A 57,671-nucleotide genomic window follows, 5' to 3' on the forward strand; every position below is an offset into this window, starting at 1 on the left:
GACAGGCCGAAAACATAATCGAGGCCATTGTCCTCACACCAGTCCATCACCTCGTGGCGGCCGTAGTGACCGTCGCCCCGAATGGTGATCCTGGTCGTCGGCCAATGGGCGCGGATGCGGTGGACGATCCGGCGCAAATGACCGCGCACTTCCTTGCCGGTCGGCGTCTTTCCTGGACGTAGAATGATGGCGACAGGGCGTCCGGTCGCGGTGTCGTAAATATGGATCGGCAGGAAGCAGCGCTCGTCGTAATGAGTATTGAACAGCGACAGTTGCTGATGCCCATGCACGATGTTGCAAGTGTCGTCGATATCGAGCGTGACGGCTTTCGGAGGCGTGGCGTAGCTGGCGCAATAAAGATCGATCAGCACGCCGCCGAGCTTCACGATTTCGCGCAAAGCCGGCGCATTCTCCCAACGCGACATGGTCGGGTGCGAGCACAAATCGTTCCCCGTATCGGGCAAGCGCCCGCAAGCGATCTTGAAGACCGGATCCTTGCGCAGATGATCGAGATCGTCCGCATCCTCGTAACCGCAAGCAATAGCGAGAATGCGCGCAAGAAAAATGCTGGCGAGCGAATGGGTGATCAACAAAGGATTACGCGGATCGGCAATGACGGCGGCGAGCTTGTCGGCCAGACCCGGACGATGCTCGGCTTGCCCCAAAAGCATCACCCCAGCATCCGAGGTGATGCGTCCACCGTCGAAGGCTGCAGTGATCTTCTTGCGGCCAACGGCTGGAAACGAGAACGGGAGGGGGATACCTTCGGTCATGGCGAGTGTGGCTGCGATGGCGTGAGGGATCAGCGTAAGAAACTAATGTATACGCTAATTCAAAATCCTACGCTACGCTCGCCAACCCAAAATGACCTCATCGCTGAATAAGATGGGTTAACGCTGAGTTCGTCAGGCAGTATGGTGTAACCATTCATTCATAACTGAACATCGCATGAGATTTGCTCGTGACTGTGTAAAGCAGACAGACTTGCCGTTGAAGATAATGGCCGAGCGCGCAGGGTACTCTCACGTGAATCACTTCAATGCGGCGTTCCGGCGATTTTTCGACCACCCGCCCGGAACTCTTCGACGAAACAAGAAGAAATGAAAGGGCAATGATCAATGACACCCGTTTGTAGGATAGCGAGGGTCCGGATGAATGTGTAATTTGCGACTGCGAGAGTAGATTGTAAGGCCGTATGTCCGCTTCTGCGACTGAGGTAGCTCGCTCTACGCTGTGCGAGCGAGGGTTGCTCGGTGTTCCGAGCCGAGCCTCAGCGCAGGAGAGCGAGCCATGGAGCGGTCTACAGAAATTTTTGTTGGGATCGACGTTTCGAAGGCGCGCAATGCGATTGCCGTCGCCACGGAGGGACGCAGCGGCGAGGTGCGTTATGTCGGTGAAGTTGACTCCTCCGTCGACAGTATGCGTCGCTTGATCAAGCGCATTACCGCCAAACACCCGCAGGCACATTTTTGTTATGAAGCCGGACCGACCGGCTACGGCCTGCACCGGCTCATCATTTCCATGGGGTTCGCTTGCTCCGTCGTGGCGCCCTCGCTCATTCCGCGCAAGCCAGGCGATCGGGTCAAGACCAACCGGCGCGACGCCGTTGCGCTCGCCAAGTTGCTTCGAGCCGGGGAATTGACTGCTGTGTGGGCGCCGGACGAAAGCCATGAAGCGATGCGCGATCTGGTGCGCGCTCGATCCGCCGCGGTTGAAACACTGCGTGTGCATCGTCAGCAGGTGAGCGCATTCATGCTCCGTCACGGTCGGATTTTTCCGCGCAAAACGACTTGGGGCGCTCGTCATCTTCGTTGGCTGCAAGAACAAAAGTTTGATCATCCAGCCCATCAGATCGCGCTGCAGGAGATGGTCGAAGCCGTGAGAATCTCCAAGGAGCGCGCGGAGCGGCTCGAGGCGGCGATCAAAGAGTTCATACCCCAATGGTCGCTGGCGCCTGTGGTCCGGGCGCTCCTGACATTACGCGGGATTGATCTGCTTGTGGCAGTCACCTGCGCCACGGAGCTCGGTGATTTAAGCCGTTTCGATAATCCGCGTCAGCTTATGGGCTATCTCGGCTTGACCCCGAGTGAACGCTCGACGGGTGACACGGTTCGTCGCGGCGGCATCACCAAGGCCGACAACGGACGTGTCCGGCATCTGCTGATTGAAAGCGCCTGGACCTACCGTCATCCGCCAAGGGTCGGAAAAGAGAAGCTCTACAAAATTGAAGCCGCGCCGCCGCGCGTAAGGGAGATCGCGTGGAAAGCGCAGAGTCGCCTTACAGCTCGCTATCGCGCACTCAGCGCACGCGGCAAAAAGACAACCGTCGTCTGCGTTGCAATTGCGCGGGAACTCGTTGGCTTCATGTGGTGCATCGCAAAGGAGGCGCAAGTCGCCTAAGCGACGGTTGATTGTCCGCTCGCGCATGGGCGGGGACTGGATCACGGCAGGGGAATACCCGTCAGACGCTTTGTGGCCGGCGACAGCCGACGCCCGATGTAAGATAGGGAAAGCCCCAGACGCATTTTCGGGAATGCGGTAACCAACCCGCGCATAAGAGCTTGATCACCGACGTCTTTCAGATCCAGTCCCTACCCCTGCGCGATAACCTTCCCTTGACGCTGCTGCCCGTGGCGCGAAGTCGCTCGTCAAAATTGTTGACTGCGGACATAAGAGCGCTGCTTTCAGGCCACGTCTCTGAGGTCGGTGTGCGGGGCGTAGGCCCAGGGCATGAACTCGTCGAGCTTGCTCATGAGATGGCCGTTGACGATCTTCGTGAGGACGTCGGCCATGTGGGCCTGCGGATCGACGCCATTGAGTTTGCTGGTCTCGACGAGCGAGGCGGCGATCGCCCAATTTTCGGCCCCGCCGTCGGAGCCGGCGAAGAGCGCATTCTTGCGATTGAGCGCGATGGGGCGAATGGCGCGCTCGACGATGTTGGAGTCGATCTCGATGCGCCCGTCGTCGATGAAGCGCGTCAGGCCGTCCCAGCGCGAGAGGGCGTAGCGGATCGCCTCGGCGAGCCTGGTCTTCTGGCTGATCAGCGCGAGCTTTTCACGCAGCCATGGCTCGAGGGCGTCGAGAATGGGGCGGGATTTTTCCTGCCGCGCGTCACGACGCTCGTCGGGGCTGCGTCCGCGGATGTCGCTCTCGATGGCATAGAGGGCGCCAATGCGCTTGAGCGCTTGCGTAGCGATCGGCGCCGCGCCAACGGCGGCGAGTTCATGGAAGCGCCGGCGGACATGCGACCAGCAGAAGGCGAGCGACACGCTGTTCTTCGGCGCCAGCGCGCGATAGCCGGCATAGCCGTCCACCTGCACGACGCTCGGAAACATCCTCGCCGATCTTGTGCAGCAGTCCCTTGCAGCAGAGACAAGTCTTCTCGTCGATGTCGACGATGGTTTCGATGCACGGCAGATGCGCCGGCAGCGCGCGACGGTTCGTGCGGCGCTTTCTGGCCGCCTTCTCGCGTTCGGCGGCGGATGTTGCTTCCGTCGCCGCCGCCGCGCCGGCCTCCGTCTGCTCGACCTCTTCGTGCGCCAGCAGCATCTGGCCTTCGGGAAGCGTTCTGCGCGCCGTCCGAAGCGATGGCGCTGCATCTCCTTGATGATCCGAACGAGGCGCTCGTTGCGCGCCCGCTCGGCGAGAAGCATCGCCTTCAGTTCGCTCGGATCGTCGGGAAGCGTCTCGATCGCCTGCGCCATAACCGCAGAAGATCATATTCTCCGCCGCCTTTCGATACGCTTCGACGCCCCGATTCACTGTGTCGCATCATCCCGGCAAGGCCGGCGCCGGCGTCTCTTTCGCGCAGTGGACGCGTCGCCAGTCGAGCCCCTCCAGCAGCGCCGAAAATTGCGCCGCCGACAGACGCATGACTCCGTCTTCGATCTTGGGCCAGCGGAACTCCCCGTCCTCCAGCCGCTTGGCGAAGAGGCGCACGCCCGCGCCGTCCCAGAAGACCAGCTTGATGCGGTCGGCGCGCCTGGCGCGAAAGACGTAGATCGCGCCGTCGAAGGGATCGCATTGCATCGTCTCGCGCACCAGCGCCGCGAGACCCTCCGCGCCTTTGCGGAAGTCGACCGGCTTCGTCGCCACCATCACGCGCACCGCGCCCGTCGGGCCGATCACTTCGCCCCCGGCGAGGTTCGCAGCGCGCGAAGGATCGCCGTCGCCATGCCGATGTCCGCGTCGCGCCAGATCCACACATGCGTCTCGCCGATCTCGATCTCCACGACCGGAGCGGCGGCCTCCGTTTTCGGCGCAGGCGCCGGCGCGCGCACGGCGGCGCCGCTGTTCTCCGTAATCGCCGGAACAAATGGCGGGACGCCCTCCGCCTCAGCCCTGCGGCGCGCCTCCCTTCGCCAGGTGAAGAGTTGCTGTGGCGTCGCGCCATGTCGATGCGCGACCTGCGAGACGACCGCGTCGGGAGCCAGCGACTCTTCGACCGCCAGCGCCTTCTCGTCCTCAGACCACCGGCGCCGCCCGCCAGCTCCAGTGATTACCTCGATGCGCCGTAACCCGGAGCCGTTCGGCTCAAGCGAAGGATCAAGTCTGGACACAAGCCTTATCTCCAAATCAGGAGATCAGACTCGTCGCTTTAATCTCGCGTTTGAAGGTGGGGCCGTAACAGCGCTCTTATGTCCGCAGTCAACAATTTTGACGAGCGACTTCGCGCCACGGGCAGCAGCGTCAAGGGAAGGTTATCGCGCAGGGGTAGGGACTGGATCTGAAAGACGTCGGTGATCAAGCTCTTATGCGCGGGTTGGTTACCGCATTCCCGAAAATGCGTCTGGGGCTTTCCCTATCTTACATCGGGCGTCGGCTGTCGCCGGCCACAAAGCGTCTGACGGGTATTCCCCTGCCGTGATCCAGTCCCCGCCCATGCGCGAGCGGACAATCAACCGTCGCTTAGGCGACTTGCGCCTCCTTTGCGATGCACCACATGAAGCCAACGAGTTCCCGCGCAATTGCAACGCAGACGACGGTTGTCTTTTTGCCGCGTGCGCTGAGTGCGCGATAGCGAGCTGTAAGGCGACTCTGCGCTTTCCACGCGATCTCCCTTACGCGCGGCGGCGCGGCTTCAATTTTGTAGAGCTTCTCTTTTCCGACCCTTGGCGGATGACGGTAGGTCCAGGCGCTTTCAATCAGCAGATGCCGGACACGTCCGTTGTCGGCCTTGGTGATGCCGCCGCGACGAACCGTGTCACCCGTCGAGCGTTCACTCGGGGTCAAGCCGAGATAGCCCATAAGCTGACGCGGATTATCGAAACGGCTTAAATCACCGAGCTCCGTGGCGCAGGTGACTGCCACAAGCAGATCAATCCCGCGTAATGTCAGGAGCGCCCGGACCACAGGCGCCAGCGACCATTGGGGTATGAACTCTTTGATCGCCGCCTCGAGCCGCTCCGCGCGCTCCTTGGAGATTCTCACGGCTTCGACCATCTCCTGCAGCGCGATCTGATGGGCTGGATGATCAAACTTTTGTTCTTGCAGCCAACGAAGATGACGAGCGCCCCAAGTCGTTTTGCGCGGAAAAATCCGACCGTGACGGAGCATGAATGCGCTCACCTGCTGACGATGCACACGCAGTGTTTCAACCGCGGCGGATCGAGCGCGCACCAGATCGCGCATCGCTTCATGGCTTTCGTCCGGCGCCCACACAGCAGTCAATTCCCCGGCTCGAAGCAACTTGGCGAGCGCAACGGCGTCGCGCCGGTTGGTCTTGACCCGATCGCCTGGCTTGCGCGGAATGAGCGAGGGCGCCACGACGGAGCAAGCGAACCCCATGGAAATGATGAGCCGGTGCAGGCCGTAGCCGGTCGGTCCGGCTTCATAACAAAAATGTGCCTGCGGGTGTTTGGCGGTAATGCGCTTGATCAAGCGACGCATACTGTCGACGGAGGAGTCAACTTCACCGACATAACGCACCTCGCCGCTGCGTCCCTCCGTGGCGACGGCAATCGCATTGCGCGCCTTCGAAACGTCGATCCCAACAAAAATTTCTGTAGACCGCTCCATGGCTCGCTCTCCTGCGCTGAGGCTCGGCTCGGAACACCGAGCAACCCTCGCTCGCACAGCGTAGAGCGAGCTACCTCAGTCGCAGAAGCGGACATACGGCCTTACGGCGCCGGCATCGGTCGCGCGCCGTTTCCGCAGGCCCGCCGGGGGTGGGAATTTCCCTATCCCGCCGATGAGATCCGTCAGCGGTCGCAGTGAAGATGAGGTTCATAGACCCATCCCCGTTTGCCCCCCTCGAGCGGAGCAACATCAACCCATAGGCTCGAGTCAACGTATGTCTTATCCGGAATTTCAGCCGGGGGTGCGCTGATCACGCGGCGATCGTCCACCCGAGGCGCTCCGTGTGACAAGGAAAACAAAGGGAAATCAGAGCCATCTGCGCTTCGTTGAGCAAAAACAAATCGCCCGTCAACGCCTCCCTGTCCGGAGGCCTCGAATCACATCTCAAGCAAAATTGATGGGTCCCGAGCCTGACGCGAAATGGCGGCTGAATATCAGAATATATAATAAAAACATTACGCTATAAAGCTAAAAATTACTTGCTCGGCGTCTGCTTCAATTCTGAAAAACGCGCAAGCAGTGGGCAGATGTCGCTAACGAAAGGGCTGTGTTTCGACGTTTTCTGGCTTGTCCTGCGACCTGCATGCTTGGGGGCGGTTCAGCGGCCTCAAACGGAACCCCGTTCACCATGACACGGGGAGAAGTTGCCGGCCTTCGCCATCAGACTCAGGCCGAGGCTATTGCGGCATCCAAAGGCGGCGTATGCTTTGCGGGTCGTTGACATTGGACACGAGAATCGTATTATCGTTCCGGCACAACGAAGTTTCGGTTGAGCCCCCACAAGGAATCTTGCTGAAGATACATGGTAACTGATCGGGACATCGACGCAATAGAAAGATAATTTTGAAGCTATTGCGCGTAGGATATCTAACCGTTTACCTTCGAGTTACCTGTTGGCCGAGCCACTAAACTCTTACGGAAAGTTGAATAAGGGCGTTATGCAACCTCCTGTAAACGCTTTGACCGAACGGTATGCCATCTATGACCAAATCGACCGTATACCGGGTTGGCTTAATAAGACGACAGCTCACAGAACGATGGTATTCTCCGCTGGTAGGCCGAACAAGGTATCACGGGAAACCTTCTCGAGATAGGTGTTTTCTGTGGCAAATACTTTGCGGTTTTGGTCAATTCCGCGATAGCAACCAATTCTACCGCGCTGGGTATTGATACGTTCCAGTATTCGGCGGAGCAGCGCGTGGTGGATGAGCTTGGTAGGGTATTCGGCCCTGACGGCAAAAAGTCCTTCGCGATTTGGCGGTGGCAATCATCCAGCGTGACGCCGCACGAGATTGCGGCGGCCATCCAGCAGCCCCGCTTCATTAGCATCGATGGGGCGCATGACTTCGAAAATGTGTATCGTGACCTTCTTCTTTGCGAGCAGGTTCTGGGATCTGAAGGCCTCATCGCCGTGGATGATTTCCTCAATCCGCTGACTATTGGCGTTAGTCAGGCTGTAAACGCATTTTTGAGCACGCCGCGCGCTGTCGTCCCTGTGGCCTATATTTCCAACAAATTGTTTCTCGCGCACCGATCAAACGAGGACCGGTACCGGTCCGCCATCGAGAGCATGATCATGGAAGGTGATGAGCCGCAAAGCGTGAACTTCCGCACGAACATTCAGAAGGGCAGGCATAACGTCGAGCAGGACTTCCATGGCCATAAGATCGTCCTTTCATAGCGATTGAGGTCATGAAACCGATTCTGTACCTTCACGTTGGTGTACATAAAACCGGCACCACGGCGATACAAAAGTTCCTCTTCGACTACGCTGATCGACTGAACGAGGCTGGCATCTTCCGTCCGGTCACGGGCGCGCTCGATAACGCCGTGAGCTGGGGTCATCATGAACTCGCCTGGACGCTTCGGGATGGAGACAAAAGCGGCCTCTGGCGCAAGGCGCGCATGGAAATCGCTGGCAAAAAAGCAGTCGTTAGCTCCGAAGAATTTTGTCTTATTCGCGGCGCCCATTCCTATGCCCCTGTGAGGGATGCTTTTGACGGATGGTCGATTCGACCCATCTGTTATGTGCAACGTCAGGATCAACTGCTCGAGTCAATATATAACCACCATGTCAAGTCTCTCGGCGAAACCGAAGACATACAAAGCTTTGCCAAGAGGCTTGGAAGGCGATTGGACTACAAGCAATTCATCGACACCCTTGAAGGGGTCTTTGGGCAAGGTTCCGTAACGGTGCGCGTTTATGGCAAGCGCGAGTTCGATGATCTCTTTGACGACTTTCTCCTCCAGCTTGGCGTGATTGGCGCAGGTTGGAACCGGCCTGCCACCGCAGTGAATCCGGGTCTCTCTTCCGACGGCGTGCGTCTCATGCTCAAGGCAAACCGGGCTCTAAAAGACGCGCCAGACGCGTTGAAGCGATCTCGCGCCCAAATCATGCGCGAGCAGAGCGCACCGGCATTTGCTGCTTACGACATCCTCAGCGCGGACGAGCGGGAGCAGTTGATGAAGCGCTTCCAAGCGGATAACGACGAAATCGCATCCCGATTCTTGGGACGAAGCCGCCTCTTTGACTGAGGTGGGGCGGGGCCTTGACACTTCGCAGGCTGATTATGGCAAAGCCATCTTCAGCAAGTGCGGATGACGGTGACCGCCTATAACTTTGGTGGATTGCGAGGCGCTGTGCGACACACGTCCCGTTGGATAGGCTCACTATTCCCCCTCCCTATGGGGTCTCTTGCCCTCAAAGGGCCGCAATAGGCCAGGATTTTAACCGAAACGGGGCTTTTTCGTTGATCAAACAGAGTGTTCGGGCGCGATGTGCTTCACTTCAGAACCCTCGGACAGCGACGGGGTTCGCGGGCGTGAAGCACAGTTGAGGAGCTCACAAGGTTCCTCGAGCATAATACTTCGGGGCGACAGCAGCATTTTTTACGCCGACGCCAAGCGATTTTTGTTGCCAATCAATTGAAAATGCAGAGGCTTGTTGATATCGCCAAGTTGTGGCAATAAAGAATCCGTGTTTGGGAGGACTGGCAATGTGCCGACTAAATTGGCGCGCAACCAAAAGACCGCTTCATTGAAGACGCTCCTATGCATTCAGGCCCTTTCATGAGTCGCCGGTTTGTGTTGGATGCGCCCAAAAGGATCCCTTCCCTGGAAGCGATCTACAAGCGCCCGGGATCACTGGTGCGCGAAGCACGATTTGAGCCGTTTCTGGTGAAACTTGGACTTTGTCCATCCGAGCCGTCCGTCGTTTTGGTTGCAACCGACGGTCAATGCGTCGATATCAGCGACGAGTTCCTCGACGCTGGTGAAGGAGGGCCCGTCGAGCGATTTCCGGGCCGGAATCGAGAATCAGATTTCGATCTGATCGAGCCGGGAGGCAGGGTAGGTCTTTAATGGAGATACAGGTTCTTGTGGCGCTTCAGCCACATGTCGCGCCAGGGCTTGTGTGTGGATAGATTGTCGAGGATCACATGGATTACTCGCTCCGGATACGCGGCGACGAGATTGTTCATGAAGTTGAGGAAATCGATGCGCCTGCATCTTTTGTAATGGCGGCAGACAACTTCGCCGCTCGAACGATCGAGGGAGGCGAACAGCATAGCGGTCACATGGCGCTTGTAATCATAAGGTTGTGCGGTCATGACGTGACTATTGGGCTGCTTCGAATAACCCTGCTAAGCGTCGAGCGTCTGGATCGACGTGCTTTCGTTGACCGCCAGCGCGATGGCGTTCCTGGGGGGCGCCATGTAGAGCCCGATGATTTCGGCCGCCTTGCTAATGCACTCGGGGTCGTTGCTTTCGCACCACGATTTGCGGCCGGACACGTAGATATCGTCGGCGCGCAAGTAGCGCCAAACATTTTGCGCGCGCACATCGCCGAGCGCTCTGGCGATGAGTGGTCCCGTCCAGTTGGCGTAGCCCTCCGGCGGGTTCGCGTCGCGCAGCGACCGAATGCGGCGGTCCGTCTCGACCCCGTATTCGGACTCGGCGCCGCGCTTGCCAACCTCCGAAAAGCCAGCGAGGCGGTTCCTCGCATAGCGCACGGGCCACTTCGACGCCGTTCCGGTCGTGCAACCGAGCGCGCGCCCAATCACCCGCGTCGCCGCGCCATCGACAGCTCTCAGCACGATTTGCGCCTTCACTCGCGAGCGGCGTTCCGTCCTGATCGAGCGCGCCAAGCCCTCCAGTTCGGCGCGTTCATCACAAGGCAACGTAACCCGCGTCGCTCCATAAAGGTTGTCGATGCAGCCTTGAATTACTTCTCACCGAAGTGCGACAGTGGCTACTAGTGCGGGGTCCCGCTATGGCGGCGCGTGACGCCGATCAAATTCCACTAGAGGAATTTGCGGAAAACTAGCTGAGCAACTCGGATGCGTCTTACCTTGGAGGAGATCGCCAGTGATATTCACTGAATTAAATAGACTTTATGCCAAGGTCGTCTATGGGGACAAGCAGCCCGAGTATATCGTTCCTGGCTATCTGTTCGAAATTTTATTGAATGCGGCCGTGTCTAGCATAAGAGTCGACGAAGACTGGTATCTAGCGCGATACGAGGATGTCGGACGCGCAATTGAGGCTGGCTTTGTAAACAGCGCAGCCGAACACTATCGTCTCTATGGCTACAAGGAGAACCGGCAACCCCGGCCGATCAAGGTCGATGAGGATTTTTATCGACAGCAATACCCGGATATCGTCGCTGCGATCGAGGACAACATATTTGAATCGGGACAGCAGCACTTTGAGCGGTCAGGCTTCGCAGAAGGACGACTCCCCTACCCGAATTTCTCTTTGTTCCGAGGTGACCGATGAGCAAAGCTTACTGGCGTAAACTTCTTGGTTTCGTCAATTCTTCAGGAGCCGAAGTGTTGGTCGTCGACGAGAAGTTCTATCTCGCGGCATACCCTGATGTCGTTGCGTCAGGGATATCTGCACACGATCACTTTCACAATTATGGTTGGAAGGAAGGCCGAAATCCCGCCTCCTGCTTCCACACGTTATATTATGCAAAAAAGAATATGCCGGGTGGCCAACTTTCTATGAATCCTCTGTTGCATTACGCGCAACTTGGAAAAAAGACTGCCACTGCTCCAAAAACGCCGGCTGAATGGCTGGAAATACAAAAAAAAGAAATTGCCTATCTTTTCGATGAAACATTTTACAAGCGACAATATGGGCCTATGCTCAGCTGGCTTGAGCCTATTGATCACTACTTAGAATCCGGCTGGAAGCAGGGTTTCAATCCTCGAGAGGATTTCGACACGCAACAATATGTTGCGCTCAACTCCTTTCTTACCAACTCAGATATCAATCCATTTTATCACTTCATCGTAACCGCAGAAAATTCGCGCACGCAAGCAGCGTCGTCGACACAAATGGGCGGCGACCAGGAATCAGTCGCAAGAGAAGCCGAAAGGATGGAGCTGATAACGGCGATTGCTCCACATTTCGATGCGCGATTTTATTGCGATGAAAATCCAGACATCGCAAGGGCTAAGGTTAATCCGGTCAGTCACTACGTTGACTATGGCTGGAAGGAAGGGCGTAACCCAACTGCGTATTTTTGGACTAATTATTACCTGTCCAGCCATCCCGAAGTTAAGTTGGCGGGCGTGAATCCATTTCATCACTATCTGCGCCATGGACGGCAGAATGGCTTGAAGCCCAATCCTATGGGTGTGGAACGATGGTCGCGTCCTGTCGCCCCCACGGACGAACAATGGGCAAAGCTGGCGCCCATGACAGACCAAGAACACCTCAATGTAAGCGTAATCGTGCCTGTCTATAAAGGCTACGATGATTCTTTGGCCGCGATTTATTCTGCTCTTTGTAATCCGCAGAAATGTAAATTTGATCTTATTGTCGTTAACGACAAGAGCCCCGAGTCAAACCTGACGGAAAAGCTGCGGGCTTTGGCGCAGAAAGGCTTGTTCGTGTATGTCGAAAACCCCGAAAACCTTGGTTTCGTAAAGACCGTCAACAAGGCATTGCAAATGCGGCCACACAATGACGTGGTCCTGCTCAACGCAGATACGCTCGTCTATGGCGATTGGCTCGACCGCCTGCTTCAACATGCCAAGAATGATTCGAGAGTTGCGACTGTGACGCCGTTCTCCAACAACGCGTCAATTTGCAGTTATCCCGATACGAATCGTGCTAATTTTCTTGCACTCGAGTGCACATTAGAACAACTTGATGAGTATGCGAGCGTTTCTAATAAGGGACGAAGCACGCGCGTGCCGACGGGCGTCGGATTCTGTTTCTATATGCGTAGATCCGTTATCGATGAAATCGGCGATTTCGATCTCGTTTTCGGCCGAGGCTATGGCGAGGAGAACGACTTCTGTATGCGCGCCTTAAAAGCCGGTTACAAGAATCTATTCGCGCATGACGTTTTCGTCTATCACAGTGGTCAGGTCTCCTTCAATGAGTTTCGTGTAGAGGAGTATGAGCCCGGTCAACTTGCTCTCGCAAGGAAGCATCCGGACTATCAGTCTCAGGTCAGCGCGTTCATCCACGCCGATTCTGCGCTCGACGCTCGTATGCGACTCGATCTTTATCGATTAGCGCGTCATATCGGCCCTCGTTCCGCGGTCCTTATCACGATCGAAAGTAGCGGCGGCATTCCGACCCATGTAGAACGCCTCGCTGAGCGGCTCGAAGAGTCCGGAATGACGACGGCGTTGCTTTACGTCAAAAATGATACCGCCACTATACGTCTGTTCGATCAAGGCAAGAATATCTACTTACCTTCGCTCAGCCCGGTTAACATAAAGGCCAATGTGAACCTCATCGCAGAGTTTCTCGATTGGCTGAATCCTGAAATTGTCCACGTGCATTCGTTTGCGATCGTTAATTGGACTTCAGCGAATCTTTTGATGAAGATGCTTTGCGACAGGTCGGGCCCGTTCTTCGTTACACTGCATGATTATGACTCGATCTGCCATCGTCACCATATGGTGGATCGAGAAGCTCGCTATTGCGATGTCATGACATTAGCCGATTGCCGGATTTGTGTACGAAATGACAATGCCGCCGTAGACGTCGTCGATCCCGCGGAACGAAAGGAGGCATATCGATCGTTTTTGAAACACGCGCACCAGGTGTTCGTGCCTTCGGAGGATACTCAAAAGCGGCTATCCCACCATTTCCCCGGCCTATCGTTCGTCGTTCGTGAGCATGAGGAATCGTTTACCGATGTCGCCTTTCTTTCGCCTCACGCCGGACGCTCAACAATTCGTGTCGTAACGATCGGCGCTATCGGAGCCCACAAAGGACGCGATGTGCTTTACTCCCTGGCGCTCGATGCAAAACTGCGCTCTTTGCCAATCGAATACTATATAGTGGGCTACTCTTCGAGCGAAGAAAAAATGCGCGAAGTAAATGTTGTGGAAACAGGGCGCTACAGTACGGTCGCCCAGTGCATATCGATGATCGAGAAGCTTGAGCCTGATTTTGCGCTGTTCCCGTCGATCTGGCCAGAGACCTATTGTTATTCGCTTTCCATCGCCTTCGCTCTCGGACTTCCACCTTTGGTGTTTGACATCGGCGCACAGGCAGATCGTGTCAAATACGAGGACTTCGGAGTGGTTTTCGATTATGCGCTCATTCGCAACCCTGTGGCTCTAAACGACGCAATTCTTAAGCTGAACGTGTCCAATGAGTGGGCTAAGCGGCACGCCTGCACATTTCGAAGCTACAGCAATTTCCTAGAGTCTTACTATGGCCTCAATCCGGGAAGCTCCAGAGAGAACCTGCTGTCAAATTCGGAGGTTGTCCGGCAATAATTTGCTACTTGGGGGCGACTCCCTCCAGCGATAGGGCGCGCCTTTTTGCGGGTGACACTTGGAGAAAGAATCGAGACCAGCGCTAACGATTTTTGGAAGGACGAATTTGGGCGGTAAACCAATGGTCGTGTACGTCTGGACGCTGCGATCAAGATCGTCCCTGGTGTTGCATGGTCGACATGCGTCCGGTAGGCGAATAATGCCGCCTTGAGGCGTATCGTGGGCAAATTCTCCATGGTTCACCCCCGATGAAGAATGAACTGATCCGCCTCGAAGTATGTCTTTGGGCATGAGCTGGAGAGCGAGTATGGGGGCGAGGCGTCCTGCCGCAGCGGACTTTTATTCTTCCAGGCAGTGCGCCGAGGCCCATTGTTGACATAAAAAATATTATTGCTTGAAATCGTGTAATTCTATGTGATACTGAGGAAGGTGGAGACGGTCGAGCTTCAATAGCTCTTCGTGCAAGGCCATAGCCTTGAGAAGGAAACGCGCGGTCATGAATACGGGCGGAGGCTCATTCCGAAGCTCAGGTTTGGCCGACAGTAATTATGTAGCAGCCTGTGTGGCGCGGGCGATGGAGAAGACAGGGCGGAAGTCGGCTTGACGCGATTGGCGTAAGTTGAAGCGAAGGACGAGCTCGTCCAGATAGCTTTGAAGACACTGATCCCGCATCCCACGATAGAAGATGAGCGCCTAGATCTTCGGATTAGAGACGACGCGATGGATCCACGGCAAAACAACATGGGCGGCCATCACGCCTGCTACATGGGTCCCGCGATCGACGCCGGTCGCCTCCGGATAAGCGGCTCATCAGTCAGTCTCGATGGTCGCGCCTTGCGCCAAATTTACGTCGACGAAACCATGCAACGACGCTGCGAAGTAGTTCGCGACCTTCCCGAGACGGGTGCGCCCCGGACCTTCAGATTCGATCTCAACCGCGGCGCCGAGAAGCATTTTGTCCTGACGAGGGCGACCGCGTCCGCCCAAGAACAGCTCGTTCGTTCCCCGCAAGGGGGGAGTCGCCTCATCGACATCGACCATCCCCGCAGGCGAACGGGGATCCCGAGCGCTCATGGCGTGGCGCAGCTGGGCGGCAACGACTTTATACCAGCCCAACGCGAGTCGCCCTTGCAATTGGGGCAAGGAAATTCCGTCGGAATCGGTGCGCATGAAGTAGGACGCCCAAAACCAAACGATCAGCGGCAGTTTCGCGCCGTGCAGGATCGTCCCCGGGGTGATGGAAATCGGTTTGCCGCAGGAGGCGAATTCCTAAGGGAAGGACTTGCCGCCGTTCGCCAAAGCGGCGCTGAAAATCGATGAGCGAGGTTTTGAAATTGGCTGTGCCGCTTACTCGGGCGTCAAATTATGTCCCGGATATGTTCGTGCCTACAGCCGGGGTGTCTGTTGCTCAATATCTGGTAGTTCGGCGCCTGAGGGATTGTCGTCATGGGCGACTCGGCGCATGTTCGATGTTGCCATAAATGACGACGCAATACTCAGTGAGAAGCGTGATAGCTTACATCGCCTATAGGCAGATGATTGAGGTTGACGCCCTCATCAAGGATGGCTTTGATCCTGTTTTCTATCGATTTCTTTATCCAGATCTCGAGCATCTCGATGATGAAAAGTTATTAGCTCACTATAATGAAATTGGATGGCGAGAGTATCGCGACCCGTGCGCATGGTTTTCGACCGCTTTTTATTTGAAGCGCTATCAAGACGTTCAGGGCGCCGGATTAAATCCATTCTACCACTATCTCACGCACGGAAGGGGCGAAGGAAGGCTGCCCAGCAATATGCGCGCTAAACGGCCTGCCTCTTCCAAGCGATTGCAGGTCTCCGTGATCGTTCCCAATTTCAAGAACGCCAGTTTGCTTGAGCAGCACATCAATTCAATTGCTATACAAGAATGGTCTCCTGTCGAAATAATAATTTTATACGATGCATCCAGCGACGGCCGCCATGAGGTCATCGAGCGAGCAACGAAAGATCTCGCAATTCCTGTGAAGTTGATCGTGGACGACGCGCCTTCAGGAAATATTTTCCATCAGTGGGAGAAAGGCGCAACACTCGCGAATGGGGACTTATTGTGGTTTTTCGGCACAAACGTTGAATGCGACAAAAAGTTCCTCGAGACTCTTGCGCCGTATTTTAGCGATTCAAGCGTCATGATCGCTTTTGGCGCGTTTGATCAGCCGTCATCCGAGGGGCTTTTTAGCTCAGAGTCGGACAACTACTGGGGAAGGGTCGAGCATGGACTAGGAAAAGAGCCGCGCATCGACGCTGCGTCCGCATGGTTCAAAGGTCCGTTCGGCATGCAGAACCTTATCGATAGCGTGGGTGGATGCCTCATTCGAAAGCAGACGTTAGAGAGAGAGGTGTGGGCTGATGCCCAAACATATAGTGTGTGCGGCGAATGGTATTTGTACATGCATTTTGCGCGCGGTGGGCGAATCGCTTTCGACCCGAGAACTGTTACTCGCTTTCATTCGCAGGTCGACAATTCCTCCCGTGGTGAAACTCATAGCGCTGTGTTTTTCGAGGAGCATTTTCGTATCGCGCTCGAGCTCCAACGACAATTTGGCCTCAGCCAACCGGCTGTCTTCGCGTTTTACAGGCGCGTCGCGGGTCTTTTCTATGCTGAATTCAAGAAAGAAGCAGAACGAAATTTTTCGAAGGTCTTTCATTTGAACACGATTCTGAAACAGCGTCGGGAGCGACGTCATGTTTTGATGATCATTATTGGGTTCTTCACCGGGGGTGGGGAGATTTTCCCTATCAATTTGGCGAACGCGTTCGTCGAACGTGGCTATACAGTATCGGTCATGACGTTGACCGAGGCGGGTGAAAACGAAGAGATTCGAGGGCGTCTCGACTCACGAATTCCTGTTTTCGAGCGGAAGCTGATCGAAGATATTGGCTTCGATCGCTTTCTCGAAAGCCACCAAATCGATTTGGTTCACACTCATTACGTCTCCGCCGACGTGGATTTTCACAGGGCTATCCAGAAGCAACAATTGCCTTATGTTGTGACCCACCACGGATCCTATGAGATTTCCGATATCGATCCCGAAACCTTAAAGTCGATCATGAACGCGGTACGACATTGGGTTTATATTAGCGAGAAAAACCTCTCGACGCTCGACGCTCTTGGTCTCGATCGAGCTTTGACGACCAAATTGCCAAACGCAGTGCCTGTTCGCGTTGCGACTTTCCCTTACACGAGAGAATCTCTCGGAATCGAAAATAATGCTTTTGTTTTCGGCGTAGCTTCGCGCGCCATCCAGTCAAAGGGATGGAATATCGCCGTGGAAGCTCTCGAGAAAGTACGAGCCGAAAGTGACGTCCCTGTATACGTTGTGTTGTGTGGAGAGGGGCCGCATTACCAGCATTTTCACGACGCCTACCACAAGAGGCCGGGCGTCATCTTTCTTGGGTACCAACGCGAAGTCATGGCGTTCTATGACATGTGTGATTGCGCGCTGCTGCCCACGAGATTTGCCGGAGAGTCATATCCACTTACAATTGTCGAGGCGATTATGAAATACAAACCCGTAATCTCAACTGATATTGGAGAACTCCGGCTTATGGTTGAGGCCAATAACATAACGGCGGGCATTCTCGTTCCAAATTTGGAAGATGACGACGCTTTTGTCGCAAAGCTTGCCGAAGCAATGCGTGCGATGCTCGACGCCGATAATTATGTGCGATTTGCCCGAGGAGCGCAGGAAATGTCAGCGAAATACGACTTTGCCCAATTGGTTCGTGATTATGAGGCGACGTACCGGATCGCCGGATTAGCAGCCCGATGACGAGGTTGTTTTTGGTTGATTGGGTTAGAGCCTGTTTGGAAATCGAGGTTTGCGGGGATTCCCTTTTCGCTGCGCCTATGATTAACACTTTGGATGTGGTGACCTTGCCCCCTTGAACGCCCTCGTTTTGAACTGGAATTCAAAGCGAGGAGTAAGAGATGAAGAAGAGTCGTTTTTCCGAAGAGCAGATCATCGGGGTTCTGAAGGAGCATCAGGCTGGGATCGCCGTCTCAGAGATTTGTCGCAAACACGGGATCAGCGACGCTACCTTTTACACGTGGCGTTCGAAATACGGCGGCTTGGAGGTTTCGGACGCCAAGCGGTTGAAATCTCTTGAAGAGGAGAACCGCAAGCTCAAGAAGCTGCTCGCCGAGTCGATGCGCGACGTTGCAACGCTCCGTGAAGCGCTCGGAAAAAACTTCTAACGCCCGGCGCACGGAGAAAAGTCGTGAACTGGGCAATCGAAGCAAAGGGCTATTCGCAGCGTCGCGCCTGCGATCTTATCGGCATTGCGCCGAAAACGTATCGCTATGCGTCATCTCGTCCCGATGACGGGACGCTACGCGAGCGATTGAAGACGCTCGCCAATGAGCGCCGGCGGTTCGGCTATCGTCGGCTGCATATTCTGCTCAAGCTCGCCGGCGTCGTCGTCAATCACAAAAAGCTGTTTCGGCTCTATCGGGAAGAGCGACTGACAGTGAGGCGGCGCAGCGGGCGAAAGCGAGCGATCGGCACACGGGCGCCTATGACGGTTCCTCGGCAGCGTGACCTGCCCCTGAGAAACTCGACCAGATGCGATTAGAGTCCGGCCATATCGGGACGGACGAGATGAAGAAGAAGCGGTTCACGGAAGAGCAGATCATCGGGATTTTGCGGGAGCACGAGGCGGGCGCGAAGGCGGCGGATCTGGCTCGCAAATATGCTGTGTCGGAGACGACGCTTTACAACTGGAAGGCCAAATATGGCGGCATGGACGTCTCCGAGGCCAAGCGGTTGAAAGCGCTCGAAGAAGAGAATGCGCGGCTGAAGAAGCTTCTGGCCGATCAGATGCTGGAAGCCGCGGCGCTGAAGGAGCTTTTGTCAAAAAAATGGTAGGGCCCGCCGCCAAGCGCGCAGCCGTTGTGCATCTGCGAGCCGCCATGGCTCTGTCGGAGCGTCGGGCCTGCCAGATTGTCGCCGTCGATCGCGCGACCGTCCGCTACATCTCGAAGCGGCCGACCGACAAGCCGTTACGGGAGCGGCTGCGGGAACTCGCCAACGAGCGCCGGCGCTTCGGCTATCGGCGGCTGTTCGTGCTGCTGCGGCAGGAGGGCGAGACGTCGGGCAAGAACCGCATCTACCGGCTCTATCGCGAGGAAGGGCTGACGGTGAGAAAGCGGCGCGCCCGCCGAAGGGCTGTCGGCGCGCGGGCGCCCATTCCTGTCGAGGCGCGGCCGAATGCGCGTTGGTCTTTGGACTTCGTGCATGACCAGTTCGCCTGCGGACGCCGGTTCCGCATCCTGAACATCGTCGACGACGTGACGCGTGAATGCCTCGCGGCGATCCCCGACACATCCATCTCGGGCCAACGCGTGGCGCGGGAACTGTCGGCGCTGATCGCATGGCGCGGCAGGCCCGGCATGATCGTTTCGGACAACGGCACGGAGTTCACCTCGAACGCCGTGCTGTCGTGGTCGAGCGAGAACAGGATCGAGTGGCGCTATATCGCGCCGGGCAAGCCGATGCAGAACGGCTTCTGCGAGAGCTTCAACGGGCGCATGCGCGACGAACTGCTGAACGAGACGCTGTTCTTCGGGCTCGACCATGCCCGGGAGAAGATCAGCGCCTGGGCCCAGGACTACAATCACCGCCGCCCGCATTCGGCCCTCGGCTATGCGACGCCCGCCGCCTTCGCGGCCAATCTCACCGCAACAGGCGATCGGCTGCGCAACCCGGACCAACTCCGCCGATCGCCTGTTGCTCCATTCGCGCCCTCGGGCGTATCAACCGGAAGGACTCAACCCGCCGCTGGATGAAAGTTCAGGGGCAGGTCAAGCGCAATCAACGATGTAGTCTCGACTTTGTGTCGGACACGCTCAGCGACGGCCGTCGCTTTCGCGTGCTCGTCGTGGTCAACGATTTCACCCGGGAATGTCTGGCGCTTGCCGTGGACACGTCGATCGGCGGTCGTCGCGTTGCGCGAGAGCTCGACGCGCTGATCGCCCAGCGCGGCAAGACGCTGATGATTGTCAGCGACAACGGAACGGAACGTAAGCGATGTCCTGACCTCACCTTCAAAACGGGAAGCGACAGCTGCGAGTCTGATCCTCTGCAGGAGGTAAGGCTTGTGTCCAGACTTAATCATACGCTTGACCCTAAGGGCGAGACTGTCCAGCGCATTGAAGTCATCACGGGCGGCAGAGAACGCCGACGCCGATGGTCGGATGACGAGAAGGCGGAAGCCGTGGAGGAATCGCTGCAGCCTGGCGTAGTTGTCTCGCAGGTTGCGCGGCGGCGGGGATTGACCCCGCAGCAATTGTTCACCTGGCGGCGCGAAGCACGCCAAAAGGCAGTGGTTTCCGATGGGGTTCCCTTCGCGCCGGCCGTTGTTGAGCCGCGGGGGACAGCGCCAACGGCGTTACCGTCTGAGAGCAACGCAGCTACGTTCCGGCCGCATGTGATCGAACTCGACATTGATGGCGCGAGCGTCTGGATCTGGCGCGACGCCGATATCGAGATGGTCACGGCGATCGTTGTCGCATTGAAGGCCCGGTCATGATCGGCCCGACTGGCGCGGTGCGCGTGATGGTGGCGACGAAGCCCGTGGATTTTCGCAAGGGGGCCGAAGGCCTCGCCGCCCTGGTGCGCGAAACGATGAAAGCGGACCCTTTCGACGGCGCGATCTACGTTTTCCGCGCCAAGCGCGCAGATCGGATCAAGTTGGTCTATTGGGACGGCGCAGGCGTCTGCCTCTTCGCCAAGCGGCTCGAGGATGGCGAGTTTCGCTGGCCGAAGATCGAAGACGGAACGATGCGACTCTCCGCGACGCAATTTTCGGCGCTGCTCGAAGGGCTCGATTGGAAGCGCGTGCATACGAAAGAGACGCCGGCGCCGGCGTTGCCGGGATGAGCCGCGACACAGTGAATCAGGGCGTCGAAGATCGTCGAAAGTCGGCGCGAAATATGGTCTTCTGCCCCCGATGGCGCAGGCGATCGAGAAACTTCCCGACGACCCGAACGAGCTGAAGGCGATGCTGCTCGCCGAGCGGGCGCGCAACGAGCGCCTCGTTCAGATCATCAAGGAGATGCAGCGCCATCGCTTTGGGCGTCGCGCTGAGACGCTCCCCGAGGACCAGATGCTGCTCGCGCTCGAAGAGGTCGAGCAGACGGAAGCCGTCGCAGCCGCGGAAGCAGAAGCCAGCTCTGCCCCTGAACGTGAGAAGGCGGCCAGAAAGTGCCGCACCAACCGGGGCGCGTTGCCCGCACATCTGCCGCGCGTCGAGACGATCGTTGATATCGAGGACAAGGCCTGCCCCTGCTGCAAGGGCGTCCTGCACCAGATCGGCGAAGATGTTTCCGAGCGGCTCGATGTCGTTCCGGCGCAGTTCGGGGTGCTTTTGACGCGTCGGCCAAAATACGCCTGCCGGGCCTGTGAGGGCGCGGTGGTGCAGGCGCCCGCTCCGGCACGACTGATCGAGGGTGGCCTGCCCACCGAGGCGACAGTCGCCCATGTGCTGGTCTCGAAATACGCCGATCATCTTCCCCTCTACCGCCAGGCGCAGATCTACGCCCGACAGGGGATTGCGCTCGACCATTCGACGCTCGCCGACTGGGTCGGACGCGCCGCTTGGCATTTGCGGCCCCTGCACGAGCGCCTCCTCGAACAGATTAGGGCTTCCACGAAAATCTTCGCCGACGAGACGAGGGCGCCGGTGCTCGACCCCGGACGCGGGCGCACCAAGACCGGCCAGCTCTGGGCTTACGCAAGAGACGATCGGCGATGGGGCGGCGCCGATCCGCCACTCGCCGTCTATGTCTATGCGCAAAACCGCAAGTCAGAGCAGCCGCTCGTCCATCTTGCCGGCTTCACGGGCATCGTGCAGGTCGACGGTTACGCCGGCTATCAGGCGCTGGCGCAGAAGAACAGCGTGTCGCTCGCCTTCTGCTGGGCGCATGTCCGCCGGCGCTTTTACGAACTCGCCGCAGCGGGGCCCGCGCCGATCGCTGCGCAAGCGTTCGAGCGCATCGGCGCGCTCTATTCCATTGAAAGCCAAATCCGCTGTCGGAGTCCTGGCGAGCGTCGTGATGCGCGACAGGAGAAATCCCGTCCCATCCTCGACGCGCTTGAACCCTGGCTGCGCGAGAAACTCGCGCTGATCAGTCAGAAGACCAGGCTCGCCGAGGCGATCCGCTATGCGTTATCGCGCTGGGACGGCCTGACGCGCTTCCTCGACGACGGGCGCTTCGAGATCGACTCCAACATCGTCGAACGCGCGATCCGCCCCATCGCGCTCAATCGCAAGAACGCGCTCTTCGCGGGCTCAGACGGCGGCGCCGAGAACTGGGCGATCGTCGCCTCGCTCATCGAAACGTGCAACCTCAATGGCGTCGATCCGCTCGCCTACATGACCGACGTGCTCATCAAGATTGTCAACTGTCAATGGCGGGGACAAAGTGTGCATGAAGGCGGGGTAAAAGTGTACCGGTCTGGTTTCGAGAAAAGGGCCGCACGGCCCTTGTAGTTTAGTTGACGCGGGCGTTGAGGCGCGCGGAGCGTAGCGCAGCGCGGTTCAACGCGCGCGACGGCGATCAGTTCGTCGTGTCGGCGCCTCCTTTGTCGATTGCGGGCGCGTCGGGGAGATCGCGGTTTCGCCGTTGCGCTTTCTTTGCGGTCGAGAGCCGATAGCTCTCGCCGTTCATTTCCAGAATGTGGACATGATGGGTGAGCCGGTCGAGCAATGCGCCGGTGAGACGCTCGGAGCCAAACACCGACGTCCATTCATCAAAGGGCAGATTGCTGGTCACCAGCGTCGCACCGCGTTCATAGCGCTGGCTGAAGACCTCGAAGAGCAGCTCTGAGCCGACCGTCGTGAACGGCGCATAGCCCAGCTCGTCGACGATCAGCAGTTTGACGGTGTTGAGATGCTTTTGCAGCGCGCGCAGGCGGCGCTCGTCGCGCGCCTCCATCAGTTCGTGCACAAGAGCCGCGGCGGTCGTGAACGCGACGCTGAACCCCTTCTGGCAGGCGGCGAGCCCCAGGGCGAGCGCGACGTGGGTCTTCCCCGTTCCGCTTGGCCCAAGGGCGATGCAGTTCTGTCGCTTCTCGATCCATTCGCACCGCGCCAGCTCCAGCACGAGCGGCTTGTTGAGTGAAGGCTGGGCGGTAAAGTCAAATGTGTCGAGGCTTTTGACCTGCGTAAAGCGCGCCAGCCGGATGCGGCGCTCGACATTGCGCCGCTCGCGATCAATGCGCTCCAGTTCGCACAGGCGTAGCAGATAGCGCGGGTAATCGGCGCGGTCCTGCGCCGACTCCAGCGCCACCTTCTCATATTCGCGCGCGAAGGTGGGAAGCTTCAGCGCCTTGAGATGATTACCCAGCAGCACCTGCGGCGCGACGATCGTCTGCGAACCCGTCTCATGCGAGGTGGTCATGCCGGACCTCCCGCGGTCGTCTCCATGACGCCCGCGATGACGCTCGCGCCGGCGACGAGCCCGAGATAGGCGCGCGGATCCGTCGCGCCGACCGTAGCCGCCGGCAGGTAGGGGTAGAATGTCAGATCGAGCCGCGCGGGCCGGTTCTCCAGCCTGGCCAGCAGCAGCATCTTCACTGCGTCAAAGCTGATCGCGCCAAGACGCAGCGCCTCCGCGACCGCCTGTTCGACCTGATGCTGATGAAAGTCCTCCATCAGCCGCAGCACCTGGATGAACTCGCGGCGCCCGCTATTCCCCATGCGCGCCTCCATCAGCCGCCGCAGACGATGCACGCAGTCGGCAAGCCGCCAGTCGTCGAGCGGCGCGGCCTGATCGAGCGCGCGGCTCTTGTGTTCGAGTAAAGCGAGATAATGCAGCGGGTTGTAGATGAACTCGGCCTTGCCGTAGCTGCGCGCATGCACGGCGATGGTCTCCCCGCCGCAGACAATCTCGACCCGATCGACATAGCCCTTGGCCAGCACCTCCCGATGGCCGAAGCGCGTCGGGACCGAGTAATCGTTGTTGCGGTAGCGCACCAGCGCCATCGACGACACGCGCGTCGCGACCTTGTGACAGGCGTCATAGGGAGCCGGCGGCGCCGGCAGGAATGCCGCCATATCCGCCTGCATGCGTTCGCCGATCGGCGTCGACTGGCCGCGCAGGATCGCCCGCCGTCGTTTCGTGCAGGCGTCCAGGAACCTCGCGTTCAGCGCCTCGAAACTCTCCGCCACGGGCAGTGGCGTCATGAAGTTGCGCCGGACATAGCCGACAAGCCCCTCGACCTTGCCCTTGTCATTCCCCTTGCCGGGCCGGCCAAAGCGATCAGCAAAAAGGTAATGGCTCTGGAGTTCCGCAAACATTTGCGAACGCAGACGCTCTCCACCCTTCACGATCCTGGCGACCGCGAGACGCGTATTGTCGTAAAGAATGGACTGGGGGACGCCGCCAAAGAAGGCGAAGGCCGCGACATGGCCGTCGCAGAAGGCTTCCGCCGTCTCCGCCGGATAGGCCTTGACGAAGCAGCCGTCCGAATGCGGCAGGTCCATGCAAAAATAATGAAAGCGGACCTTCCTGCCGGCGATATAGGCGTCCGCCTCGCCAAAATCCGCCTGCGCATTCCCCGGTCGATGGCTGAGTGGAATAAACATCTCGCGCGACCGCAACTGCGCCTGCGCGACATATTCCCGGACGATCGTGTAACCGCCGGAAAACCCTTCTTCGTCCCGCAGCCGTTCGAATATCCGCTGTGCCGTATGACGCTGCTTGGCGTGAACAAGCCGATCATCCGCCAGGACCTTGTCGATCCAGGCCATATACGGCCCCAGCTTCTTCGAGATCGGCCGCTCCCGACGCCGATACCCCGGCGGAACCGAATATTGAAGCATCTTCGTGATCGTATTGCGGTGCACGCCGAAGCGCCTGGCCGCTTCCCGCCGGCTCAGCCCTTCCGCCATCACCGCGCGTCTCACCCGGGCATAGAGTTCCACTGTGAACATCCTTTCGGCCTCTCCATGCCAGTCGATGACATCGAGTTCGGCCTATCAGGACCGGTACACTTTTGCGCCGCCGTCACAGCAGCCCCCAAAGCCGGTTCAGTGGTACACTTTGCCGCCGCTGTTCATAGGCGCGCTCATAGAGCTTGCTGAGCAGGTGGAAGAGCAAGGCCCCGCCGGACGGGCTGAATGGCAAATAGCCGAGTTCATCCAGGATCACGAGATCGTTGCGAACCAGCCGTTCGGTGATCTGGCCGGTTTTTCCTAAGGCTTTCTCCTTCTCGAGCGCATTGACCAGTTCGACCGTCGAGAAGAAGCGAACCTTTTTGCGGTGATGTTCGACGGCTTGAACGTCGAGGGCCGTCGCCAGATGCGTCTTTCCGGTTCCGGGGCCTCCGACGAGAACGACATTGTCGGCATTGGTGATGAACTCGCAGCGATGGAGTTGTCGCACCAGAGCTTCATTGACCTCGCTGGAGGCAAAGTTGAATCCGGTCAGATCTTTGTAGGCGGGGAAGCGCGCCGCCTTGATCTGATAGGCGATCGATCTGACCTCTCGTTCGGCGGTTTCGGCTTTGAGCAGTTGGGAGATGATGGGGACAGCCGCTTCGAACGCCGGCGATCCTTGCTCCATGAGATCGCTCACGGCCTGCGCCATTCCATACATTTTCAGGCTGCGTAACATGATGACGATGGCGGCGCTGGCGGGATCATGACGCAAAGCGCGCCTCCTGCGGCGCTTCTTCGCGGCGGAGCGCGTCGTAGCGTTCGACGTCGGCGCGCGGTTCCTGGGTCAAAGTCAGCGCCTGCGGCGGCTCCACCGTCGATGTGATCGGGGATTTGCCGTCGACCAGTCGATGCAGCAGGTTCAAAACGTGCGTCTTTGTCGGCGCGCCGGCGTTCAAGGCCAACTCGACGGCGCACAGCACCGCCTCCTCGTCGTGGTGGAGAACCAAAGCGAGAATCTCCACCATTTCCCGGTCGCCGCCGGGATGTTTGAGCAGATGCTGCTGGAGCTTCTTGAAGCCTTCCGGCAGATCGACGAAGGGCGCGCCATTGCGCCGGGCGCCGGGCTTGCGCTGGATCACCGCCAGATAATGCCGCCAATCATAGACCGTCCGCCCCTGGCGATCATGCGAACGATCAATCAGCCGCGCATGCTCGCAAAGCACTTGCCCTTCCGCGACGACGACAATGCGTTCGGGATAAACGCGCAGGCTGACCGGTCGATTGGCGAAGGACGCGGGCACGCTGTAGCGATTGCGCTCCAGATGAACAAGGCACGTTGGCGATACGCGCTTGCTATATTCGACAAAGCCGTCGAAGGGCCGAGAGAACGGCGTCAGACTCGCCGCTTCGCATTCCCAGACGTCGGCAATCGTTCCCGGTTGGCCGCCATGTGGCGTCTCGCGCCAAAGCTCGATGCAACGCTGCTCCAGCCAGTCATTCAATGCATTCAGCGTCGGAAAGCGCGGCATCGTCTGCCAGAGCCGATGGCGGATGTCCTGCACGTTCTTTTCAACCTGGCCTTTTTCCCAGCCGGAGGCCGGATTGCAGAACTCTGCGTCGAAAAGATAGTGGCTGGCCATGGCCGAGAAGCGGGCGTTGACCTGGCGCTCCTTGCCGCGGCCAACGCGATCCACCGCGGTGCGCATGTTGTCGTAAATTCCACGCCGTGGAACGCCGCCGAACACCCGAAACGCATGATAATGCGCGTCGAACAGCATTTCGTGGGTTTCAAGAAGATAGGCGCGAACGAAAAAGGCGCGGCTGTATGACAACTTCACGTGAGCGACTTGCAGCTTGATCCGCTCATTGCCGATGAACGCCCAATCCTCGCTCCAGTCGAACTGGAACGCTTCGCCCGGCTGGAAAGCCAACGGCACGAAGACGCCACGACCAGTCGTTTGCTGCTCTCTTTGTCGATCCGCTTTCCAGTCGCGAACAAAGGCGGCTACGCGGCCATAGGAGCCGTCGAAACCAAGAGCCATCAGATCTGCATGCAATTGCTTGATCGTGCGCTTTTGCTTGCGCGGCTTACCCGCTTCCGTCTTCAGCCATCCCGCCAATTTGTCGGCGAAAGCATCCAGTTTGCTCGGGCGCTCAGGAACCTTGAACTTCGGCTCGACCGTTCCCGCGCGCAGATACTTGCGGATCGTGTTGCGCGACAGGCCGGTCCGACGCGCAATCTCTCGGATCGAAAGCTGGTCCCGCAACGCCCAGCGGCGAATAACGCTCAACAACGCCATGTCTATCACTCCGTTGACCCCCGCTGAAAACAGCCAGGGCGGGTTCAAAACATGGGTCAATTCTCAGCAGAAAATTCTCCTTCCCCGGGTCAAATCCAGGCAGAAATCAACAGTTTGTTGTTGATTGCGCATTTAGATAAGGTGTGACAGCCCCAGAGAGGGGTCATTCCGAAAATATGTGCGCAGGCGCCGCGCATGGCTTCGATCAGATCCGGCAGCCCACCTCGAAGGCTGCGAGGTAATTGCGCAAATCATCCGGGGTGGAGACGCCGTCAAAAGGCCCAATTGGATCGACCGCGGCGAGACCGGTCGGCGGAGATGAGTGACGGCCGTAAAGGGCGGAGTCATAGAGTTCGGGACGGAAAACGCGTTGTGCGGCGGCAACATGTTCCTGAGAATATGATCCCTGCTTCCAGCGCAGCATTTGCGCATAGATCCAAACGGCCTGACGCACATCGGGGCGCACAGACCCGCCCTTGCCGATGACGAGGTAATCGTCATCCGATCGGGATGCGCCGGATGCGTCCAGCTTCAATTTTCCTTCCAGGGAACGACGAATTAAATTCGCATCGACGCCCAGCCGGTCCGGACTGGCCATGCTTGCTGATATTTCAGCGTGATTTTCGTGCTCAGCGACATAAAGGGCGGCCTTTGCGAGCGCGCGCGTCAGGGCGAGCGCTACGGACGGGTCTGCGTCGACGTCGGCTTCGCGCAATGCGAGAACTTTTTCAGGCGCATGCGAAAAAATTTCGCAACCGAAATGCAGAATTTGACCAACGCCGGCGTCGACAGCGACCGAGCTCCATGGCGCGCCGACGCAAAAGCCGTCGACCTGGTCCCGCCGGATAGAGTCGACCATATAGGGTGGGGGCAGAACGACGAGTCGAAGATCCTGATCGGGATCGAGACCGCCGGCTGCGATCCAGTAACGCAACGCGTAATTATGCATCGAATATGGAAACGTCATTGCGAAGGTCAGGGGTTCCTGCCCCCGCTTGCTGCGGGTTCGGACCACTTTTTTCAAGGCGCGGGCGGTGACGAGCGGGTCGACGATATTGCCGTCAACCGCTTCTCGCAATTGTGCATGCAGCGTCGCCGTGGCGGTAAGGGCGTTTCCATTCATCGCAAGGTTCATCGGCGCGACGAGCGGCGTCTTGAAATGCCCAAAGCCCAGGCTCGACGCTATGGCCATGGGCGCAAGCATATGCGCTGCGTCCAGGACGCCGATCGCCAGCTTGTCGCGAATGTTCGACCACGAGACGTCTTTTACGAGTTCGACATCCAGTCCTTCGTCGACGAAATAGCCTTTGTCGAAGGCGACAAAGATTGCGGCCGCGTCGACCAGTGGGATGAAACCGATTCGCAACGGCCTGGCTGCGCCGCTCATTTCAACAGCTCCGCTGCAGTGATGATCGCCTGGGCGATTTCAGCGATCTTCTTGTTCTCGCGCATCGCCGTTCCGCGCATCAGTTTATAGGCTGCGTCTTCCGACAGGCCTTTCGCTTTCATCAAAATTCCCTTGGCGCGATCGAGCTTCTTTCGTTCCTCTAGGTCGGATTTTGCCCGCTCGAGTTCGTCTTGAAGACGGGAGAAGACATTGAATCGCGAGACGCAAAGGTCGAGGATCGATTTGATGCGTTCCTTTTTCAGTCCGTCGACGATATAGGCTGAGACGCCGGCGTCGACAGAGGCGCGGATCGAGTCGGCGTCGCTCTGATCGACGAACATCGCCACCGGACGGCGCACGGCACGACTAACCTGGAACATCTGTTCCAGAACGTCGCGGGAGGGATTTTCGAGGTCGATGAGAATCACGTCCGGATCTATGGAGTAGATCCGTTGCAGGAGGTTGCGCATTTCGGACAGGCGCTCGACCTCCGTAAACCCGGCTTCGCGCAGTCCTTCTTCGAGGATGGCGGCGCGGATCGGGCTTTCATCGACTATGACGATTTTCAAGTGCGGTGTCCGGCGTGGTCTGCGCGAGAGGGGCTTTGCTGCGCTCAGCCATAATCTGTTCGTGTTGTAGTCGCGGCGCGAATACGGAACAAGACGCCGCATCGCGGCGCCTTCATCCTTTCTCGTCAGTGAAGTTCGTCCAGAAACGCGTCCAGACCTTTAATGATTGCAACGGCCCCAAGAATGAAGCCGCCTGTGAATAGCGCGCCCTTGACGATCATCCAGACGCACCACCATGCGTCTGCAAGAACGGCGCCGCGTTGCGCGCGTTGTTGCCGGTCGCAAGGCGCGGTCATGAAGCTGATGACGTCAAACCGGCGCCGCGCATTCGCGAGAGACATCGTGAGCATCCTTCAATGAGGGATATTGTTGCAAAACCGGGCGTCCATCGAGCCTCGAATGCGCAGAACCGTCAGATCCTCCATCGCAAGGCCATGCCCGCCTGCCAGTTCTTGGAGAGCTGCGGGCCGTTGAGATTTTGATAGACTGGCGCGCCGGCCTCGACGGCGAGCGTCACATTTTCGTAACCGACGAATTTGCCGCTGATGACGGCGCCGCCGAACAGTTCGATACGCTCGCCGCCATAGAAATTCGGGTTGGCGGCTTGCGCGCGCCCGCGAATGTTCGGGTCGTAGCCGCGAATTGGGCCCTGTATGCTCGCGTTGACGCGAAAAGTGGTCGTCAGACCCGGGATCCAGGTGTAGCCTCCCCAACCGTTGAATTCATGCAGATCGCCCCACAGATAGCCTTGGCGATTGGCGGCGATCGGAAAGCGACCGCGATATGAAACGCCCCACGACCATTTTTCGAGGTGTCCGGCGTAGACCACGCCGGGCATGACGTCGAAGGTTCCCGTTCCCGGCTGCATTGCATAGAAGGCGCGGTTGGTCGCGTAAGTTCCGTCGGGCTGAAGCAATGTGAAGGTGTTGGTGTTGCTGCCCGTGGGGAATGTAACGCCTGCATTGAACTGGATGCGATGTATGGGATCCTGATAGATCCTGTAAATGCCCGACAGGGTGAAGTCGGTCAGGCCCGTCGTTCCCGTGTAGCTCATGCCGCGGGGGATTATTCCGGCAAGGCCGCGAAAGGTCAGCATGTCGAGATTTCGCTCGATCATGCCCGCTGTGAACACAACGGAGAGCTCCTTCGTTACGCCGTAGGCGAGCGCGACCGTCTGCGTCGCTACCGCCGCATTCTGGGGCACGAGGCGCAGTTTTTGAGTCGGGTTGAAGAAATAGGGAACCGTCGCCGCTATTTCCTGCGACGAGACGGGGCGCGTTCCGATAAGTGACGTAGAGAGATTTGCGAATTGCGGAATGATGGACAGAACGAGTTTACCGGCGGGCGCCATGTCGGCGCCGAAGACGCCGAGCGGCGCCGGGGGCAGAGGCGGCGGCGCTGCCGGCGCGGGTGCGCTCGACGATTTCGTGGCGACCTTGTCCGCACGGGCGTCGCCAGATGCAGCAATTACAGTTGCTGCGACCGATATCGCGACGGCGGCGATGCTCGAGCGGCGCCGAATTGTCTGCGGATCAATGATCGCGTTGTTCCTCATTTCGCACCCCCGAATTTCGCGCTTTCACCGCATTTGCGGCGCGTCGAACGGCAATAAAAAAGCCGCGGTCTGAAGGCGCGCCCATGTGGCGTCGTTCAGAACAGCGGCGATGCTGAGTGGCCCGTCGGTGGACCGGTTGACGTCGCAGCCGACGTCAGTCGATCAGATTTTGCAATTCGGGCGCCATGGTTCCACAGGTTGGAAGTATATTTGAAAACAATATCATATGATCGTGCATATTTTCCGGGCGCGTAATAAGTCGATCAAGGGTTCGGCGGATTGCCGATTTGATATGCATCATGCGCGCGCAGTCGCTCGTCGCAGCGCCGAATGTCCAGAGACGCGCTGCGTGTGTCGCTTACGGAACGATGCGGTTTGACTTGGGTAGTGCGAAAAGCGTCCCGCAAATTCTTATGAATGGGGTCATGCGGAGCCCTTCACGACCGTCTGGCGCTCGCCGCGCGGCGTCAAGTTCAGGTGCAGGACGCGGTCGAAAAACCTGTCCTGCGCCTGCGGCCCGTTGATGTAGACGAGCGCGGCATGCGCCAGCTCGTCCGCAAAAACCTTGAAGAGAGTGCGGCGCGCCTCGGGAGAAAGCGACTCGATCGCCTCGTCGACAATGACGAAGCGCGGCTTGTGCAGCAGGACGCGCGCGAAAGCGAGGCCCTGCTGCTCCGCGTCCGTCAGCTCCTTTTCCCAATGGGGGATTCGATTGAGCTGGCCCGCGAGATGCGCGAGGCCGAAGCGTGTCAGAACGGCGACGTATTCCTCGTCGGAGAAATCGCTCGATGAAGCCGGATAAGAGAGAATGTCTCGCAAGGCGAGATCGGCGATGTAGGGCCGCTTTGGGACGAAATAGACGGCGTTCGCCGGCGGCAGGCTGATGTTCCCGCGTCCCGATGTCCATAATCCCGCGATGGCCCGGAACAGCAGAGTCTTGCCGGAGCCATGCTCGCCTATGACGAGCACATGATCCTGGGGTGCGATTTCGATATGAGATTCGTCGAGGCGCGTAGAGCCCGATGGCGAATAGAGCTCCAGATTCTCCAGCAGCAGTCGGTCCCGGGAGGTTGATGTGAATGTGATGCGCGCCGCGTCTGGGGCGGAAGCATCGATGTCGAGCAGAGCCTGCCGGAAGCTTCCGACGCGAAACAATGTCGCACGCCAGTCGGCGATGACGCCCGCATTATCGACAAACCAGCGTAACGACTGCTGCGCCTGCGTGAAGGCGCCGACCGCCATGAGCAGTCCGCCGAATGTGAGATTGCCGGCAAAATAGGCGGGCGCGGCGACGATGATCGGCGCGACGATGGTGAACCAGCCATAGCCGGCCGTGACCCAGGCGAGGTTCGTCGTCGCGGTGACAAGCTGCCGGAGAACATCGAGAAGTCGATCGAACTCGATCCGCAGGCGCGCTTGCTCCGCCTCCTCGCCACGATGAATTGCAATCGCCTCGCCATGCGCGTTCACATGCATGAGCGCGAAGCGCATCTCGGATTCGCGAGCGTAGCGCTCGGCGCCCAGATGCACGAGCGGGCGGCCAACCCGCCAGCTGGCGAGCGACGCGAGGGCGGCGTATAGCAGCGCGCACCAGACCATATATCCCGGTATGTCGATATGCGCGCCGAGGAGAGAGAATGTGACGCCCTCGGAGAGCGTCCAGAGGACACCGACGAAGCTCACCAGCAATAGCGAGGCCTGAACGAGGCCGACGCCAAGATCGGTGGACACCTCTGCGAGATGCTGCGCGTCGGCATGGATTCGCTGGTCGGGATTGACCCCGATTTCGCCGGAGCGCGCGATCAGGAATGCGCGCTTGGGCGTCAGCCATTGGGCGAACAGGTCTCGCGTCAGACCTTCGCGCAGTTTGAGCTTGGTCATCTGCACGAGCCATGTCTGGCTGACGTTCAAAATCAGCAAAGTGATGGCGATGCCCGTGAACACGAGAAGCTGCTCGCCGATCGCGGCAAGATCCTTTCGCGCGAGCGCGTCGTAAAAAGGCTGGTTCCAGGCGTTGAGCCTGATCTGCCCGTAAGCGGTTGCGGCAATCACCAAGAGCAGGCCCCCGCCGAGCCAATAGAGCGCGACCCTCTCGCGCGCGGCGCGCAAGGCAACCAGGATCATTCCCAGATATGGCGCGAATCCGTTGATCGGCGTTTGCTGATCCGTGCTCCTCGGCGCTTTGCCGTTCCGGTTTGTCATGGGCTCCCGATCCGTGTTCAGCGGTCACAAGAGCGTCGCGACGCTGACTTAATCTTGGCTTGTGAAATTCTGCTATATCCGGTTGGTAGTTTAAACCGCTTCGGTCCCCGCAGGCGAGGCTTTCGCGTCGGGTCAAATGGACGCTGCATCATGAGATTTGTTCGAGGGGAGACATGAGCCGGGTCGAGTCGCTTCTGCGGTCCATGACCATCGAGGAAAAGATCGGCCAGCTCAATCTGGTGACGGCGGGGCAGACCGTCACCGGACCGGTCGTCCATGTCGAGACCACGGCGGAGATTCGGGCGGGCCGCGTCGGCGGGGTGTTCAACCTTTGGGGGCGCGAGGCGATGGCCGCCGCGCAGAAGCTCGCTGTAGAAGGGACGCGCCTGGGCGTTCCGCTTTTTTTCGGCCTCGACATCCTCCACGGACACCGGACGATCTTTCCGATTCCACTTGCTGAAGCGGGAGCGTTCGATCCGTTGCTCTGGGAGCGCACGGCGCGTGTGGCCGCGATCGAGGCGGCGCATGAGGGCGTCAGCCTGACTTTTGCGCCGATGCTCGATGTCGCGCGCGACCCGCGCTGGGGACGCATTGCGGAGGGGCCGGGCGAAGATCCGCTCGTCGCCGTCAAAATGGCCGAGGCCAAGATTCGCGGTTTTCAGGGTCGGGCGCTTGAAGCGCCAACGTCGATCGCCGCCACCGCCAAGCATTTCTGCGCTTATGGCGCGGCGACCGCAGGACGAGACTATGCGGCGGTCGATGTTTCGGAGCGCGCGCTGCATGAAATCTATCTCCCGCCGTTCCGCGCCGCAGTGGAGGCGGGTTGCGCGGCAATCATGCCCGGTTTCAACAGCCTCGCCGGCGTTCCGATGACCGCGCATGCGCGCCTGCTGCGCGAATATCTGCGGCGCGACCTCGGTTTCGATGGCGTGATAATAAGCGACTACACCGCCATTGCGGAACTGATCGAACATGGCGTCGCCGGCGATCTCACTGACGCCGCCGCGCTTGCACTAAGGGCGGGCGTGGACATGGACATGATGAGCATGGCCTATGTTCGCCGCCTGCCGGAGGCGCTGGCGCGCGGCCTCGTCGATCTGGCTGACGTCGACGCCGCCGCAAGGCGCGTTCTGCTCCTGAAGGAAAGGCTCGGGCTCTTCGACGATCCCTTTCGTTCGATCGCAGCTGGCGAATACAGCCGAGCCGCGCATCGGGAGCTCGCGCGCGACGCGGCGCGACGTTCGATCACGCTGCTGTCCAACGACGACATTCTCCCGCTTTCGGCAGATGTGCGTCGAATAGCGGTGATCGGCCCTCTGGCTGACGCGCGCGCGGAAATGCTGGGTCCATGGTATTCCGCAGGCGCGGCGGAAGATTGCGTCACGATCCTCGAAGGATTGCGTTTCGCCCTGCCGAATTGCGAGGTCGTTTTTCACGCGGGCGCAGGCATCGACGACGACGACGCGAGCGGAATCGCGCCGGCTTGCGATATGGCCGCGGGAGCTGACGTAATTGTATTGTGTCTCGGAGAGGCGGAGAAAATGAGCGGCGAGGCGGCCAGCCGCGCGATGATCGGCTTGCCCGGACGTCAGCGCGAACTCGCTGAAAGAATTCTGGCGACGGGAGTTCCGGTCGTCGCGCTTCTTTCCTCGGGCCGTCCACTCGCCGTGAGCTGGCTCGTCGAACGTGCTCGCGCCGTCCTCGCGACCTGGTTCCTCGGCGATATCGCTGGCCACGCCATCGCGGATGTTCTCACGGGTCGATACAATCCGAGCGCGCGGCTTGCCGTCACCTGGCCACGGGAGGTCGGGCAGATACCAATATTCTATGCTTCGCGTTCGACGGGTCGTCCGTGGAATGCAGACAATAGATACACAAGCCGATATCTCGATCTCCCCGTCGAGCCGCTTTTTCCCTTCGGTCATGGGCTTTCCTATAGCCATGTCGTCCTGTCCAACCTTCGCGTCGCTCCAAGCGATATTTCTGCCGATGGGACCGTCGAGATCGTGATTGATGCGCAAAACATCGGCGCGTTCGAGACCGAAGAAACGATTTTTGTCTTCGCGCGCGACGTCGTTGCGAGCATCGCGCGACCGCTGATGGAATTGAAAGGATGGGTCAAGATCGTATTTTCACCCGGCGAGAGCAGGACGGTCGCCCTCACGTTGAGCGCGGATAGTTTCTCGTTTCCGGACGAGGACATGAAGCCAAAGATCGAGCCCGGACAGTTCGAAATTCTTGTCGGCCTCGACGCCGACAGGAAAAATCTGCTGGCGACCGTTCTGAACATAACGTCAACATAGATCGACGATTCGGGAGCGCATCATGTCTTTCGCCTGGTGGCAAAAGGGAGTCATCTATCAGATTTATCCGCGCTCCTTTCAGGATACGAATGGTGACGGCGTCGGCGATCTGGAAGGCGTGCGTCGGCGGCTCGATTATCTCGTCTGGCTTGGAGTCGATGCGATCTGGCTCTCGCCTTTCTATCCGTCGCCGATGCATGATTTCGGATATGACGTCGCCGACTATTGTAATGTCGACCCGCTGTTCGGCTCGCTGGCCGCCTTCGATGCGCTCCTGTCGGAAGCGCATCAGCGCGGTTTGAAGATTATCCTCGATTTCGTCCCCAACCATACTTCCAATGCGCATCCATGGTTTCTGGCGAGCAAGCGCTCCCGGAACGATCCGAAGCGCGACTGGTATATCTGGCGTGATGCGGCGGAGGATGGCGGGCCTCCGAACAATTGGGTCAGCCATTTTGGCGGTAGCGGCTGGACCTGGGACGAGGCGACACGACAATATTACTACCACGCCTTCCTGCCCGAGCAGCCAGACCTGAATTGGCGCAACCCGCAGGTTCGCGCCGCAATGCACGAGGTTTTGCGTTTCTGGCTGCGTCGTGGCGTAGACGGATTCCGCGTCGACGTGATTTCGCATCTCATCAAGGATGCTGCCTTTCGAGACAATCCGGTCAATCCCGGCTGGACGGGAAATGGCCCGGACATCATCCGTTTCAAGCAGACATTTTCATCCGATCAACCCGAAGTGCATGAGGTGATCGCCGGTCTTCGACAAGTCGTCGAAGAATTCGAGGATCGTTTGCTCATCGGCGAGATTTACCTTCCGCTCGACAGGCTGGTTGCTTACTATGGCGACAATTTGAAAGGAGCGCACCTGCCCTTCAATTTCCAGCTTCTCGATGCAGACTGGAACGCTGCGGGGATCGCCCGTTTGATCGGGAATTACGAGGCGGCGCTACCGAAAGGCGCTTGGCCGAATTGGGTGTTGAGCAATCATGACCGGCCCCGCGTCGCTGCGCGTGTCGGCGCGGGGCAATCACGCGTCGCAACCATGCTGCTTCTGACATTGCGCGGCACGCCGACGCTTTTTTATGGCGACGAAATCGGCATTGGCCATGTGGAGGTGCCGCCGGAGCGATTTCAGGATCCATGGGCAAAGCGCGAGCCCGGTCTCGGCGTCGGCCGCGATCCGTCGCGAACGCCGATGCAATGGGACGCGAGCGTTTTTGCCGGCTTTTCGACGCGCGAGCCCTGGCTTCCGCTGACGGCCGATCACGAAACGCGAAATGTCTCGACGATGAGCGGCGATGAAACGTCGATCCTCGCTCTCGCGAGAAAACTGCTCCGCTTCAGGCGTGAACACGCCGCGGTCAACTGTGGCGCCTGGCGACTTCTGTCGAGTGACGATGACGTTTTGGCTTACGAGCGTAGAAGCGAAAATGAGCGCGTTTGCGTTGCGCTCAATTTCTCCAACACCACGAAGCGGTGGCGATCGGCAATGTGCGAAAGCGCCACAATTGTGTTATCGACGCTAGGCGATCGGGTTAATGAGCCCGTCGGATCGGACGTCCTGTTGCGCGCCAACGAGGGCGTCCTCATTCAATAACTCCCGCCGGGCCGGCGGCGGCGCGGCGAAATGCCTCACTTCCGAGAGAGGCGAAATCGACGACTGTCGTTGAACTTCCAGAATTGCGTTGAAGACTCTAACATTCTGCGACCGCCATTCGGCCAGTCGCTCAACATGCGACCACCGCCAACGATCGATGATCCTCAATGACTGAAAAAAGAAACACATCGCCTGTCTCGTCCGCCTCTATGACAAGCGCTCGTTCGGGAGTCGGCCGCTTCGTGCGCTTTTTCTCCCAGATCGGCATTGGCGATGTGCCGCTCGTCGGCGGAAAGAACGCCTCGCTCGGGGAAATGTATCGAGAGCTGACTGCGAAAGGCATCCGTGTTCCCAACGGGTTTGCGATTACCGCCGAGGCCTATCGCCATACACTCGAGCACGCCGACGCATGGCCTGCGTTGAAGGAATCGCTCGAGGGGCTGAACCCGGACGACGTCGACGATCTGGCGCGGCGCGCGGCGCGGGCTCGTCAAATCGTTTATGACGCCGCGCCGCCGCCCGATCTCGAAGCCGATATTCGCGACGCGTTCGCGCAATTGAGAGAGGAATACGGCGCCGAACTGACCGTGGCGGTGCGCTCCTCCGCCACCGCGGAGGACTTGCCGAGCGCGAGCTTCGCCGGGCAGCACGACACCTATCTGAATGTCCGCGGCGAAGCGGCCGTGATCGACGCCGTCCGGCATTGTCTGGCGAGTCTTTTTACCGACCGCGCCATTCGGTATCGCATCGACAATGGTTTCGACCATTTCAAGGTCTATAATTCCGTTGGCGTCATGAAAATGGTGCGCTCGGACCTCGCAGCGTCCGGCGTCATCTTCACGATCGATACGGAGACCGGATTCGAGGACGTCGTTTTCATCACCGGCGCCTATGGCCTTGGCGAAAATGTCGTGCAGGGCGCTGTCGATCCCGACGAGTTCTACGTCTTCAAGCCAACCTATCGCCAAGGCAAGCGCGCCGTGCTGAAGCGCACGCTCGGACCGAAAAAGATCAAGATGATCTTTTCCGACCGGGGACGCATGACAACCCGCAACATGCCGACCGACCGGAAGGAAAGAGAGAAATTCTGCATCTCCGACGACGAAGTCGTGACGCTCGCGGGTCAGGCCATCGCCATCGAGGAACATTACAGCGCCAAGGCGGGCGTTCACCGTCCCATGGATATCGAATGGGCGAAGGACGGCGTAGATGGCGAACTTTACATAGTTCAGGCCCGCCCCGAAACCGTGGCGTCCCGCCGCGACAGGAATGTCGTCGAGGAATACAGGGTCCGCAAGCACGGTCCTCTAAAGGTAGAGGGCCGCGCTGTCGGCACGAAGATCGCGCTGGGCAAGGCGCGCATTATCGAACACGCGAGTGAGCTGTCGAGTTTTATGCCGGGAGAAATTCTGGTCGCGGATACGACGTCGCCTGACTGGGGCACGGTGATGAAGTCGGCCGCGGGCATTGTGACGAACCGCGGCGGCCGCACCTGTCACGCCGCCATCGTCGCGCGTGAACTCGGCATTCCTGCGATTGTCGGAACCGACGCGGCGACGCGCGTCATCCGCACGGGCGATTTGATTGCGGTCAGTTGCGCCGAGGGTGACGTCGGCAGGGTCTATGAGGGCGCGATCGAGTTCGAGGTCGAGAAGACGAACCTGAAGACAGTGCCGAAGCCCGCAACGCATATCATGATGAACGTCGGTAATCCCGATATTGCCTTCAGCTTGGCGGCCTTGCCAAATGACGGCGTCGGGCTTGCGCGCATGGAGTTCATCATCGCTGAGTCGATCAAAGCTCATCCGATGGCGCTGGTCCATCCGGAACGGCTCGACGCGCGTGAGCGCGAGGCGATTGCGAAAATCACCGCACAATACGAGAGCCCGAGCGACTACTTTATTCAGCGTCTGTCTGAGGGGGTCGCGACGATCGCGGCGGCGTTCTATCCCAAGCCTGTCGTCGTGCGCATGTCGGATTTCAAGAGCAACGAATATGCGTCGCTTCTCGGCGGACGCGTTTTCGAAGGTGACGAAGCCAATCCCATGATCGGTTTTCGTGGCGCGTCGCGCTATGCGCATCCCGCCTATCGCGAAGGCTTCGCGCTCGAATGCGCGGCGATGAAACGCGTGCGCGAGGATCTCGGGCTTACGAATGTCAAGTTGATGATCCCGTTCTGCCGTCGCATCGAAGAGGCCGAGAGAGTGATTGCGCTGATGCGCGAACTTGGTCTCGAACGCGGCGAAAACGGGCTTGAAATCTACGTGATGTGCGAGATCCCGAACAATGTCATGCTCATCGATGCGTTCTCGAAACACTTCGACGGGTTCTCGATCGGCTCGAACGACCTCACCCAGCTGACGCTCGGCGTCGACCGCGACTCTGAAATCGTCGCATTTGATTTCGACGAGCGTGACGAAGGGGTCAAGACCATTATTCGCATGGCGGTGGAGGGCGCACGGCGCAATGGGCGACATTGCGGCATTTGCGGACAGGCGCCTTCGGATTATCCGGAGATGGCGGAGTTCCTCGTCCGTCTCGGAATCGATTCGATCAGCCTGAACCCGGACACGATCCTTCGCACGACGCTCCGCATCGTCGATCTGGAGCGTACGCTCGGTCGCGGCGGACGGGACAGGAAATAGATCGCTGCGAGTTCGCCGACCACGGATCGGCGGCGTTCTCGCGCATCAAGACTACGATCGCGCGAAACGGATGGCGTGTCCGTTTCGCGTTCATTCCTGGGCTTCGCCTTCCGGTCCGCTCGACGCGGCAAGCACCATTTTCACGAGCGCAGCGAGATTGCCGGCTTGCATCTTCGCCATGATGTTTGCGCGATGGACCTCGGTGGTGCGGATGCTGATGCCGAGCTCATGTGCGATGACCTTGTTCGATTGGCCTTTGAGGAGACCCGCGAGGATCTCGTTTTCGCGCTTGGTCAGGCTGGCGAGCCGATCCTTGGTCGCCTGCGTTTCACGACTGCGCGATTGTTCCATGCTCCGTCGCGCGAATGCGGCGTCGACGGCCGCGAGCAGCGCGTGGTCTTCGAAAGGTTTTTCCAGCAAATCCACGGCGCCGAGCTTCATCGCCTCGACGGCGAGAGGCACGTGCGCGTGCGCGGTCAGGACGATGACCGGCATGGCGATCCGATCCTCTTTCATCCGCGCGATGAGCTCGATGCCGCTCATTTCCGGCATGCGAACGTCGGTTATCACGCAACCTTCGCGATTCGTGGCGACGGCCTTCAGAAACGCCGGCGCAGAGGGGTACGTGTGGACGCTGAAGCCTTCCGTACTCAACAGAAGCCCGACAGCATCGCGCATTGCCGCATCATCGTCGATCAGGTGAACTATTTTCGTGTCGTTCATGTTTCCTCTTCCGCATTTTGCAGAGGCAGCGTGAAGCTGAAAACGGCCCCGCCTCGGGGATTCGGTTTTGCCCAGATTCGCCCGTAATGCGCTTCGATGATGGATCGCGAAATCGACAGCCCGACGCCCATGCCCTTCTCTTTCGTGGTCGCAAAAGGTTCGAAGAAATCTTCTTCGACATTTCCGGCCAACCCTCCGCCGGTGTCCGTGACGTCGACGCGAATTGTCCTGTCGTCGGGATTGGACGTGGAGACGATCAATTCCCGCTTTTCCGTTTCTTGCATCGCCTCCATCGCATTGCGCATGAGGATGACGAGAACCTGTTGCAGCTGGGCCCTGTCCGCCACCACATCGTCTCTGCTCGCGTTGCGTTCCAGACGTATCTGCGCGTCTGTTTTGGCGCCGTCCGCCAGCATCGAGTCGTAAGTGTTCAGGATCAGCTCGTGCACGCTCACGAGGGTTTTGTCGGGCTCGCCGCGCGCAACCAGTTGCCGCAGGCTGTTGACGATTTTCCCTGCGCGCAATGTCTGGATTGTCGCCTTGTCGATCAATTCGACAATATTCGTTCCGGCTTCTTGCGGCGGTCTTTCCAGCAATCGCCGCGCGACCTTGAGATAGGTGGCGGTCGCCGCGAGCGGCTGATTGATCTCATGTGCGAGCTTCCCGGCCATTCCGGCCATGGCGTCGAGACGGCCCCTGTTCAGTTTTTCTACCCGCTGCTGAACTTTTCGTTGCTCGGACAGATCCTTGACGAAGCCGATAAGGATGCGTCGATGATCGTATCGGGCCTCCGAAAGACTGAATTCCGCAGGAAAGACTTTTCCGTTTCGGCGACGCGCCTCGACTTCCCATCTGTGGCCGATTCCGGCCTCGAGGGCGCGGAGGTCATTGGCCTCCTTGGTTTCGGGTCTGGTCGCGACGTCGCTCAGCAGCGCTGTGATATTGCATGCAGCCAGTTCCCCGGCGTCGTATCCGAACATCGAAAGCGCAGCCCGATTGACGGACTGGATACGACCGTCTGAATCCATCGTGATGACGGCGTCCTGTGCGCCGTCGATCATGGCCTGCAATCGCGCGGCGGTTTCGGCGAGGGCTATTTCGGATCTCTTGCGTTCGGTAACATCGGACACATAGCCGTGCCAGACGAGTTTGCCGTCTTGTTCGCAGACAGGCGCAGCCTGAGCCTCAAGCCATATTGCTCCCTTTTCCGGATGCTCGAAACGAAATTCGACATCCCAGTGGGAGAGGCTGTGCGCCGACTCGACAAGCGCGGCGTTGAGATGGTCGTGATCCGCGACATGAACGCGTCGATAGAAGACGCGCGCGTCTGCGCAAATATCCTCGGCGGCGACGCCGAACACGGCTTTGGCCTTGGGCGAGACGTAGCGATAGGCGATGTGACTGTCGTCGCCAAGATAGAATGAAAACACCACGCCGGGAGTCGTGGCGGCGACGCTCTCCAATTGCTCCGCCAATTGTGCGCGTTCCTGATGCGCCCGTGCGGCGACTTTTTCATCCGTAACATCGCGCGCGACGCCGACGACGCGCACCGGCTTGCCGTTCTCGAACGCCGTCTGGCCGCGCGACGAGACCCAGCGAATGGCGCCGTCCGTCACTCTGCGAATTCGATACTCGGCGTGATAAAGCCCGTTGCCGGATGGCTCGAGCGCCGCACGCAAAGCCTCGCGCGGCCGGGAAACGTCGTTGGGAAGGATGGTTCGAAACACCACATCCGGATTGACGTCGACATCGGGCGCCAAACCGAAGATCGAACGAAATTCGTCGTTGACGATAGCGGCGTTTTTTCCAAGATCGAGAAGCCATGTCCCGATGGCGCCTGCGGAAATCGCGATCTGGAGATGCCGGGTCGCGATATTCAGCCGTTCGGCGATTTCGCGTTTTTCCTGCGATTCGTTGAGGCGAAGCCGCGTGCGATGCAGGATTTCGGTGATGATGGAAAGGACCGTGCAGCTGGCGATGAAGAGCGACAGGCCAAAAGGATAGGCGGCGGTCTCCACCGGCCTGAACCAGAGATGCGAAACAAAGGCCCCTGAAAAAGTTGCGAACAGGCCGGGGTAGAATCCGCCGAGAACGGCGGCGATTTCCACGGCAGGGTAGAGGGTCGCAAATGTAAAATGCCCTTCGAGCCCGCTCGCAAGCGCGACGCGCGCCGACGTCCCGATGGCGACGGCCAAGGCCGCGATCGCCAGACGCCACCATAGCGGCGACGCGTAAACGGACGCGACCCAGCTGGTCGCGGCGTCGACGCGTCGCATGAACGATGGAGTCGTTACGAAGGGTTTCATGTCAGGGAGTGGGGCGACCATTGGGAGTTCCGGCCAAACGCATTCGTCTCTCGCTTCCTATGCTGCTCACAGGGGAAGGCGAGGAGCGCGCCGCCTCGACCGATGGCTCTAGTTTCCGCTTTTACAACGCCTTTGTCGACGTTCGAGTAAGATTTTTCCCGGACGCCGCCGGAAAGGCGGGATAGGCCTCATTAAGGCCAAGGCAAAGGTTTAGCGCTCGATCTTGCTGTCATTTCAAACGCTACGAAGCGGCGCGCCACGCCTTCGGTCTGTCGTGAAAAAACATTGTGATACGACCCGCCTCGTGACGTCTGCGCCGTCTCGGCGCACCCGAACTCCATCCATGAAATACCCGCTCCGACGGGCGCCGATCCTGTCGTCGGAACCCGAACATGGGGTCGCTGCGACGTTAGATCGCTCCTGCGACGCTTTTGCTATTGAACTATAGTTAAGGTTGCATATTATCACGAAACGTCAAGTTCTGGTTGTATCGTGATTTGTGCGGGAAAGCGTCGGCCTGACAAGGGCTTGTGACGACGGAAACTCTTGTTTCCGCGTTGGCGTGCGCATCCCCCGGGCCTCGTGGCAGGGGTCGCGTCGTGTCGAGAAACATCGGGGCTGTCGCCGAAAGGCGGCGCGATGCGGGCCTCTGCATCGCATGCGGGCGGAGTGTTGCGGTGAACCTTGAAAAGGTCGATTGCGCGGAGAGTCTCGACTCTGGATCGTTCCTGCGCGGGGCGATTGACGCGTTGCCGCATCAGATCGCCGTGCTCGACCACGATGGCGTGGTGATCGCCGTGAACGAATCCTGGAAACGCTTCGCGCATGAAAACGGTGCCTCTTCGCGCGCGGCTTTCGTCGGAGCGGATTATCTCCATAACTGCCGCGCCGCCGCGGAGACCGACATTTACGCGCTCAGAACGCTTGTCGGATTCGGCGATATTCTCGCGGGCGAGCGCGACCAGTTCTCGATCGAATATCCATGTCGCGCGCCCGGAAACGAACGATGGTTCCTGATGCATGCGGCGCGCGTGAATCAACCGCCCGCAGCGGTGGTCGTCAGCCACACGGAGATCACCGATCGCAAGCGCATGGAAGAAGCGCTGAGGCGCGGTCAGGAGGATTTCGCGCTCGCGCAACAGGTCGGACAGATCGGCTGGTGGCGCCTGGAGACGAAGAAGAACGAATTGACATGGTCCGATGAAACGCGCCGCATATTCGACGCGGAACAAGTCGCTCCGCTGACCTATGATGACTTCATCGCCATGGTGCATCCTGATGATCGGGCCATCGTCAATGGACGATGGGACGCGGCGTTGAACGGCGAGGCCTATGACGTCGAACATCGCATATTTGCGGGTGGCTGTGTGAAATGGGTGCGAGAAAAGGCCTATCTGGAGTTCGACGCCGCTGGCGCAGTAGCGAGCGCATTCGGCATCGTGCAGGACATAACGGAACGCAAGGCCGCTGAAGCGGCGCTGCGCGACGCTGACCGGCGAAAGGACGAGTTTCTCGCGACGCTGGCGCATGAACTGCGCAATCCGCTCACGCCGATCCGAAACGCCGTCCATCTCCTGCGCCTCAATTCCGAGACTCCCGGCAGGGAGAACCGTAATCCCAGGCTGTTCGAGATGGTCGAACGGCAGGTCAGTCATCTTGTCCGTCTTGTCGACGACCTTCTCGAAGTGTCGCGGATCACGCGTGGCAAGATCGAGTTGAGGAAGGAGCGCCTCGATCTGACGGCGCTCCTTCGTCATGTCGTCGACGCCAGCCAGCCGGCTATTCAGCGTGGTGGTCATGAGCTTCGGATGGACCTGCCGTCTGCGCCCCTGATCCTCGACGCTGACCCCGTGCGGCTTTCGCAAATCTTCACGAATCTTCTCGACAACGCGGCCAAATACACCGAGGCGGGCGGGACCATTACGCTGACTGCGGCGCGACAAGGCGCCGCCGCGACGATCAGCGTGCGCGACAACGGCGTCGGCATTCCTGCGGAATTGTTGCCTCGCGTGTTCGACATATTCACGCAGGTCGATCGGTCGTTAGGCCGGGCGCAAGGCGGGCTCGGCATCGGCCTTGCGCTCGTTCGCAGCCTGGTGGAGATGCACGGAGGTTCGGTCGAGGCCGACAGCGCGGGGCTGGGTCGTGGAAGCACATTTGTCGTTCGTCTGCCGCTGGCGGCGGGCGGCGCCGCGGACAGCGAGACAGAAGACGGCGCGCTTCAGGGAGCGATGGTTTCCCGTCGGGTTCTGGTGATCGATGATGATCGGGACGTGGCCGACAGTCTTGCGATGTTTCTCGAGACGATGGGAGCGACGGTGCGGGCGGCCTACAGCGGCGACGCGGGGCTTGACGCGCTCGGCGAATTTGATCCGGAACTCGTTTTCCTCGATCTCGGCATGCCGCGAATGGACGGCTACGAGACCGCCCGCCGTATCCGCTCGCGGCCGGAGGGACGAAGGCTTCCCCTGGTGGCGCTGACCGGATGGGGGCAGGATCAGGTCTGCGCGCGCGCCCGCGCGGCCGGTTTCGACCGGCACCTCACAAAGCCTGCCGACCTCGACGCGCTGCAGAACCTGCTGGTTTCGCTCTGACGCTCAGACCGCTTTGAGGCCCGCGCGCCCGGCCGAGCCGTAAATTTCCTCGACGGCGGTCCATTGGGTTCCGCAATCGACCGGCGCATTCCGGTCTCGTGACCCGGCGCCCGATCAGCAACCAGGCCGGCTTTGGCTTCTCGCGTGGAAAAGCGAGAACGGCATTGCCGGCCGTCGTCCAGACGCCTCGATGATCGAGAGCCCGGCGCGCAATCCATAGAATTTGTTCATGTAATCACAAAAGCTTTGATGTTGACAAGCGATTGACGAAATCTCAGATTGCGTAAATGAATTACAATAACAAAAATAAGCACTTATACGGATGGGCTCCCTTTGTCGAGGTTCATGGCGTCTTCGTTACAGCCTGCTGCGACGGCCCCTATGTCGCCCGCTCGGCGGCCGAGGGGAATGAAAACTGGAGCTACTGGTATGTAGCCGGGCGGGATGGCCTCACGAATGCCTGGCGTGTCGGAGACGCCAATTGCGATTTGCGGCCGGCCCGCGTGTTTTCGCGGAAGCAGCCGCGAACGCCCTGAATGAAGCTCTGAAGGCGAAGCCGTCGAAACGGATTCTGGCAGAGCCGCCAATGGCGCGCCGGTGATCGATGCCGACTTCATCCCCCGGCGCGGCGGGGGTGAGCTTTTGTCGCTTTCGGATGGTGAGCGGCGCAGGCTTTTCATGAAGGCGTTCTAGCGCCCCGGCGTCAGCGCCTCCTTCATACGTCGATGCGTGCTCTCGAAGGCGGGCGCATAGGTCGGGTTTACGTTAGGCGCCTGAATCTCGATATAATTTCCGCCCTTCGCAATTCCGTTGTCCAATATCGCCCTGAAATCATCGATGGTTTCGCATGTGCGGGCGACGAAGGGCTTGTAGATGCAGCCGCTGCCCTCCCGAACACCCATGAAGCCATTCATTTGCCATCCGATTTGCGCGCCCTTGTGGCCGGCGTCGAGCACTTCCTGAGGCGCCTTGGCCTGCCAGAGCGCGTTCCATTTCACCATCAGGCGATCCCGGAACATCGGAACCGCGGCGTTCAGTATCATGACTGTCAGGTCGTCCGGCGCGTCATGCGACGGCGTATAGATCTGTCCATTGTCGTCGATGGAAGGAAAGGCGCCGCGGTGGATGATGTCCACCGCCAGGGTCTTGTCAGGAAACGCCTGCGCCGTCTCGGTCGCAATTTTCATCCACGCCGAGAGGATCCTGTTTGGCGTAAAGCCGGCGTCAGCCCAGATCGCCGTCGCATCGGATTGTTTGCAGGGACCATCGTCGGGCTTGTTCGCCGCGACTCGCAATTCCTCCGTGGTGACATTGATGCCGCTGAGCTTGACGATCCTGACCGCATCATAGACAGCCCCGCGCGGCCGGCCGGCGACCTGCATGTCGCGCAAGTGCCCGGAAAGCGCAGTAATCATCGCGCCATATTCGCGCAGATAGGCGGGATGCCAGGGCGACGGCTGCGCGAGGACCGAGCAAAAGACGCCCCGCGGATTTCTGTTGTAATTGAAATTGTTCCTCGGCACGCCAATCTGCGGATCATAGAGCCACTCCGGCGCAAAATGGCCGGCGATGATTCCCAACGACAATTTCTTGTTCAGCAGGATGGCCTTCTCGACCCATTTGTCGAGATACGACCAGTCATAGACATGGGGGTTCGGCTCCACCAGATTCCACTCGATCGAGATGGCGGCGCCATCGATATAATCGGCCGCCAGAGCGGCGTCGTACATCTCGTCGAAATTCTTGAGCGAGGGATGGTTCATATACACATAAAGGCCCGCCTCGCCTCGCTTCTCTGCGCTGGCTGAAGAGAGGGAACAACACTCCGATAATAAAAGCGCCGGCAAGGCGATGAGCCAGATCGATCGTCGCCGCCTCGTCGCGCGGGACGCGCGATAGCCGATCCTGTGAGCGGTGTGACGCGGTTTCATCGGGGGCGCTCAACTTTCTCCGGCGCTTACGTATGGGGCGCGCGGCCGGCGCTCGATGCCGACGCTCACGCGGCCACAATATGCGAGATTGATCTCAAGTCCTCGTCAATGTCCATCGGGAGCTCCGGCGCGACATAATCGTCGAGCTTCAAGACCCAGGTCGAGCCCGGCTCGTCCCTGATGATTTCGCTGAAACCGAGCTTGCCGTAATGGTCGCGGACCATCTGGTTTTTCGCGCTCGGAATATAGCGCCCCACTAGCGTTTTTGCGCCGGCCGCCCGAGCCGCGGCGACCAGATGCCGCAAGACCGCCTCTTCGACGCGCCGCCCCAAAACCCTGCAACTCATGAGCCAGGTGTCTATCGTCCATTTTCCGTCGCCGATATCGGCGATCACGACGCTGATCATCCCGTTGTCGCCGAAGCGGTCCGCAAGGCGCACCTGCATCGTATGCTTGCACGGATCGGCCGCCATTCGGCCGACCTCCAGTTCCGTATAGCGACGGGTGGTGAGGTTGAACTGGTTCGACTTGTTGATCAGTTGGGCGATTCTGGCGCAGCCTTCGGCGTTGAAGCGCTGAATGGCGCATTTCATTCCGAGCGACCGCAGATAGGCCTCCATATCGCTGGCGACCGCCTGCAAGGACGCGCGCGCCGCGTTGGCCTGGTAATCGTCGGCTCGCTTTCGGTCCTCATCGCCGAAGGCGACGGCCTCGAAGTAGCCAGCGGCCATGAGGGCGCGCGGATAGAGCGCGGGACACGACGGCAACTCCGGCACGGCGACCATCGGCAGCTCGGCGCGCACCTGCGCGCGTTCCGCCGGGTTGTCGTCGAGGAACACGAGCGCGTCGAGACCTATGTTCAACGTCTCGGCGATGACCTTCAGATTGGCGGCCTTGTCGAGCCAGTTCGCCTGGAACACGGCGATATGGTCCTCCTTCAGGACCATTTCCGAATGCTCCCGGAAGGGCAGGCGCGCGGCGGCGTCTTCGTTCTTCGAGCTGACGGCGAGGATAACGCCGCGATTTCGCAGTTCGAGCGCCATTTTCTGGATGGAGAGGAACGCTTCGCCCGCTGCGGAGCCTTGTCCGAGCCTGATTCCGGCGACGCCGTCGTCGCCGATCACGCCGCCCCACAGCGTGTTGTCGAGGTCGAGGACGAGGCATTTGCGCGATTTGCCATAAACGGCTCCCAGCGTCCGCGCGACGAGCTCGGCGTATGGCGGGATGACGTCGGCGGAGAAGGGAAGCTTGGTCGCGTGCCACTGCTGCGGGTCGTCCCAGCGCTCCAGTCCGATCGAGCCGGCAAGCCGCGCCACGTCGACGATGACGAAACCATTTTCGGCGGCGAGTTGAGCCAGCCCGCTGTTGAACGCGTCGACCTGCGTCAGCGGGGCGCCGGAATAGCGCCGGTCGAAACTGCCGAACAAAGGCTCCATCGGCGGCACGATCGTCTGCAACAGGATTGCGCCCTTCACGAACTGTTGAAGGCCGGCGCAGATGGAACGGACGACGCCGAGCGCCATCTCGGCAATCTTTTGAGATTCCTCGGGTGAGAACGCCGCCCTGTCCAGCCCCAGGCTGCGACGATCGCAGGCGACGAGAACCGCGTCCAGCCCGATCTGGCGAAGAGGACTGTCCGGATTCACCGCGTCGTCGACGGCCCTGCCGTAGTCGCCTTGGATCACGCGTATCCGCAGGTCACGGCGCGTCGCCGAAGCGGTGATCGCCGGTCCGAGCAGGGAAAGAGTGCCGTCGCCGATCAGGCCCAATTTGAGCTGTCTGGCGACATTGCCGCCCTCGGGCAGATCGTCGACGACGCGCGCGAGCTGGGCGAGCTGGACTTCGTCCAGCGCGCAATTCCCCAGCGCCTTCGCGCGCAGCCACAGACTCTCCCGATCGACGCCTTCCGCGGCGTCGCGCCTAATCCCGCGAACGCGATCGCGAAAATCCGCAGGCGGCGACGGCAGCCAGCCGAGTCGTGTCCACATGTCCTGCTCCTAACCCGCCGCTTGCGCGCGCCGCGCTACGGCGGCCACGAGATCGCCGACGTTCTTGAGCCCCTCTATCTCCTCGTCGGAAAAGCGGAACTGAAATTTGCGCTCGAGGGCGGTGAGGATCCGGACGTGTTGCAGACTGTCCCAGCCCTCGACTTCGTCCGCTGTCGTTGCTTCCGTAATCTCGCCAGCGTTCTCGAGATCGAGAACATCGACGATCACAGTCCTGATTTCTTCGAGCATGTCTGGATTTGACATCTTGTTCCTCATGCAAGTTTTCGAATATCTGTCGCCGTATTTCCCCGTTTGTGACGCCGGCAAGCGAAAAAGGCGGCCCTGTCTGCCGTCAAATACGCTGGTGGGGGTCGAAGCTGTCGGAAAACAAACGCGCCCATTGCGATCTCAAGGGGAGATTGCGCGGCGGGCCCGTCAGCAAGCGAGTGATCTGGTCCTCATAAAAGGCAAACCAGCGTTCCCGAAACGCTCGATACTTTTCCCCGTCGCGCCGGACGGGGCCGGACACAAAATGGGGAAAGAATCTGTCGCCACGGCGTTCGACCGCAATCCAGATCGTTTCGCAACGGGTTTCGTAGGCGATGAATGGAGCGCCTTCCGCCATTGGCACGTCAAGTCCGAGGACATTAATCTTGGCGTTTAGCTTTCCGGCGAGACCATCAGGCGCCATGAAGATCGAATAACCATCCTCGATCGCCCTCACGCCCTGATATAAAGCCGTACGGGGATCCTTTACGTTGAAGTGGTTTTCCGCCGATATGACCGAGAAAACGCGGCCTTTCGCTCCAGTGCCCCAAACAAAGGCGAGGCTCAGCAAATTCACGAAACCGCCATGGAAGAACACGACCAGGGTTCCTCTGGAAGGACTGAATTGTCGAAAACCGCGACGCAATGTTTGAACATCCATCAATGCAAATAGCGCTCGGATGTCGGCCTCGGGGAACATGTCGCCCCACCGGTCCGCCATAATGTGATCGAGAGCAAAAGCCTCCTCCAGATCGCGCATCCATCGGTCGCGTGGTATTTCATCGAGGCGATTGACCGCGAGCAGGCGGTTCGCCAAATTGGGCGGCATTTCCACGCGACCTGCGAGGATCTTCGAGGTATCAAGAAGGTTACGAAAGTTGAGGTCCTCATGGCCGAGATACTTCAGTCGCATGAGCAACTGCAAATTTTCCTGCCCGACGTAATTGAACCTCTTCATAAGATCGAAATTTGAAAAGCGCGGCGGCGGCAGGCGGCCTTGCGCCTCCCGCGCCGATATATGACCGACAATCCTGTCTAGCTGGCCTGCATGGACCCCGAATTCCAGCAGCCTTGCAATAATTTTCAGATGACCGAAAGTTATGTCCTCGCGAAGGAGGAGCATTCGCAGGAAGGCGTCGGAGGAGGCGCGCCTTCCGTCTCTTTTGATCAGCGCGCTGAGCCTGTCCAGCCCGAATTCCATCCAGACCGGAATTTCAACGAGGCGGGCAAACAGGTCTCCAGCCGCTTCGAGATTCTCGTCCGACAAATGGCGGATCAATATCAAATGAAGTTCGGCGAAGCTTGACGTGAGCGCCGCAGAATCCGGGAGCGCGGGCATAAATCATCGCCTCAAAAATATTGATCGCTGAAGTTTTACTATCAGTCCTTTTGAATCTGTGTGCAAGTCCTCACCGGGTCATTTCTGGGCGTCATCACGATGGAGAGCGCGTCCGTATCCCCGGATCCAATCCAGCTAAATATTTGAGGACGTATGGGGTTCCATGCTCCATTTCGGACAGGACTCCGATTGCCCCGCGGATTTTATGGCGTTCGATCCAGCAAGATTCCGACGTCATTATCGATCTTCTGTTCGCGCATAGGTAAGCCTAATTATAATATACAACTAATAATTGTATTGTGGCGTGAGGAACGCGGGAGGAAGCGCCTTGAGTGATCCGGGCGCCAGCACAATCTGCTTCTTGCCATAAGCTTACCAGACAATCATGATGACCGGATATTTGCAAAGGAGAGCTCAATGACGATTGTCGATGGTCTGGTCGCGTCCCAACTGGATCCAAACTCGGCGCTCGGTCGCGTCATCTCCACCGTCGTCGCGTCATGGCCGGAGCACGAGAAGCTGCTCAATACGAGTTTGCGGGTTCGCAGTCCTCGCGTCCTGCAGCAAAGCGAACATGTTGCTGAAATGATCGAGAAGCTCGCCGATGGCGGCCTGGAGGCTTACGTCAGGGGCTATCGCTGGATGTGCGACATGGTGCGCGCCGAGGAGCTCGAGTTTCTGCGCAGCGGGCATTATCGACTCAGTTCTTTCGAAGAGGCGTTCGCGACCGTTTATTCCAATGACGAGGTGATGGCGAAATATATGGATGGCCTGCTCCTGTCGCAGGTGTTGTGGAGCAACCATGCGCTGATGCTGAATTTCTATATCGACACATTCCTTGCGAATACGCGCCGCGACGGCCGGCATCTCGAAATCGGGCCCGGCCACGGATTGCTGCTAGCGCTCGCGGCCCGGGAAGGCCGTTTCCGTGAATTGACTGGCTGGGACGTCAGCGAGACAAGCCTTCAGCACACGGCAAAATGCCTGAAACGTCTCGGCGTGACGACGCCGACAAGGCTGCAAGAGCAAAACGTCTTTGCTCTCGGCGGCGTGTCTGAGCAATTCGACAGTGTGGTCATCAGCGAGGTTTGCGAACATCTCGAGCGGCCGGTGGAGGCGCTCGTGGCGTTGAAGAAGGTCATGGCGCCCGGGGGCCGAATTTTCGTCAATGTGCCGATCAATGCGCCGGCGATCGATCACATTTATCTGCTGCGGACGCCCGAAGAAGTGGTCGATCTCGTTCGGCAGGCGGGATTTGGAATCGAAACCACCTGCATCGCGCCGGCCGCGGGCTATTCTGAAGCGGTTGCGCGCAAGCGAAACGCCACGATTTCTGTCGGCGTGATTGGCGTCGCCTGAGGCAAATGAATCATGACGGACACAGGCGTCGCAGCGATGAACCAGTTCGGGCTCACCTTTCATCATTTCGGCCTGGCGGTTAAGCGGCCGGAACATGCGCGCGCCCTTTTGACAGGGCTTGGCTATCGCATCGGCGAGCCGATCTTCGATCCCGAGCAGAATGTCAATTTGTGCATGGGCGAGCACGACACGATGCCCCAGGTCGAAATCATTTACTCCGGCGGGCTCCCGGGCCCGATCGACAAGATGGTCGCCCGGCACGGCAGCGGGATCGTCTATCACTTGTGCTACGTCACCAACGATCTGCAACACACTCTGGCGCGGATCGCGGAGGCGAATCTGGATTGCATTTGCGTCGCGCCGGAAAAGCCCGCCATCCTGTTCGATGGGAAGCCGGTTTCATTTTATTTGATTTCCGGTGTAGGACTTATTGAAATTATCAATGAGAATCCTGCCGGGTAAGGCCTTGTCGACCAACGACGGCGTCCCGACCCGCGGGGCGCCGTGACGTCTCGAAGGCCCGGCTGGACTGGCGAATGGCAACGCTTGGCGAGAGAAAATGATTTATACGCCATTCATCCGTGATCTGATCAATACGGCCGGCCTCGTCATGGGCATGGCCGGCGTGGCGGTCATTCTTCTTGGCGCTCTCGTCTCCACAATCGTCTTTGTTACGGGCCTGAAGGAGCCCGCAACGTCGTTCCGGCTCTACCGGAAGAATGTCGGCCGTTCGATCTTGCTTGGTCTGGAGTTGCTGGTTGGCGGGGATATCATCCGAACCGTCTCCGTGGAGCATCCGGGGCTCGTTGACGTCCTTGTCCTTGCCCTGATCGTTATAATCCGAACGGCGATGAGTTGGGCGATGGAGGTCGAACTCGAAGGACGTTGGCCATGGCTCGCTGCAAGCCTCGACGACAAGACGCAATCCAGACACGACCCCGGGCAATCGTGAAAATGCGGGACGCGCCGCGATCCGCGCCTGATGAAACGACGGGCGTCGGTCGATCGGTGCTCGCTCGCTCCTGCATCGGGCATCGCTGTCAGGCCGGGCCATGCACATGAAAATTTTCGTCATAACCGGCGCCGGCGTCTCGGCCGAGAGCGGTCTCGGCACATTTCGCGACAAGGATGGAACGGGCCTCTGGGCGCGTTTCGATCCGATGAAACTCGCGACTCCTGAAGCGTTTCGACGTGATCCCGGCGAGGTTCACGCTTTCTACAACGCCCGCCGGCGCAACCTGCTCGCTTCCGAACCCAACGCCGCGCATATCGCGCTCGCGCGGCTCGAGACCGGGCTGGCGGAGCGGGGTGGAAATTTGACGCTCGTCACGCAGAATATCGACGATTTGCATGAAAGGGCAGGCGCCGCGCGCGTGCTGCACACGCATGGGGAATTATTGAAGGCGCGCTGCGTGATCTGCGGCGAAACGTCTCTTTGGAAAGATGACCTCGGCGTCGATGATCCGTGCCCGCGTTGCGGGAAGAAAGGCGGACTTCGGCCGCATGTCGTCTGGTTTGGCGAAGTTCCGCTTCATCTCGATGAAATTTACGGCGCTTTGAACGACGCCGATCTCTTCGTCGCCATCGGCACGTCAGGTTCCGTCTATCCGGCCGCCGGCTTTGTGTCGCAGGCGCGACGACGTGGGATTCGGACCTGCGAGATCAATCTGGAGCCGTCGGATAACGCTGACCAGTTCGACGAACGGCGGTATGGGCCGGCCAGTGAAGCCGTTCCCGCATGGGTGGACGAGATTTTCGTCGCAGACCGTTGAATGGCGAAGCCGGTCGCCGCCGCTGAAAAGCTTGCCGGGCCTGGCCGGCTGATCCATCGAAATTCCCTGAAGCCCTTACGGCCATCGGCTCCACATCGCTGCAGAGGGGGCGGCGCGCGGACCGTAGCCCGATGTCGGCCCAATCGAGCTGGCGGCCTCAGGAATGTTCCTTCGCTCATGCCGTAGACATCGCTCCGCCTTGCGCGGGCGGCAGGGAGGCGTCGGCTTCACGCACGGGGGCGTCCTCTGGGCGAATCCTGCCCGCCGTGTCGGGACAGGCGCGGATAGCTATAAGTCTCTTCAATCACTTTTTCGGCGAGGAACGGATCGGGCGCGTTTTTCTTCACTGATGAGAGCTTTCGCATATGAGGGCTATCAATAGGCAGGTGAGGAGTTTAGCGACCAGCGGTGTCATCTCCTGCGAGTGGCCGTAGGAATGGGCGCCGAAAAACGCCACCAGTGACGCCGATAAGAAGCAAGGCAAGGCCAATCGCTTTGTGCATGGAAACCTCCTCGCGTTCCGGCATTCGAGCTGTTGAAGGCATTGGAAAAGCAGAAGTTGATTACTTCCAATGTTTTTGGACGCTGCGTCGGGCGAAGCTCGCATTCCTCTAGAATTCGCCTTTGGGAGCAATGGGCATTAGCAATTTAATTGCCGCAGTGTCCTTCTCGTCCCGTTTGCTCCGCAATCGCGTTCAGCAGGAGGTCGTATCCAAGGCGGGGCTTTTGGTTCATTCGCTGGTTGATTGCCACGCCGTGCGCCCACTGACGGCACCGAGGATCCGCCACGAGACGCTCTGCTATCCACCACTCGCCAAGGTGCGTCATCATCAATGCGGTGCTCATCAAAGCTTCGAGCAAGAGCATTTGATCGATTTCCGGTAGTTTCTCAAATGCATCCCAATCTTTTAGCATGGCTCACTCCTGTCATGATTTCATCAATGTGAATTAGGAGCTAAAATTCAGACGATCCGACAGCATGACAGATTTCACTTCGGCCGAGCTGGCAGCTAACGCCGGCCAGAAGCCTTTTTATTTTCAGGATGAACGAGGGTGCAGTTTCGTCCCGAACCAGACGAAATCCCAAGTTGCTGGGCGGCTTGCCTGCGGCGCACCCGCCGTTGCCTGCGTCCCGGATAAAGTCCGTAATGTAGGCTCGGTGTTCTCCTTCGACCACACGCACGCCGCAGCTGGCAAACTCGATCCGTGTGGAGCGACCATTCACATCAAGCGACTGCCGGATGAAGCAGGTGTTCGTCCACTCCCAAACATTTCCGGACAAGTCCAGCAAGCCGTATTCATTTGCGCCGAAGCTCCCGATAGGTCGGGGACGTTTATCCGATTGTTGGCGCTCGACTTCTTTCTCGTAGCGCGCAAGCCAACGGACGGACGGATCAGACGTTGCGCCGGTAGACAAGGCGTCGTCGTGGAAGCGCGAACCGGCAGCGAAAACCCATTCCTCGTCAGTTGGAAGCCGCCGCGTCAAACCAGCTGACATTCGTAATCGGAAGATTCGGGCGTGACTCTTCATTGGAAGTTTTCTTGCATCTGCCTGCGGCGATGCAGCGGCCATATTCCTCGGCGGTGACCTGCCGCCTCATGATGTGAAGTGAAGAAATACGAGTTATCGTCACAGCCGTTGCATCGACAGATCGGCCTGCCGCGTGGAAATTGCCAGCCATTCGATAAGTGAACATTCGCGGCGTGATTTCGATCGTTTCGGGAGATTTCCATTTGGCGGAAGCCGACATAAATGTCGTTGCGGAGGCGAGGCTGAATGAAACAAGCGCCACCCCCACACCGAGTCCCAATTTTGTCCTGAGCGGCAGCATCCCCTGAGCCTCTTACCTAAGTTAGTGGCCCGGGTTCGGAGCAACATGATTTGGTAACTTGGGTTGCTCCTTCGAAGCTTCGGCTGCGGCGATCGAATGCGGCTCACTCACCCGCTTCATCAGAGCATCGTTCCATTTGCCCTCGACCTTGAAATGCGCAGTCGCTCCTAGTTCGACGGCCTCTATGAGGTTATGCGACAAATAGGCATAGATGCCGGGCTGACGGAATGTGTAGAGAGCCGCGCCTGCGCTGCCGCCGCGGATGAACCACGTCTCAAGATCTCTTTGCGGGGGGTTATGGAATTTTCCTGTCTCCCACACATAGTCGCCGTGACCGCCGATAAGGTGGGGTCGGCTGTCGCGGTTGGCTTGTGAGTGGATGATCAGGACAGTCTCGCCGACATTCGCCTGTAGAGCATTCTTACCCGTAAGCGCGCCGACTTTCCCTTCGAATACAACATGGCTCGGAACGAGTTGGTGCATGACTTCGAGTGTTTTGGGGAAAAAATCGCTCGCATCGTCGATGCGCAAGAATTTGCCTTTGTCGTCCCGGGGAACGTAGAAATCATTCTCGCCGATGTAAAAGACGCGGTCATAGTGCAAGCTCTTTCCGGTCTCATCCTTGAGCCCGTCGCGCGGCAGAACCATGACCGCGCCGCTCATGCCAGATACGACATGCAGTGGGATCATCGATCCACCCGGCGCGCAGTGGTAGACAAAGACCCCGGCGCGCGTTGCTCTCCAGCGAAGCGCGACCTGTTCTCCGGGATTGACGAGGGTCAATGCAGCGCCTCCAAGCGCTCCGGTCGCCGCATGAAAGTCGACACTGTGCGCCATCTTATTTGATTGAGGATTGATGAGGGTCGCTTCGACATAATCACCTTCATGGACAACTATAAGTGGCCCCGGGACTGAGCCATTGAAGGTAGAGCCTGGAACGGTGGTTCCGGAATCGTCGATAACGAGCGGCTTCTCGATCACCGTCAGCGAAAGCTCAACTACCTTTGGCTTCGATTTCGTCGCCTGCTCATGGGCATGAACAAAGGGCGGAGCGACGAGCGTCACTTTTTCACGCGCCAGATTTAAGTCATTTTCAGCGTGCATCGGCATTGAGTTGAATGTCAGAACGCCTATTCCCAGAAAAATCTTTGCAATAGGTCTCATAGTGTCACTCCAAAAAATGATGCGCGGTCGCCAGGCGCGCGTACTAAAATGATTGATGATAACTCCCCGATCTCAACATTGGTTCCATCAGCCAGAGGCTGAGCGGCCTCATGGAAGCGCCGCGCGACGACCTTGCGCTGTGCGGCTAGAGCGTTTCATATTTTGACGGAAGCGTATCCTGCGTTTGTGAAGTAGTTGCTGCATTCTTGTGGTTGGATGTCTTTTGCGAGGCGTCCGATCTGTCGCCAGGTTTCATCGATGGTGACCTGCCCCTGAACTTTCATCCAGCGGCGGGTTGAGTCCTTCCGGTTGATACGCCCGAGGGCGCGAATGGAGCAACAGGCGATCGGCGGAGTTGGTCCGGGTTGCGCAGCCGATCGCCTGTTGCGGTGAGATTGGCCGCGAAGGCGGCGGGCGTCGCATAGCCGAGGGCCGAATGCGGGCGGCGGTGATTGTAGTCCTGGGCCCAGGCGCTGATCTTCTCCCGGGCATGGTCGAGCCCGAAGAACAGCGTCTCGTTCAGCAGTTCGTCGCGCATGCGCCGGTTGAAGCTCTCGCAGAAGCCGTTCTGCATCGGCTTGCCCGGCGCGATATAGCGCCACTCGATCCTGTTCTCGCTCGACCACGACAGCACGGCGTTCGAGGTGAACTCCGTGCCGTTGTCCGAAACGATCATGCCGGGCCTGCCGCGCCGTGCGATCAGCGCCGACAGTTCCCGCGCCACGCGTTGGCCCGAGATGGATGTGTCGGGGATCGCCGCGAGGCATTCACGCGTCACGTCGTCGACGATGTTCAGGATGCGGAACCGGCGTCCGCAGGCGAACTGGTCATGCACGAAGTCCAAAGACCAACGCGCATTCGGCCGCGCCTCGACAGGAATGGGCGCCCGCGCGCCGACAGCCCTTCGGCGGGCGCGCCGCTTTCTCACCGTCAGCCCTTCCTCGCGATAGAGCCGGTAGATGCGGTTCTTGCCCGACGTCTCGCCCTCCTGCCGCAGCAGCACGAACAGCCGCCGATAGCCGAAGCGCCGGCGCTCGTTGGCGAGTTCCCGCAGCCGCTCCCGTAACGGCTTGTCGGTCG

43 protein-coding genes and 6 pseudogenes (2 of these 49 cut by a window edge) are annotated in these 57,671 nt (G+C 59.1%); 21 read left to right on the top strand and 28 right to left on the bottom strand.

The annotated features are described in order from the left end of the window. Positions 1 to 773, bottom strand: partial view of an IS1380 family transposase gene (locus MET49242_RS20510; protein ID WP_036285733.1) — the 5' portion only. Its footprint begins 571 nt before the window's first position; the window shows 773 of its 1,344 coding nt (coding positions 1–773); it begins with the start codon at positions 771 to 773; its stop codon lies beyond the left edge, outside the window. Positions 774 to 933: 160 nt separating this feature from the next. Here MET49242_RS20510 and MET49242_RS26690 point away from each other — a divergent pair, with 160 nt between their 5' ends. Both MET49242_RS26690 and MET49242_RS20515 read left to right on the top strand, forming a co-directional pair. After that, the gene (locus MET49242_RS26690) at positions 934 to 1,104 is read left to right on the top strand and encodes a helix-turn-helix domain-containing protein (protein WP_371212558.1); all 171 of its coding nucleotides are present in this window, start codon (positions 934 to 936) and stop codon (positions 1,102 to 1,104) included. Positions 1,105 to 1,290: 186 nt separating this feature from the next. Continuing rightward, complete coding sequence (locus tag MET49242_RS20515) at positions 1,291 to 2,400, top strand: IS110 family transposase (protein WP_036285735.1); 1,110 nt, start codon at positions 1,291 to 1,293, stop codon at positions 2,398 to 2,400. A 284-nt stretch (positions 2,401 to 2,684) separates the two neighbouring features. On the opposite strand, the pseudogene MET49242_RS24530 reads toward MET49242_RS20515, so the two are convergent. From MET49242_RS24530 to MET49242_RS20535, 4 genes and pseudogenes are all read right to left on the bottom strand, one after another. Next, positions 2,685 to 3,704: pseudogene (locus MET49242_RS24530) on the bottom strand (IS66 family transposase). Between the two features lie 67 nt (positions 3,705 to 3,771). After that, positions 3,772 to 4,128 (bottom strand): IS66 family insertion sequence element accessory protein TnpB, encoded by a 357-nt coding sequence (gene tnpB / locus MET49242_RS20525; RefSeq protein WP_036285737.1) that lies wholly within the window; start codon positions 4,126 to 4,128, stop codon positions 3,772 to 3,774. After that, positions 4,125 to 4,559, bottom strand: a complete 435-nt coding sequence (locus MET49242_RS20530) for a transposase (RefSeq protein WP_036288951.1) — start codon at positions 4,557 to 4,559, stop codon at positions 4,125 to 4,127. The genes tnpB (MET49242_RS20525) and MET49242_RS20530 overlap by 4 nt, the downstream gene beginning before the upstream one ends. A 349-nt stretch (positions 4,560 to 4,908) precedes the next feature. Then, a complete protein-coding gene (locus MET49242_RS20535; protein WP_036285735.1) occupies positions 4,909 to 6,018 on the bottom strand; it encodes an IS110 family transposase in 1,110 nt (369 codons plus the stop codon). 1,150 nt (positions 6,019 to 7,168) lie between these two features. On the opposite strand from MET49242_RS20535, the gene MET49242_RS20540 reads away from it, so the two are divergent. Continuing rightward, positions 7,169 to 7,759 carry a class I SAM-dependent methyltransferase gene (locus tag MET49242_RS20540; RefSeq protein ID WP_256378622.1) on the top strand — a complete coding sequence of 197 codons (591 nt, stop codon included), beginning with the start codon at positions 7,169 to 7,171 and terminating at the stop codon, positions 7,757 to 7,759. Positions 7,760 to 7,770: 11 nt separating this feature from the next. Further along, a complete protein-coding gene (locus tag MET49242_RS20545) occupies positions 7,771 to 8,613 on the top strand; it encodes a hypothetical protein (RefSeq protein ID WP_036285742.1) in 843 nt (280 codons plus the stop codon). 821 nt (positions 8,614 to 9,434) lie between these two features. On the opposite strand, the gene MET49242_RS23600 is transcribed toward MET49242_RS20545, so the two are convergent. Both MET49242_RS23600 and MET49242_RS23605 read right to left on the bottom strand, forming a co-directional pair. Then, the gene (locus MET49242_RS23600; RefSeq protein WP_051134358.1) at positions 9,435 to 9,686 is read right to left on the bottom strand and encodes a transposase; all 252 of its coding nucleotides are present in this window, start codon (positions 9,684 to 9,686) and stop codon (positions 9,435 to 9,437) included. 33 nt (positions 9,687 to 9,719) lie between these two features. Beyond that, positions 9,720 to 10,256, bottom strand: a complete 537-nt coding sequence (locus tag MET49242_RS23605) for a helix-turn-helix domain-containing protein (protein ID WP_051134359.1) — start codon at positions 10,254 to 10,256, stop codon at positions 9,720 to 9,722. A 187-nt stretch (positions 10,257 to 10,443) separates the two neighbouring features. Between MET49242_RS23605 and MET49242_RS20555 the strand changes: the two genes are divergently transcribed. Together MET49242_RS20555 and MET49242_RS20560 are read left to right on the top strand one after the other, a co-directional pair. Then, a complete protein-coding gene (locus MET49242_RS20555) occupies positions 10,444 to 10,854 on the top strand; it encodes a hypothetical protein (protein WP_036285743.1) in 411 nt (136 codons plus the stop codon). Then, positions 10,851 to 13,829: a glycosyltransferase gene (locus MET49242_RS20560; RefSeq protein ID WP_051134360.1), complete on the top strand. Its 2,979-nt coding sequence runs from the start codon at positions 10,851 to 10,853 to the stop codon at positions 13,827 to 13,829. The genes MET49242_RS20555 and MET49242_RS20560 overlap by 4 nt, the downstream gene beginning before the upstream one ends. Before the next feature lie 810 nt (positions 13,830 to 14,639). On the opposite strand, the gene MET49242_RS23610 is transcribed toward MET49242_RS20560, so the two are convergent. Further along, positions 14,640 to 14,999, bottom strand: coding sequence for a hypothetical protein (locus MET49242_RS23610; RefSeq protein ID WP_051134361.1), 360 nt, complete (start codon positions 14,997 to 14,999; stop codon positions 14,640 to 14,642). Between the two features lie 311 nt (positions 15,000 to 15,310). On the opposite strand from MET49242_RS23610, the gene MET49242_RS20570 reads away from it, so the two are divergent. The 7 genes and pseudogenes from MET49242_RS20570 (at position 15,311) to MET49242_RS20610 (ending at position 22,361) form a co-directional block, all read left to right on the top strand. Continuing rightward, on the top strand, positions 15,311 to 17,641 hold the full coding sequence (locus MET49242_RS20570) for a glycosyltransferase (protein WP_036285745.1): 2,331 nt from the start codon (positions 15,311 to 15,313) through the stop codon (positions 17,639 to 17,641). Between the two features lie 158 nt (positions 17,642 to 17,799). Then, positions 17,800 to 18,401: pseudogene (locus tag MET49242_RS25310) on the top strand (transposase); the annotation flags it as partial. Between the two features lie 68 nt (positions 18,402 to 18,469). Then, a protein-coding gene (locus MET49242_RS20590) for an IS3 family transposase (protein ID WP_371212522.1) occupies positions 18,470 to 19,656 on the top strand; the annotation gives its coding sequence in 2 pieces (ribosomal slippage) (positions 18,470 to 18,722 and positions 18,722 to 19,656; 1,188 coding nt in all). 23 nt (positions 19,657 to 19,679) lie between these two features. Continuing rightward, positions 19,680 to 19,889 (top strand): annotated as a pseudogene (locus tag MET49242_RS26290) (DDE-type integrase/transposase/recombinase); the annotation flags it as partial. Next, entirely contained in the window at positions 19,863 to 20,399 is a 537-nt protein-coding gene (locus MET49242_RS25655; protein ID WP_244452952.1) for a transposase, read from the top strand. The pseudogene MET49242_RS26290 and the gene MET49242_RS25655, both read left to right, overlap by 27 nt. Then, the gene (gene tnpB, locus MET49242_RS20605) at positions 20,396 to 20,749 is read left to right on the top strand and encodes an IS66 family insertion sequence element accessory protein TnpB (protein ID WP_036285752.1); all 354 of its coding nucleotides are present in this window, start codon (positions 20,396 to 20,398) and stop codon (positions 20,747 to 20,749) included. The genes MET49242_RS25655 and tnpB (MET49242_RS20605) overlap by 4 nt, the downstream gene beginning before the upstream one ends. A 70-nt stretch (positions 20,750 to 20,819) precedes the next feature. Beyond that, entirely contained in the window at positions 20,820 to 22,361 is a 1,542-nt protein-coding gene (locus MET49242_RS20610) for an IS66 family transposase (RefSeq protein ID WP_051134363.1), read from the top strand. Between the two features lie 67 nt (positions 22,362 to 22,428). Here MET49242_RS20610 and istB read toward each other — a convergent pair whose 3' ends face one another. The 9 genes and pseudogenes from istB to MET49242_RS20655 form a co-directional block, all read right to left on the bottom strand. After that, complete coding sequence (istB, locus tag MET49242_RS20615) at positions 22,429 to 23,271, bottom strand: IS21-like element helper ATPase IstB (RefSeq protein WP_036285753.1); 843 nt, start codon at positions 23,269 to 23,271, stop codon at positions 22,429 to 22,431. After that, positions 23,268 to 24,806: an IS21 family transposase gene (gene istA, locus MET49242_RS20620; protein WP_051134102.1), complete on the bottom strand. Its 1,539-nt coding sequence runs from the start codon at positions 24,804 to 24,806 to the stop codon at positions 23,268 to 23,270. Before istA (MET49242_RS20620) ends, istB begins: the two co-directional genes overlap by 4 nt. Positions 24,807 to 24,936: 130 nt before the next feature. Then, positions 24,937 to 25,488 (bottom strand): annotated as a pseudogene (locus MET49242_RS20625) (ATP-binding protein); the annotation flags it as partial. A gap of 25 nt (positions 25,489 to 25,513) precedes the next feature. Beyond that, the gene (gene istA, locus MET49242_RS20630) at positions 25,514 to 27,052 is read right to left on the bottom strand and encodes an IS21 family transposase (protein ID WP_144259728.1); all 1,539 of its coding nucleotides are present in this window, start codon (positions 27,050 to 27,052) and stop codon (positions 25,514 to 25,516) included. 205 nt (positions 27,053 to 27,257) lie between these two features. After that, positions 27,258 to 28,439 carry a CmpA/NrtA family ABC transporter substrate-binding protein gene (locus MET49242_RS20635; protein WP_036285754.1) on the bottom strand — a complete coding sequence of 394 codons (1,182 nt, stop codon included), beginning with the start codon at positions 28,437 to 28,439 and terminating at the stop codon, positions 27,258 to 27,260. Continuing rightward, complete coding sequence (locus tag MET49242_RS20640) at positions 28,436 to 29,008, bottom strand: ANTAR domain-containing response regulator (protein WP_036285755.1); 573 nt, start codon at positions 29,006 to 29,008, stop codon at positions 28,436 to 28,438. The genes MET49242_RS20635 and MET49242_RS20640 overlap by 4 nt, the downstream gene beginning before the upstream one ends. A 125-nt stretch (positions 29,009 to 29,133) precedes the next feature. Continuing rightward, positions 29,134 to 29,349 (bottom strand): hypothetical protein, encoded by a 216-nt coding sequence (locus MET49242_RS20645; RefSeq protein ID WP_144259729.1) that lies wholly within the window; start codon positions 29,347 to 29,349, stop codon positions 29,134 to 29,136. Between the two features lie 71 nt (positions 29,350 to 29,420). Continuing rightward, on the bottom strand, positions 29,421 to 30,563 hold the full coding sequence (locus MET49242_RS20650) for an alpha-amylase (RefSeq protein WP_051134364.1): 1,143 nt from the start codon (positions 30,561 to 30,563) through the stop codon (positions 29,421 to 29,423). Positions 30,564 to 30,986: 423 nt separating this feature from the next. After that, positions 30,987 to 32,765, bottom strand: coding sequence for an ABC transporter ATP-binding protein/permease (locus MET49242_RS20655; RefSeq protein WP_051134365.1), 1,779 nt, complete (start codon positions 32,763 to 32,765; stop codon positions 30,987 to 30,989). 173 nt (positions 32,766 to 32,938) lie between these two features. Between MET49242_RS20655 and MET49242_RS20660 the strand changes: the two genes are divergently transcribed. The 3 genes from MET49242_RS20660 to ppsA all read left to right on the top strand — a co-directional run bounded on the left by MET49242_RS20660 (position 32,939) and on the right by ppsA (position 39,316). Next, positions 32,939 to 35,068, top strand: coding sequence for a glycoside hydrolase family 3 N-terminal domain-containing protein (locus MET49242_RS20660; protein ID WP_036285757.1), 2,130 nt, complete (start codon positions 32,939 to 32,941; stop codon positions 35,066 to 35,068). Between the two features lie 22 nt (positions 35,069 to 35,090). Beyond that, positions 35,091 to 36,671 (top strand): alpha-amylase family glycosyl hydrolase, encoded by a 1,581-nt coding sequence (locus MET49242_RS20665; RefSeq protein WP_036285758.1) that lies wholly within the window; start codon positions 35,091 to 35,093, stop codon positions 36,669 to 36,671. A 209-nt stretch (positions 36,672 to 36,880) separates the two neighbouring features. After that, entirely contained in the window at positions 36,881 to 39,316 is a 2,436-nt protein-coding gene (gene ppsA / locus MET49242_RS20670) for a phosphoenolpyruvate synthase (protein WP_036285759.1), read from the top strand. Positions 39,317 to 39,406: 90 nt separating this feature from the next. Here ppsA and fixJ read toward each other — a convergent pair whose 3' ends face one another. Then, complete coding sequence (gene fixJ / locus MET49242_RS20675; RefSeq protein WP_036285760.1) at positions 39,407 to 40,039, bottom strand: response regulator FixJ; 633 nt, start codon at positions 40,037 to 40,039, stop codon at positions 39,407 to 39,409. Beyond that, positions 40,036 to 42,366, bottom strand: a complete 2,331-nt coding sequence (locus MET49242_RS23620; RefSeq protein WP_084679248.1) for a PAS domain S-box protein — start codon at positions 42,364 to 42,366, stop codon at positions 40,036 to 40,038. Before MET49242_RS23620 ends, fixJ begins: the two co-directional genes overlap by 4 nt. 656 nt (positions 42,367 to 43,022) lie before the next feature. On the opposite strand from MET49242_RS23620, the gene MET49242_RS20685 reads away from it, so the two are divergent. After that, entirely contained in the window at positions 43,023 to 44,939 is a 1,917-nt protein-coding gene (locus MET49242_RS20685; protein ID WP_051134367.1) for an ATP-binding protein, read from the top strand. A 689-nt stretch (positions 44,940 to 45,628) separates the two neighbouring features. Here the strand turns inward: MET49242_RS20685 and MET49242_RS20695 are convergent. The 4 genes from MET49242_RS20695 to MET49242_RS20710 form a co-directional block, all read right to left on the bottom strand. Further along, a complete protein-coding gene (locus MET49242_RS20695; RefSeq protein WP_036285762.1) occupies positions 45,629 to 46,702 on the bottom strand; it encodes a hypothetical protein in 1,074 nt (357 codons plus the stop codon). Between the two features lie 233 nt (positions 46,703 to 46,935). Then, on the bottom strand, positions 46,936 to 48,858 hold the full coding sequence (locus MET49242_RS20700; protein WP_051134368.1) for an HAD family hydrolase: 1,923 nt from the start codon (positions 48,856 to 48,858) through the stop codon (positions 46,936 to 46,938). A gap of 9 nt (positions 48,859 to 48,867) precedes the next feature. Further along, the gene (locus MET49242_RS20705) at positions 48,868 to 49,122 is read right to left on the bottom strand and encodes an acyl carrier protein (RefSeq protein WP_036288988.1); all 255 of its coding nucleotides are present in this window, start codon (positions 49,120 to 49,122) and stop codon (positions 48,868 to 48,870) included. Between the two features lie 88 nt (positions 49,123 to 49,210). Then, positions 49,211 to 50,392, bottom strand: a complete 1,182-nt coding sequence (locus tag MET49242_RS20710; protein ID WP_144259731.1) for a hypothetical protein — start codon at positions 50,390 to 50,392, stop codon at positions 49,211 to 49,213. Positions 50,393 to 50,881: 489 nt separating this feature from the next. Between MET49242_RS20710 and MET49242_RS23625 the strand changes: the two genes are divergently transcribed. The 4 genes from MET49242_RS23625 to MET49242_RS20730 all read left to right on the top strand — a co-directional run bounded on the left by MET49242_RS23625 (position 50,882) and on the right by MET49242_RS20730 (position 53,595). Further along, positions 50,882 to 51,823 (top strand): bifunctional 2-polyprenyl-6-hydroxyphenol methylase/3-demethylubiquinol 3-O-methyltransferase UbiG, encoded by a 942-nt coding sequence (locus MET49242_RS23625; protein WP_051134369.1) that lies wholly within the window; start codon positions 50,882 to 50,884, stop codon positions 51,821 to 51,823. A gap of 36 nt (positions 51,824 to 51,859) precedes the next feature. Next, on the top strand, positions 51,860 to 52,285 hold the full coding sequence (locus MET49242_RS20720) for a VOC family protein (RefSeq protein WP_158497344.1): 426 nt from the start codon (positions 51,860 to 51,862) through the stop codon (positions 52,283 to 52,285). A gap of 97 nt (positions 52,286 to 52,382) precedes the next feature. Further along, a complete protein-coding gene (locus MET49242_RS20725; RefSeq protein ID WP_051134370.1) occupies positions 52,383 to 52,775 on the top strand; it encodes a DUF1622 domain-containing protein in 393 nt (130 codons plus the stop codon). A gap of 106 nt (positions 52,776 to 52,881) precedes the next feature. Then, positions 52,882 to 53,595: an NAD-dependent deacylase gene (locus MET49242_RS20730; RefSeq protein WP_036288996.1), complete on the top strand. Its 714-nt coding sequence runs from the start codon at positions 52,882 to 52,884 to the stop codon at positions 53,593 to 53,595. 648 nt (positions 53,596 to 54,243) lie between these two features. On the opposite strand, the gene MET49242_RS20735 is transcribed toward MET49242_RS20730, so the two are convergent. The 5 genes and pseudogenes from MET49242_RS20735 to MET49242_RS20750 all read right to left on the bottom strand — a co-directional run. Continuing rightward, positions 54,244 to 54,510, bottom strand: a complete 267-nt coding sequence (locus MET49242_RS20735; RefSeq protein ID WP_036285765.1) for a hypothetical protein — start codon at positions 54,508 to 54,510, stop codon at positions 54,244 to 54,246. A 40-nt stretch (positions 54,511 to 54,550) separates the two neighbouring features. Further along, positions 54,551 to 55,427 (bottom strand): annotated as a pseudogene (locus MET49242_RS24545) (SUMF1/EgtB/PvdO family nonheme iron enzyme). 21 nt (positions 55,428 to 55,448) lie between these two features. Then, on the bottom strand, positions 55,449 to 56,537 hold the full coding sequence (nirK, locus tag MET49242_RS20745; protein WP_244452953.1) for a copper-containing nitrite reductase: 1,089 nt from the start codon (positions 56,535 to 56,537) through the stop codon (positions 55,449 to 55,451). A gap of 209 nt (positions 56,538 to 56,746) precedes the next feature. Continuing rightward, positions 56,747 to 56,854: pseudogene (locus tag MET49242_RS26695) on the bottom strand (IS630 family transposase); the annotation flags it as partial. 17 nt (positions 56,855 to 56,871) lie between these two features. Further along, positions 56,872 to 57,671 (bottom strand): IS3 family transposase gene (locus MET49242_RS20750; protein ID WP_371212559.1); it runs 387 nt beyond the window's last position. Within the gene, positions 56,872 to 57,671 belong to an annotated coding region that runs on past the window's edge; the region does not span the whole gene.

Source organism: Methylocystis sp. ATCC 49242 (assembly GCF_000188155.2).
In the GTDB taxonomy this organism is placed as follows: domain Bacteria; phylum Pseudomonadota; class Alphaproteobacteria; order Rhizobiales; family Beijerinckiaceae; genus Methylocystis.

Excerpts from the sequence above, each read along its gene's own strand:
- MET49242_RS20515 (WP_036285735.1), top strand. The coding sequence starts at position 1,291 with ATGGAGCGGTCTACAGAAATTTTTGTTGGGATCGACGTTTCGAAGGCG.
- MET49242_RS20535 (WP_036285735.1), bottom strand. The coding sequence starts at position 6,018 with ATGGAGCGGTCTACAGAAATTTTTGTTGGGATCGACGTTTCGAAGGCG.
- MET49242_RS20545 (WP_036285742.1), top strand. The coding sequence starts at position 7,771 with ATGAAACCGATTCTGTACCTTCACGTTGGTGTACATAAAACCGGCACC.
- MET49242_RS23600 (WP_051134358.1), bottom strand. The coding sequence starts at position 9,686 with ATGACCGCACAACCTTATGATTACAAGCGCCATGTGACCGCTATGCTG.
- MET49242_RS20560 (WP_051134360.1), top strand. The coding sequence starts at position 10,851 with ATGAGCAAAGCTTACTGGCGTAAACTTCTTGGTTTCGTCAATTCTTCA.
- MET49242_RS23610 (WP_051134361.1), bottom strand. The coding sequence starts at position 14,999 with ATGCGCACCGATTCCGACGGAATTTCCTTGCCCCAATTGCAAGGGCGA.
- MET49242_RS20570 (WP_036285745.1), top strand. The coding sequence starts at position 15,311 with ATGACGACGCAATACTCAGTGAGAAGCGTGATAGCTTACATCGCCTAT.
- MET49242_RS25655 (WP_244452952.1), top strand. The coding sequence starts at position 19,863 with ATGATTGTCAGCGACAACGGAACGGAACGTAAGCGATGTCCTGACCTC.
- tnpB (WP_036285752.1), top strand. The coding sequence starts at position 20,396 with ATGATCGGCCCGACTGGCGCGGTGCGCGTGATGGTGGCGACGAAGCCC.
- MET49242_RS20610 (WP_051134363.1), top strand. The coding sequence starts at position 20,820 with ATGGCGCAGGCGATCGAGAAACTTCCCGACGACCCGAACGAGCTGAAG.
- istB (WP_036285753.1), bottom strand. The coding sequence starts at position 23,271 with ATGACCACCTCGCATGAGACGGGTTCGCAGACGATCGTCGCGCCGCAG.
- istA (WP_051134102.1), bottom strand. The coding sequence starts at position 24,806 with ATGTTCACAGTGGAACTCTATGCCCGGGTGAGACGCGCGGTGATGGCG.
- istA (WP_144259728.1), bottom strand. The coding sequence starts at position 27,052 with ATGGCGTTGTTGAGCGTTATTCGCCGCTGGGCGTTGCGGGACCAGCTT.
- MET49242_RS20635 (WP_036285754.1), bottom strand. The coding sequence starts at position 28,439 with ATGAGCGGCGCAGCCAGGCCGTTGCGAATCGGTTTCATCCCACTGGTC.
- MET49242_RS20645 (WP_144259729.1), bottom strand. The coding sequence starts at position 29,349 with ATGTCTCTCGCGAATGCGCGGCGCCGGTTTGACGTCATCAGCTTCATG.
- MET49242_RS20650 (WP_051134364.1), bottom strand. The coding sequence starts at position 30,563 with ATGAGGAACAACGCGATCATTGATCCGCAGACAATTCGGCGCCGCTCG.
- MET49242_RS20655 (WP_051134365.1), bottom strand. The coding sequence starts at position 32,765 with ATGACAAACCGGAACGGCAAAGCGCCGAGGAGCACGGATCAGCAAACG.
- MET49242_RS20660 (WP_036285757.1), top strand. The coding sequence starts at position 32,939 with ATGAGCCGGGTCGAGTCGCTTCTGCGGTCCATGACCATCGAGGAAAAG.
- MET49242_RS20665 (WP_036285758.1), top strand. The coding sequence starts at position 35,091 with ATGTCTTTCGCCTGGTGGCAAAAGGGAGTCATCTATCAGATTTATCCG.
- ppsA (WP_036285759.1), top strand. The coding sequence starts at position 36,881 with ATGACAAGCGCTCGTTCGGGAGTCGGCCGCTTCGTGCGCTTTTTCTCC.
- fixJ (WP_036285760.1), bottom strand. The coding sequence starts at position 40,039 with ATGAACGACACGAAAATAGTTCACCTGATCGACGATGATGCGGCAATG.
- MET49242_RS23620 (WP_084679248.1), bottom strand. The coding sequence starts at position 42,366 with ATGGTCGCCCCACTCCCTGACATGAAACCCTTCGTAACGACTCCATCG.
- MET49242_RS20695 (WP_036285762.1), bottom strand. The coding sequence starts at position 46,702 with ATGAACCATCCCTCGCTCAAGAATTTCGACGAGATGTACGACGCCGCT.
- MET49242_RS20700 (WP_051134368.1), bottom strand. The coding sequence starts at position 48,858 with ATGTGGACACGACTCGGCTGGCTGCCGTCGCCGCCTGCGGATTTTCGC.
- MET49242_RS20705 (WP_036288988.1), bottom strand. The coding sequence starts at position 49,122 with ATGTCAAATCCAGACATGCTCGAAGAAATCAGGACTGTGATCGTCGAT.
- MET49242_RS23625 (WP_051134369.1), top strand. The coding sequence starts at position 50,882 with ATGACGATTGTCGATGGTCTGGTCGCGTCCCAACTGGATCCAAACTCG.
- MET49242_RS20720 (WP_158497344.1), top strand. The coding sequence starts at position 51,860 with ATGAACCAGTTCGGGCTCACCTTTCATCATTTCGGCCTGGCGGTTAAG.
- MET49242_RS20725 (WP_051134370.1), top strand. The coding sequence starts at position 52,383 with ATGATTTATACGCCATTCATCCGTGATCTGATCAATACGGCCGGCCTC.
- MET49242_RS20730 (WP_036288996.1), top strand. The coding sequence starts at position 52,882 with ATGAAAATTTTCGTCATAACCGGCGCCGGCGTCTCGGCCGAGAGCGGT.
- MET49242_RS20735 (WP_036285765.1), bottom strand. The coding sequence starts at position 54,510 with ATGCTAAAAGATTGGGATGCATTTGAGAAACTACCGGAAATCGATCAA.
- nirK (WP_244452953.1), bottom strand. The coding sequence starts at position 56,537 with ATGCCGATGCACGCTGAAAATGACTTAAATCTGGCGCGTGAAAAAGTG.